Origin of the sequence: Mucilaginibacter rubeus, assembly GCF_014643835.1 — a bacterium.
Lineage (GTDB): Bacteria > Bacteroidota > Bacteroidia > Sphingobacteriales > Sphingobacteriaceae > Mucilaginibacter > Mucilaginibacter rubeus.
On record NZ_BMKD01000006.1, the window covers coordinates 372,896 to 430,566 of the forward strand.

The window sequence follows — 57,671 nt, forward strand, 5'->3', positions numbered from 1 at the left end:
TTCACTCCTTCTTCACCGTTTACCGGTACTACCGGCTTTTTATTATTAAATATAATCTCACACATTTCATCCATCTGTACGGTTTGATGTGTGGTAACAGGCTGGTTTAGTTCTCCTAAGTGGGTGCGGCCCTTAATTGGCCCGTAGCCGGTAGAAGGCTGCATTTCGGCAAAGCCTTTTTCTCCATCAAGAAAAAACCGGTCGAGATTGTTCATATTGTAGGTTGACAGGCAAGACGCGACGGCCCCGCTTGGGAAGCCGAACTGGAACTGGATGGTTTCATCAACCCCTTCTTTAAATTTCACCGTATCGGTTTTAGTTTCCTGGGCGGTAACCCATATCGGTTCTTCACCGGTCATATAGCGCGATCCGTTGATGGCATAGATCCCAATATCCATCATAGAGCCGCCACCGGCAAGCTTTTTATTCAACCGCCATTGTGTGGGATCGCCGATGGTAAACCCGCATTGCCCCTGAAAAAACCTGATCTTCCCAAACTCGCCGTTTTGCCTCATCCTGATCACTTCAAGCGTTTTGGGCTCAAAATGCATCCGGTAGCCAACCAACAATTTTACATTGGCCTTTTTACAGGCATCAACCATCTCCTGCCCCTCTTTGGCATTCACGGCCATTGGCTTTTCGCATATAGCATGTTTACCGGCTGCAGCCACCCTGATCACAAAATCGCGGTGCAAGCCGTTGGGTGTAATAACGTATACCGCGTCGATATCGGGGTTGTTTTTAATGTTATCGAAATTCTCATAGTTGTAGCAATTTTTTTCGGGGATGCCATATTTGCTTTGCCATGCTTTAACTTTTGATGGGGTTCCGCTAATTACCCCAACCAGTTTAGCTTTGGTACATTTCCGCATAGCTTCTGCAACTATGGTTCCATAGCCTCCAAGTCCCATAATGGCCACACGTAATACCGGGCCGTCATAAACCTGTGCAGTTTTGTCTGCTCCCGCTGCACATCCTAAGTATGGTACAAGTTGCAGGGCCAGGGCCGATAAGCCCAACTTTTGTAAAAAATCACGACGAGAATTCATAGGTATGTTTTTTGGTTTATGACAATTTACATATTTCCGGGTAAAATACACTTAAGTCATCTGATTTTTACAGGGAATGAAGAGCTTCCTTCTAAAAGAAGCTAAAAACAAATAAGAAAATCGTAATGCGTGAAACGAAGCCCGGCCCGACCTATAGAGTAGCTCTCCATTGTTTGGGATTGCTTTGCCCATCACAATGAAACCATCATAAGACATTGATTATTAAGCATTTTTTTTATCTATTTTATAACATGGACGTTGCCTGCGGCCGGGCTATCCGCTGCAAGTCCTCGCCTTGCCTGCGCACAAACCTAACCCGCGCTGTGGGCTTTACGCTTCTATCCCTAACGCAGCCCTTGCGAAACACCCCTAAAATATGGTTTATACGCCATCACATTTTTCGATCTGTTTGTAAATACCTTCCGATGCTAAGCTCCATTATATCATATCCCCTCAGGTTGATTTACCGGTTTCACTGCCCAGTTATTTCCCGGTTGATCGTTCAGATATATGTCGAGTTTGCCGCCGTTGCTGATATCGTTGTAACGGATAAAATTATTGGGCATTATTTTGCCATTCAATTTCACCGAGCGGATATACATTGATTTAGGACCTGGTTTATGACAGATGATCTCAAACTTTTTGCCGTTTTGAAGCGTGATAGCAATTTTATCAAACAAAGGTGAACACAACAGGTACTCGCCCGAAACCGGGTTTACCGGGTAAAAACCTATGGAAGCGAACAGATACCAGGCCGACATTTGGCCGGCATCATCATTTCCTCCCAAACCACCCGGACCATCACTGTATTCAGTGGCCAGGATCTTGCGTACAGCGGCTTGCGTTTTCCATGGCGATGGCGTATAATCATACATAAAAGGGATCTGGTGCCCCGGCTCATTGCCATGCCAGTATTCGCCTTTTTCAAACAGGCTATCTAACGACTGTTCCAGTTTCTTCGTTCCACCCATCAACTTTGCCAGGCCGGGGACATCCTGCGGTACATAAAAGGTATATTGACGTGCGGTACCTTCTGTAATATAAGTCGCCTTTTTATCCGGATCAAAGGGAGATACCCATGTACCATCAGCATGCTTGCCGCGGACAAAGCCACTTGCAGCATCAAATACATTGGCATAATATTTTGCCCGTTTGGTGAGTGTGGTATAATCGGCAGATTTTTTTAAAGCTTTTGCAAATTGCGCCAGCGCGTAATCGTCATAAGCATACTCCATTGTACGGCTCACCTGTTCCATTTTATGAAAGGCATCGCGTACGCTATCTTCTAACGGGATATATTGATATTTCAAATAACTATCCAACGCCCTGCGGCCTTTGCCTTCTACATAATCGGCGCGATTGGCGGGTAGTTCAAAAGCGTTATGCCTTAAAATTTGGTAAGCTTCTTCAGCGTCAAAATCAGTGATCCCCTTTAAATAGGCCGAACTGATTACAGAAGCCGTATGATCGCCGATCATTTCGGATGTATAGCTATTCCAGCAGGGGAACACTGGCATCCAGCCACCCTGTTTACCTTTCAGGATCAGTGATTTTGCCAGGTTATTGATCAAAGATGGGTTCAGGATCTCAAACAGTGGCAACTGTGCCCGGTAAATATCCCACATCGAAAAATCATCATAATAATTGCCGTTTGATAATTGTTCCATTTGATAATCGCCGGCAAACCGCGGGTATCTGCCATCAACATCATTAAAAAGACGCGGATGCTGCATGGCATGGTAAAATGATGTATAAAAGATCCGTTTATCCTGCTCATTGTTAGTTGAAATGTTGATTTGCCCCAGGGCCTTTTCCCATTTTATCCTACTGCTTTTTACAACCCTGTCAAAATCAAATCCCGGCATTTCGGCCTGCAGGTTTTTGCGGGCGCCTTCCAAACTGGTAAACGAAGTGCCAATCCTGATCGTTAGCTTTTCGCCTTTATTGAGCTTAAATCCGGCATAAATCCCTGTACCTGCATCGTTTTTGATACTATCTGCAATAAATATTTTATTGCCTGCAAAAGTGCCCGTTTTTCCTAAACTCCGTTCAAACCTGATCACAAAGAAACCGCTGAAACCTGCGCTTTTCCCCCATCCCTGGTAAATACGGTGAGCAGGATTATAGCCCGATATCTCACCAGCTTGCTTATCTACTTTTACAAAACCTTCATGATAATCGCTATTGGCTTTGATCAATAAATAAAGGCTGTCGGCCTGCCGCATGGTAAACTGCATCATGCCGCAACGCTCTGTGGAGGTTACCGCGGCATTCACTTTATATTGGTTAAGATTGATGCTATAAACGTGAGGAGACGACAGTTCATCAGTATGTTTAAATGCTGCACTATAATTAGCTGTTTTTAGCTTGCCTGTGATGGGCATAATGGTAAAGCTGCCATAATCCTGTGTACATGAACCGCTTAGCCAGTGCGAACCACGGAGGCCGTTGAACAGGCCGTCCTTATAATAATATGGAGGTACGCACTTGGTTTCGCCGCTCTCGGTTTCGGGTGTCCATTGTGTCATGGCAAAGGGGGCAGTAACCGCGGGAATGGTATTGGCAAACCGTGTATCAGCCGCTTGTCCATGTTTTAGTGCGGAAGCTGTAGTGGCAATAGCTGTACCGGCCATGGGCTGTACATATTTAACCAGGTTTTGGGCAAAAACCGGCCACGGAAACAACAAGAAAATGATATAAATAAACCGGTTTGCAATTTTGGAGATGAAATTCATTTTTCGGACAGCGTATTAACAAAAAAATTTCAGCAAAATACAGCAATCGTTGCTAATTGTTACATGCACGAGTAAAATAATGATGTTATACAACCTGGCCGGTACCGATAAACCATAAGGATTAGTTGTTACTGCGCTCCAACCAGCACTGCCACTTCCAACTATTTCAGATAATGGCAAATCTGGCGGGGAATATGTCTAACTGAAGTCACCATTTGTCCGGTTCATGCATCAACCACTTCCATAATCCTGGTGCCGGTGTACTTTTGTTATGCCCGATGATGAGGAAAGCATCTGAAGGCGAATTATTAATCAAACTAATCCGAAAAACATGAACAACGAAACAACATTCAGCCGTCGCCGCTTTCTTGGTATCTCCGCATTAACAGTTGCAGCAGCAGAGTTAGGCGGTCTCGGTATACTTAAAGCAGAAACCAAACAGATAGATTCACCGGCACAGCAAAACAATACTCTTTTTTCTACAGCTTCTTTCGACTCGATCAAACAGATAAATGCAGGCCTGCTTAATATTGGCTACGCAGAAAGCGGCCCGGCAAACGGACAGCCTGTTATCCTGCTTCATGGGTGGCCATATGATATACATAGCTATACTGAAGTATCAGCCATACTTGCCAAAGCCGGCTACAGGGTTATTGTACCTCATTTGCGCGGCCACGGCACAACGCAATTCCTTTCGGCACAAACTTTCAGGAACGGGCAGCAAGCTGCAATAGCTACAGATGTTATTGCACTGATGGATGCATTAAAAATAAATAGCGCCATTATTGGTGGTTTTGACTGGGGCGCTCGTACAGCAAATATCGTGGCGGCATTATGGCCTGAGCGCTGCAAAGCAATGGTTTCGGTAAGCGGGTACCTGATAGGCAGCCAGGAAGCAAATAAAAAACCACTGCCGCCCAAAGCAGAACTATCATGGTGGTACCAATTTTATTTTAGTACCGAGCGCGGCCAATTGGGCTACGAGGCAAACAGGCGTGACTTTAACAGGCTCATCTGGGAAACAGCATCACCCAACTGGAAATTTGACGACGCTACTTTCGCTCAAACCGCTCCGTCTTTTGACAACCCTGACCATGTTGTCATCGTGATCCATAATTACCGCTGGCGCCTGGGCCTTGCCGAGGGTGAAACAAAATATGACGATATGGAAAAAAAGCTGGCTACCGCACCTCCAATCATTGTACCAACTGTAACCCTTGAAGGCGATGCCAATGGCGCTCCTCACCCTAAGCCTGCTGATTATGCCGCGCGCTTTAAAGGTAAATATGCGCATCATACTATTAACGGTGGCATAGGCCACAACCTGCCCCAGGAAGCCCCTAAAGCTTTTGCTGACGCCATTATAGAAGCCGAAAGCTTTGCCAAATAAATAATCCCTCTTTTTAAATAACACGGTAACCAGGATAGGAAATGTTAAAATGCATTTCCTATCCTGGTTTTTTGTTTACTTAAAAGCAGGTACCCACCCCTGTCTGTCTTTCTAAAACCCTTTCGCACCCCTGGTGCAATCATCGTTGAGCTCTATCCATTAAAATCTGTTACCGGTATCAAATGCTATAGCGGGAACAAGGTTGCAGAAAACAGCCTCCTTCAATGCCCGAATCCCGCCGGGCGGTAACTCAAATTGATTCCTTGAATTTGATCGTTTTATTTATAAGCTAACTAAATCTGCGAGAGTCTGTGATAGGATAGCAGATAATAAGAAGACGAGTTTGCGTAATGTAAACCTCTCCCGGCCTGACCCACTCCCGCTATGCTACATGCTTGCCAGACTGGTTTTATCAACCGGTTCTATGGGTTACCTTAAATCTGCGGAAGAACCTGGTGGAAATCTTAGCGGCATTCAACACCATCATAGCAAAGACTACCGCTCTTCAACAGGAAAAGGGGCAGCCGTTAATACGGTCGCCCCTCTTCATCTTTTAGTAAATGAATTAAAATAAGATCACCTTATTTTTTTTCAGAACCATTTTTTGCAGCAGCTTCAATTACACGGGCCACAGCGGCAGCCTGCGATATAAATATAACGTGACTGCCTTTAACCTCTGTAACTACAGCACCGGCACGTTTATACATTGCACGTTCCAGTTCGGGGTTGATGGCCTTGTCCATGGTGGCTACAATACCATAAGTTGGTTTAGCTTTCCAGGCCGCCTGTGTTAACGGGGCTACGAAGCTCGAGCCAACAATCGGCTGTTGTGAATCAAACATAAAATCTGATTTCGCTTCAGTCAAATCAGCTGCAAAACATTCGTGAAAGAGCGCTTTATCAAAATATACCAGGCCATTTTTATCGGCAGGCAGGATACCATTTTTGGCAAGTGCCGGGCCTGACTGATAAACATCCAGGGTCGACTGGCCAACTTCCGGCGCAAAAGCCGCAACATACACCAAACTTGTTACTTTGGGCGATACGCCGGCTTCGGTAATTACCGAACCGCCCCATGAATGCCCTACCAACACCGCGGGACCATCCTGTTTTTCCAGGGCGCGATTGGTTGCGGCAACGTCATCATTGAGCGAAGTAAGCGGGTTTTGCACAAGGGTTACGTTGTATCCATCCTTTTTTAATATTTTATATACGCCTTCCCATCCCGATGCATCGGCAAAAGCGCCGTGTACTATAACAATGTTCTTTACAGCAGGTGTAGTTTGAGCCAAGCTGTTTTTTGGGCTGAAAGTAGACAAAAAGACTGCGGCAGCAGCTATTGTTAGTTTGGTAATGTTGATTTGAGTTTTCATTTTGTTAAGTATTTATAGATTTACTCCCAAAAGTATATTTCAACTTGCCGCATACCGATCTCAAGTGCTTCAACCCGACAAAGAAGTCTCCGAACCGGACATTTCAAACATTAAAAAAATTGGGACCAGCCATTGCATGTTAATATTTAACAACATAATAAAAATCCGTCTTTCCGACCCCGCCGTGTTTAGTTTATAGGCCTATCACCGGGATCGCTGCAATCATTATCTGAGTGATAGAAAACTTTAAGGCAGGCTTTAATCAACGTATTGAAGCGGTTTACATCAATGACCTATGGAAGTCGGGGTCCGGATTGTCCGGCCGGGAGCTTAGTTTGTCTGCTTCATCCCGAAAGTGGTTAGATATCCGTTGATTTTGCCACAATTTTGAGCCATCAAACAACTCAAAACTACATATCATGACAACAAAAACAGTAAAAACAATCTATTGGATAGGAACAGCATTGACTTCATTATGGTTTGCAGCAAGCGGATTTGGCGAGCTGACCAAAAACCAGTTTGTGTGGGATATCACCTTAAAACTGGGCTATCCTCCGCATTTTATTTATATCCTTGGTGTCGCTAAACTTTCGGGAGTAGCAGTTCTTTTAACACCTAACAGATTGCTTAGATTAAAAGAATGGGTATTTGCAGGTATTTTCTTCGATATTATATTTGCTTTTTTGTCTAAAATCGCTGTACTCGGTTTTCCCGCCACCATAGATGCCATTGTTGCATTTATCATGGTAACGGTTACCTACCTGATGTTCCGTAAACTTTATCCGGCTACATACGCAGCCGCTGCCGCTGTATAAAATGCTAAGTTGCAGCAGGCCGGTTCATAATACATCGGTTATTTCAGGCTTTAAGCAATCTCAAAAGAGGCTATCCCACAGGTAGCCTCTTTTGCATGCATGCTACCGTGCCGCATGATTATCCGGCAGGGGCAGGCGCTCTGCCGGTCGCTTAATCTTCAAGAACAGGGGCATCCTTTATTTTTTCCAATACCGAGGCCGGTAAATACGGTCTGCCGCCTGTTGCCGGCACACAGGTGCCCGTAAATACAGCTTTGGTCATTACCTTATTGTTGCATATAATAGATTGTTTAAAGTGCAGCTTTGGCAAGCCCCCTTTATCAGTATACAAGGTGCAGGTAACTTTAAATTCATCGCCCTTTTTTAGTGATCTGAGAAAGCTGATGCTATAGTTTGACAGTACCATGTAAATGCCGTTTTTAGCTTCGGTTTCAAAATCAAACCCCAATATTTCCCTGATATAATCATGCCTGCAATATTCCATATAAAACGGATAATATAAACCATCCATGATCTCCTGTACATCTATATGCTCATCTTTGGCAATATAGGTTTTTGAGTATTCCATAATAATTAACCTTTTTGTTGGATTGCAAAGCTATTGAACCTTTTGGTTTCAGGAAACGGGAGATCTGAATTTTAATGGATCAGTCCGGGCTGTGTCAAATAAAAAAGCCCCAATTGTTTGTGAGGCTTTGCTCCTGAGGCTGGGCTCGAACCAGCGACCCTCTGACTGTTAGGCTTAATTTCATTGAAAACAGGTAATTCAATTCCGCGCTCTTATCGGAGATCAATGATTCCAATCCCATAACCGCATTAGCGATGCGTTGCACTATTGATATAATAGCTAACGAGGCACTGATACAAAACATCAATTATAAAAAGTTAATATTTCCATAACAGCTTTTTTGGGTGGTTATAGATGTAAATTAATTATGACGATCCGGACATCACTCCGGGAATGTCCGAGTCGGACACAAAAAAATTAAAGAAATAATTAGATTTTGATAGTTGAGAACTAAATAAAATCTGAGTGTAACAAAATATGATGGGAAAAATAATAGAATACCTAAGCCTTAATTTAAATATACAATGCCCGACTAATTCAATTAATTAATAATGTTGAGGATTTAGGCTTTAAAAACGTGTCGCTATCTACCTTGTTAAAAACATTAAGATATAAAATCCATATTTTTAAACATGACTTTTGAATTTACGGTGCAGGCAGGTTTTAATTTTGTCAAAAGCTTTGGCAACCATTTTAATATTCCCGTTTTCAAGAATGAACTGAAAATTCCGCCGCATATGGGCGAAGGTCACATTAAGGCGATTGATGTAGCACCCGGCTTTAAGTTCGTATTGCATCATTATACTTTGAAAGAGGAATTTCATTTAAAGCGTAAGTCCCCCGCTGAAGTCAGTGATTTGATCTCCATTGTATTCAACAGTAATGAGCTACCGGCAGGATCTGCCGTTGACCGGGAAACGGCAGTAGAATTTTTAAAGAAGAACGGGTCGTCAATCCAAATCGCCTCCACCGCTATATCCACCGAAACTATTTTTCCCGCCAATGTCGAGGTCTATTTTGGTGTCATTGGCATCAAGAGGCAATTGCTTTCCGACATCCTGCGGGTAGACCAGGTTAATGGTCCTTTGGAAACTATTTTAAATAGCGATAATCTATTCTTCTATCATGAAAAGATGTACCCGGATGTGGCGAGGGTTTTGAAGCTTGTTTCGGAGATCAACGAACAAAATAAATTGAGCGAGCTGTTTTATAGTAACAAGGCGCATGAGATGATCTACCTGTTGTTTGATAAACTGCTGGAAAGGGACAGCGACAAACAAAGTCCTGTTAACAAAGCTGATATAGATAAATTATACCTGATCAGGACTGCTGTACTGGCTGACTTGGGTCAGCCACCTCATTTAAGCGAACTTGCAGCCAATGCCGGCCTGAGCGAAACAAAAATGAAGCATTTGTTTAAGCAGACCTTTGGCGATACTATTTATAACTTTTACCAGAATGAAAGGATGCAGGAAGCCGGCTTTTTATTAAAACATGCGGGTTACTCCGTTTCTGAGGCTGGTTACCGGCTTGGGTTTTCGAACCTCAGCCACTTCTCACGGCTTTTCGAAAAACACTTTGGAACCACCCCCAAAAAATACACGCTTGTCGGATAGGACTATTTTTCGGGCTTGAGGCGCTATTTTAACCGTCATATCCTGCGGACATTTGACATATCAAATAAAACAAACGATATGAAAAAGTTACTGATGCCCTATACCAGCCAGGCACTGAAATTAAAGAACCATTTAGTGATGGCACCCATGACCCGCAGTCGTGCTATTGACAACCTGCCCAACGCACTTATGAAAGAATATTACAGTCAACGCCGCGGGGCCGGGCTGATCATTACCGAGGGAACTGCTCCTGCACCGGAAGGCCTTGGTTATGCCCGTATCCCCGGCATATTCTCCAATGAACAAATTGAAGGCTGGAAATTAACCACCGGTGCCGTACACCAAAACGATACAAAAATATTTGTGCAGCTGATGCATACAGGTCGTATCGGCCACCAGGCTAATCTGCCGGAAGGTGCGCATGTGATTGGTGTGTCTGCTATTCCGGCAGCGGGGCAAATGTATACCGATAACGCAGGTATGCAGGATTATCCTGTGCCTGTAGTATTATCAACACAAGGGGTAAAAGAGGTGATTGGCCAGTATGTCACCGCCGCAAAAAATGCAATAGCTGCGGGTTTTGACGGCGTGGAACTGCATGCTGCAAATGGCTACCTGATCGAACAATTCCTTAACCCTAACGTTAATGACCGTACCGATGTTTATGGCGGAAGTATTGAAAACAGGTCCAGATTTGCTATTGAAGTTGCAGAACAAGTAGCAGAAGCGATAGGTAAAGAAAAAACAGGTGTAAGAATTTCGCCTAACTCTACCCTTGGCGACCTGCAGGCTTATGAGGCAGACACAACCGAGGAAACATACATTTATTTAAGCCGGGAGTTTAACCGGATCGGCCTGGCCTATATCCACATCAGTCTCAGCCCGCAGGTTCCAGCACAAACCTTAAACGCCATCCGTACCGAATTCGAAGGAACGCTCATTTACTGCAATACCTTTACTGCCGAAGGGGCTGAAGCCGAACTGGATAAAGGAGATGCAGACCTGATCGCATTTGGTAGGGGATTCCTGGCCAATCCCGATCTGGAACAGCGAATCATCCATGGCTCAGAACTGAATGCCCCTGACTTTACCACCCTTTACACACCGGGCGCTAAAGGCTATACAGATTATCCGGTATTATTTAATTAATTCAATAAGAGATCAAAAATGAAAAAGATAGTTTATCATAAATTCGGCAACGCCGATGTGTTGGAAATGACCGATACAGTTATTCCAGAGGTCAGTGAAACAACAATCCTGATCAAGGTCAAAGCAGTCTCCATCAATCCCCTGGACTGGAAGATAAGAAACGGCGAAATGAAATTAATGTCAGGCAGCAAATTTCCAAGAGGCACCGGTATCGATTTTTCAGGTATAGTTGAGGCAACCGGTAGTTCCATTAAAAACTATAAAGAAGGAGACGAAGTATACGGCCTGCTTGATGTTTTTAAAGGGGCGGCTTTAGCTGAATATATTATTGCAGAGGAAAAAGATATTGCAACTAAACCCATGGGAATTTCTTTTGAGCAGGCGGCCGCCGCGCCGGTGGTAGGCTCTGCGGCGATCCAGCTGTTCGATACCTTAGTCAATATTCAAACCGGCTCGGAGGTGCTGATCAATGGTGCTTCCGGAGGAATAGGCATGTTCGCCATACAGATTGCCAAAACGAAAGGAGCCACCATTACAGCCGTTGTAAGTGATGGTGGCTTAAAGGCAGCAAAAGATTGGGGCAGTGATTTTGTAATTAACTACCGCAAGGAAGATGTTCTTAAAGCCGGAAAGCTTTACGATGTGGTGATCGATCTATCTAATCAAATGTCTTATAGTGTTGCAAAAAGATTATGAAGACTTCTTCTGTCTATGTGCATACTGCTCCGGGGCCAAAAGAGATCGTTTCCGCTTTTTTCATCAGTCTTTTTTCACCCCAAAAATATAAGGTCCTCATGCTTAAACCTTCGCAGCTATATTTAAAAGAACTTAAAAGATATATAGAAGCGGGACTTTCTGTCTTAGTCAGCAAGGCTTATTCCTTTGATTCATTTAAAACTGCTTACGCTGAGGCTCCTAAAGCGCACATCGTCGGAAAATCAGTAATCAGGGTTAATTGAAAAAAGTCAAACCGATAGGGGATGATCACTGAAATAAAAGGTCATAATTACCGGCAAAATAGCGATTCCGATAAGCCATTTTTTTTCGACTATCGAAAAAGTATTCAAATTTTATGAAAATAAAAAAACCCCACTCGCCAGAGTGGGGTTAAATCATTGATTTTAAGGCTCCTGAGGCTGGGCTCGAACCAGCGACCCTCTGATTAACAGTCAGATGCTCTAACCGGCTGAGCTACTCAGGAGTGTTGTCCGGTTGGGGATTGCAAAAGTATAATTTTCATTGATATTTTGCAATTTTATTCAACTTGTTATATCCTGCTGTTTCAGGGCTACGTGGTACTTGTATTCTTCCCTGCCCATTTTACAAGTTTTTTAACCAGGTCATCTAATTTAAATGGTTTGCTTATATAATCGTCCATACCTGCATCTATACAAATTTGCAGATCGGATTGGAGGGCATTGGCCGTCATCGCTATAATAAAAGGCCGTTCCGGGAAACGCTTCTTTATTATTCGCGTAGCTTCCAGGCCATCCATTTTGGGCATTTGTACATCCATTAAAATAACATCGAATGTTTTTTTATTAACCAAATCCAGTACCTCCAGGCCGTCTGCTGCCAAAGCGGCTTCATATCCTAACTTACTCAATATCTTCATGATCAGTTTTTGGTTCATCTGGTTATCTTCGGCAACCAAAATCCTCAATGGGTAACTTTCTGAAAAATTATCAGGCAGTTTATGATTTGCAGTATCGCTGTGCAGCGACTCATGAGTGGCAGAACTTACATGCTTGCCAAGTTCCTTTATAATGTGCTTGTATAAGTTATGCTGTTTTGCAGGTTTGGTTAGTATAGAACAAAACAAACCGGGGTTATCTTTATGGAAAACATAGCTGATGGAGCTCAACAGCATTATAGGTAATTCGGGGTATTTGGCCCGTATTAAGGTTGCCAGTTCAATCCCATCCATAAAGGGCATTTGCATATCGGTAATAACAAGCTTAAAATCATGCTGCTGCTGCGCCAGGATCTCAAGAGCCTGTTCGCCTGATTTGGCTACTACCGGGCTTAGTTGCCACTGCTCCAGTTGAGCCTTTAAAATTCTGCAATTGGTATCATTATCATCAACAACCAAAATTTCGCTCTTTTCAAAACCCTGCATGGTATGGTTTATTTGTACAGGGTCCTGTAGTAAACTTTTTTGCGAGTGAATAGAAAACCTGAACGTACTTCCTTTGTCAACTTCACTTTCTACACTGATTTTGCCGCCCATTAATTTTACAAGTTGTTCACTTATAACCAGGCCAAGGCCGGTACCTCCGTATTGCCGGGTGGTTGATGAGTCAACCTGCGAAAATGCTTTAAATAGCCGGTGCAGCTTATCGGCAGAAATACCAATGCCGGTATCTTTTATCTCAAAGCCTAATTCGATTTGGTTATCATCTGATATGCTGAGCAAATGCACGGCTACATAAATTTCACCCTTTTTGGTAAACTTGATAGCGTTACTGATTAAATTGATCAGGATCTGGCGAAGCCTTAAACTATCGCCAATAATTTGCGCCGGTACATCATAGTCAATCTGGTAAACCAGGTCCAGCTTCAGGTGGGCGGCTTTTAGGGCAAAAACATCAAAAACCTCTTCAATACAGGTACGCAGGCTAAAATCCTTTTCCTCCAGCTCCATATTGCCCGATTCTATTTTCGAAAAATCTAAAATATCGTTAATCACCGCCAGCAGGTCTTCGCCGCAGGTTTGTATGGATTCGGCAAAAGTACGCTGCTCTTCATCCAAAGGAGTTTCGGCCAGTAACGACGCCATCCCGATCACCCCATTCATAGGTGTGCGGATCTCATGGCTCATGGTAGCCAAAAATATGCTTTTAGCCTTGTTAGCCTCCTCGGCCTCGAGGGCTAATTTTTTTTCAACTTCTATGGCACGGGCCAGCTGCCCGGTACGTTCTTTCACCTGGCGCTCAAGCTCGGCCTTTTGCTTTAATATAGAACGTGTACGGATAAGATAAAATGCCGGGCCGCTGATTATAAAAATTAACGCTACAATTAATTTAAACCACCAGGTAAGCCAAAAAGGAGGCTTAATGTTGATGATGATAAATGTGCCTTTGTTATTCCATTTGCAATCATTATTTGATGCCTTAACCCTGAATGTATAACTACCCGGATCAAGGTTGGTATAAGTGGCCGTTCTTTTATTGCCAACATAATTCCAATCTTTATCAAACCCTTCCAGCTTGTAGGCATATTGGTTTTTTTCGGGAATGGTATAATTCAGGGCCGCAAACTCAAATGTAAGTACCGACTGTTTGTAAGATAGGTTTATGGAGTCTGTTTCGCTGATATCTTTTTGAAGCGGGGAGTTTTTAGCCCCGGCGTTTACCTCCTTATTGAAAATCTGCAGCCCGGTAATATAAACAGGAGGGACAAAGTCATTATCTTTTAAACTATCGGGATAAAAAGTACTGAATCCGTTTACGCCGCCAAAAAACATTTCCCCGTCGGCAGTTTGAAAACAGGAATGGCCTTTAAATTCATCTCCCTGCAATCCGTCAGAAATGTCATAGTTTCTGATGGCTTTTGTTTTGGGATTAAACCGCGAGATCCCCTTGTTGGTGCTTAACCAGAGGTTACCTTTGCGGTCTTTCAAAATCGCATAGATCACATTATTAGGCAAACCCTCTCTTTCGGTGTATATAGTAAATGTTTGGTTATGCTTGTTAAACAGGTTAAGGCCGCCGCCGTTGGTACCTATCCATATATCACCGTTATCGGTTTCGATAATCGACTCGACAGTGTTGTTTGATAAGCTGCGTTTATCCCTCTCATCGTGCGTGTAGTGCGTAAAGCGGCCTGTTTTAGGGTTAAATACATTCAACCCGTTATCATCAGTGCCTATCCACATATTGCCCTGTTTATCCTGAAACACTGCTGTAACAATATCACTGCTTATGCTGTTGTTATCTTCCGGGTTGTTCCTGTACCGTGTAAAGAGACCGGTTTTTACGTTATAATGATTAAGGCCCCCTTTCCAGGTCCCTAACCATATATTGCCGTCACGGTCTTTATACATATTGTTGATATCTGAAAGGGAGAGGCTACGCGGATTATTTGCCTGGGGCATGTGATGTGTAAAGGCTCCCTTTTTTTTATCAAACAGGTCAAACCCGCCAATATGATAACCAATACCAATAACATCTTTATTTATTGGCACTATGGCCATTACATAATTATTACTTATGGTGTTGCTGTTATTATCACTATGCAGGTAATGAACAAAGGTCTTTTTCTTGCGATTAAATAAATTAAGGCCGCCCCCGTCGGTGCCTATCCAAATATTTTCGTCACTATCATCACCGGAGATGGCCAGCACGTTGTTGTTGCTCAAACTATTCGGGTTGTTGGGGTTTTGACTGTAGGAACTGAATTTATCGCCAAAGCCAGGCAAAAAATCAACACCGCCCGAATAAGTGCCTATCCAGGTATTCCCCGTATCATCTTTATATAAACAATAAACCGAGTTACTGCTCAGGCTGTGATGGTCGTTTGCATCAAATTTGTAGCAAGTAAATTTATTGGCCGGATAATCGAGCACACTTATGCCGCCATTTTCGGTCCCTATCCAGAGTTTCCCGTCGCCGTTTTCGAGTATCGAAAGAATATCGTTATGGCAAATACTGTTGCTGTTATCAGGGTCGTGTTTGAAATTTATAAACGAATTATTTTTATTGTTATATAATGCCAGGCCTCCTCCATGTGTACCTGCCCAAATATTGCCTTTGCTATCTTTGTATACCGCCTTTACCCAGCTGGCGCCGATGCTGTTTTGGTTTGCAGGATCATGAACATAACCAATAAACTTACCGTTTTGTGGATTAAAATGGTAAAGCCCGTCATCGGTACCTATCCATAACCAGCCATTATTATCCTCGGTAACCTGGTAAATGAAATCGTTAGCTATACTGTTTGTGCCATTCGCGGCATGTGTGAATCTTTTAAATGAACCATTTGCAGCATTAAACAGATATAAACCCTTGCTGGTGCCCAACCACATCCTTTTTTTACTATCCAAAAAAACAGACTGTACAGCAAAAGTTAAATGATTGGAATAGTGGATAAATGTATTTGAGGCCCGGTCAAATCTGTCAAGCCCGCTTTCGGTTCCAATCCATAAATTATGATAACTGTCTTCCGTTATAGCTAATACATAGTTATCGATGATGGTTGTTTTATTATTCTGGTCGTGCTTATAATGCGTAAACTTATAACCGTCGTACTTATTAAGGCCATCTTCGGTGCCAAACCACATAAAACCACGGCTATCTTTAATAATGGTTATTACATGGCTCTGTGACAGGCCTTCATTTGTACTAAGCTGTTTAAATTTAAGGGCGGGTGTTTGCGAATAGGATAATCCGGGAAAAAGCAGGTATAAACAGCAGATAAAAAGCAATATTGGCCTCATTATTATTTTGCTGGTTAGTTTTATCGTATTTCTAATCGGTTGATGTTATAAGCCAAAACAAGCATTGCAGCGGCTAAATAAATGCTCTTATCTTGCGGAACTTATTAATTTGGTTTCAGGAATTTAGTCTTAATAAGTTCTATCGGGCAAGAATTTATATTGACCAAACCGCCTTTAACGTTCATGATAATTCCGGGTTACCGGGAGCTTATTTTAAGTTAGTACTGCTTGCCTGTGATACGGGTATTTACGGGAAATAGTTTCGTATAACGTGTTGTTTTTGCCCATTTAACAGCTATTGTTAACTCAGGAGAAATATTAACAAACCCGGCTTCTGTTTACAACCTACCGGTCTGTATCCGGCAACTGTTTAATCTCTATATTCCTGAAATCGACGGGCTGCCCTTCACTTTGCAGAGCGATAAAGCCGCTGCTTAGTAATTTGCCATCCTGCTTGTATTTAGGATCATAGCCATGTGCCACGCCGCCGCCAATGGTAGGCCTTGAATATTGAAGTACGGTATCGCCGTTGATAATATGGGTAATTAATTTGTTGCCCTGAACAATCAGTTCGCCTTTTACCCACTGGTCACCGTCATAGGTTTTTGAAGTAGAGTTGATACAATGGTCGGGCGAAACCTTTCCTTTATAAACAACATCGGTGCCGGGCGAGCACATATTTCCTGTTGGCCTTGGTTTCCCGTCGCCCAGGCCGCCTAATAACTGCATTTCTATCGATATCGGCCAATCCTGGTCCTTTAGCATAGTTCGGGGATCCTGTGAATGAAACATGACGCCGCTGTTAAGAAGCGTGTAGTCTGGTGCGCCTTTTTGCTGTTTACCAACAAAGCGGTATTCAAACCGCAGGTGATAGTAAGAGAACGGGGTTTTGTAATACAAATGACCAAACTGATCGTTGAAATCGCTGTACTGATCATAGCTAACCCTGATCATGCCATCTTCTACCCGGAAGGTATTGCCATAATTTTCGCCAACCAGGTGATGATTGATCTTTACAAACCAATCGTTAATGTCGGTCCCGTTAAACAGCTTCGTCCAGCCTTTATCGGCATTGCCGGCGTCAGCCAGTTTTTTCGGCCCGGCGCAGCCTAATATGAGGAGGCAGGAAAACATAAAAACGCGTGTTATTTTCATAGGTGGTAAGGTATTATGCTTTTTATAGATAAATTGAATGCTTTTGTTCACTTAACGCTTTGCTAACCGGTATTTCGAAAGTTTGCTCAATATTAATTTTGCTGACCCTCCTTTACCGTAAGTTTTATCTCTTATGCTACGAATTTAAGAAATTCAGGCCATGTTTTATTGCTTTTAATGCTTTGCCTGTTAAGGTACGCTGAGGCCGCTTTTGTTCAAGATCTCTTTTTAGCCAAGTTTTTTTTGCAGCCAGTTACGAACCGGCTCATCATACCATTTCAAAGTAATATACGCCAGGAAAATTGCACCAATCAAAATAGCTAAAGCATAAGGCCAGGCCTGCACTATGGTTACGCCTTTATGATTGCTGATCCATGCTACGTAAAAATAAACCAGCGGATAATGCACCATGTAAAGAGGGTAGGATATATCGCCGAGAAACCTGCATACCCTGCTCTCCGTTTGGGTATGGACCTTACCGCCGGCACCAAGATAAACGATAAGCGGAAAAATGATAATAATGCAAACGGACTCGTAGATCCCGTTCATCCAAAGATGGGCAGCACCGCCGATGCGCGGCATATACATTACTATCGATATTAAAACACTGCACCATAAAAATGCGTGCCTGATGCGGGCTGGTTTAGCAATACGTGAAAGCAACAGGCCGGCAAAGAATGGGTATATGGTGCGGGTAATGCCAACGCGCACCTGTTCCACGTTAAGTGTCCAGCCGCCGCTGACATCTCCATTGGTGATAGCCAGGTGCGCAAGTGCTACAGCTGCAACGCATACTAAAACCGACAATGTAGTTTTTGAAAATTTTCTTATCCAAACCGCATAAAGAATGTTGGCGATGTATTCAAAGAACAATGACCATCCTACGCTGTTAAGAGGATGCATTTCCTGCCAGCCGCGAATATCCAAAGACAGCGGTACTGGTAGGATGGTATAACCGATCAGCATTACCAGTAGCATCTTCCAAATTGGTACGGTATGAATGAGCGGCCACAGCGTAGAATCTGTAAAATAAAAACCTATGGCACCCAATGTCATCCCGAGAATTACCATAGGCTGAAGTCGCTCGATACGGCGTTTAAAAAAACTGCCGATTGTCATTTTATGCCAGCGGTCGTCATAAGCATAGCCCATAACGAAACCCGATAGCAGGAAAAAGAAATCGACAGCCAGGTACCCGTGGTTAACTATGATATCCAGATGACCGCTTCCCAATGGTTCGGTTAGGTGAAAGGTAACTACGATAATGGCTGCAACACCGCGTAAGCCATCCAGTATCGGATAATGCGGCTTGGTGATCAGTTTATTATTGTCCATGTATAAGATTAGAGTTGGTCGATATTGGGCCGGATGCTAAAACAGGTGTTGCCGGTGTTCAGCGGGCGTTTTTCTTTCCTGTGCATGTATATGCCGGCAAGACCAATGACTTAAATCGGTTAGATTGGTTCATGAACAGTATATAATTGAAGTCTTATTCAGATCGTAAAAATAAGTGAAAGTGATGCCGGGATATCTTCATATCGTGTCAAAATACACGCATATCGTCTCATTTTCGCATGTTTTGTATCTAAATTCGAGGAATCCCCAATTAAATTGTCACTAAGTTGGATCAGAAAAGCGCGGCAGTTATTGTTAAATGGTGACATTGACCATTACCTGCAAAGTAATCTACAGAATATAGATATAAAAAAAGCCTCACATGTCTGTGAGGCTTTTGCTCCTGAGGCTGGGCTCGAACCAGCGACCCTCTGATTAACAGTCAGATGCTCTAACCGGCTGAGCTACTCAGGAATCTAATCCGGTTTGGAGTGGGGCAAAGGTAAAAACTCATCGGATATTTCACAATTTTTATTAAAAAAAATTTTAATTATTTTTCACAGGCTTTTTTAGCCCCTGATTATGTGCTACTTAAAACCCAAAGACACACTACAGCATTTTTTTAGCGATGGCAATTCTTTCTGCAAAGCCCCTTTTTTTCAGCTGCCAGTTTTCTGAACCAGCTTAAATTATGTTTTCTCCAATGAAAATTGGCATCACAAACCAGCAACAATGAATGATTATCCCTTAATTTTCACAATATTTGCGGCGAAAAAATATAAATATCTTTACATGAGTTTGTTAGTTATTGGCACTGTGGCCTTTGATGCCATTGAAACCCCTTTTGGTAAAACCGATAAAATAGTAGGCGGCTCTGCAACCTTTGCAAGTTTGGGTGCTTCTTACTTTTATGATAAAATAAAAATCGTTGCGGTTGTTGGCGATGATTTCCCGCAGCACGAGATTGAGGACCTTCAAAAGCACAACGTTAATACTGAAGGCCTGCAGATAAAACAGGGCGAAAAATCATTTTTCTGGAGCGGGCGTTACCATAACGACATGAACAGCCGCGATACTCTGGTAACTGAGCTTAATGTATTGGAAGCTTTCGATCCCATTATCCCTGATAGTTACCAGGATTGCGAATACCTGATGCTGGGCAACCTTTCTCCGCAGGTACAGCAAACAGTTATAGCGCGCCTTAAAAACCGCCCTAAGCTTATTGTAATGGACACCATGAACTTTTGGATGGATATTGCCCTTGATGAGCTTTTAAAAACCATCCAGCTGGTGGATGTGCTAACCATTAACGATGCCGAAGCCCGCCAGTTATCCGGCGAGTTTTCACTGGTTAAAGCTGCCCGCAAAATATTAACCATGGGCCCTAAATACATCATCATTAAAAAAGGTGAGCACGGTGCATTGCTGTTCCATGAAGATAAGATTTTTAGTGCCCCCGCCCTTCCATTGGCCGAAGTATTTGATCCTACTGGCGCTGGCGATACTTTTGCAGGCGGCTTTATTGGCTACATGGCTAAAGTAGGCACCGTTAATTTCAACAACATGAAAAACGCCATCATTTTTGGTTCGGCCCTGGCCTCATTCTGTGTTGAAAAATTTGGTTCAGAAAGATTAAGAAACCTTAGCGAAGAGGAAATAGCCGCCCGGATCCAGGAATTTGTAGGCTTATCTAAATTTGAATTGTAAGATAGCTGTTTAAAAACATTAATTTTTTAATGTAGAGACACATCACATGCGTCTCCCGTTTGCAATTCAAGATGTATAGTAACGCTCTAAAAAGCAGCTTGCCCTATGAGAGACGCATGTGATGCGTCTCTACAAAAAAGAACTTTTATAAAGCATTTTAGGGTATGTTCAGAAGAATCTCTAAAATACAAAAAAATAAACCCTCTATATGTTTTACATACAGAGGGTTTACAAATAATATAATTGTAAATCAATAACTACAGGCAGAATAACCGGGTTCCCTATCCTTTCAACACTTCCCTGCTAATCACTATCTTCTGGATCTCACTGGTGCCTTCGCCTATAGTGCAAAGTTTGGCATCACGATAAAACTTCTCAACAGGGAAATCCTTGGTATAACCATATCCACCGAAGATCTGAACAGCCTCGGTGGCTGTGCGAACCGCCGTTTCAGAGGCAAAATATTTAGCCATGGCCGATTGTTTTGTGACCGGCAGGTGGCGGTTTTTCAGATCAGCGGCCTGCATTATCAGCAGTTCGGCTGCTTCAATTTCGGTAGCCATATTGGCCAGCTTAAATGCTATCCCCTGGAAATTACCAATAGGCTGTCCAAACTGGCGGCGCTCTTTGGCGTAAGCAACCGCCGCTTCAAAAGCACCTTTTGCAATCCCTAACGAAAGCGCCGCTATCGAGATCCTGCCGCCGTCTAACACTTTCATGGCCTGTTTGAAGCCCTCTCCCTCAACACCCAGCAAATTTTCCTTTGGTACACGGCAGTTATCAAAAATAAGCTCCGTGGTTTCTGAAGCACGCATACCCAGCTTGTTTTCTTTTTTACCATGGGTAAAACCCGGCGTACCTTTTTCAATCACCAGCGCTGAGATCCCGTGCGAATCGCCCTTGTTGCCTGTACGCACCATCACTACCGCCACATCGCCCGATTTACCATGGGTTATCCAGTTTTTTGAGCCGTTCACTACATAATGGTCGCCATCCAAAACGGCGGTGGTGTTCATACCCAGCGCGTCCGAACCGGTGTTGGCCTCGGTTAATCCCCAGGCGCCAAGCCATTCGGCAGTGGCCAGTTTGGGCAGCCACTTCAACTTTTGCTCTTCATTGCCAAAGGCAAGGATATGCCCCGTACAAAGCGAATTATGGGCGGCAACCGATAAACCTATAGCACCGCAAACTTTGGCTATTTCACTGATCACGGTTACATATTCAAAATAGCCGAAACCGGAACCGCCATATTGTTCGGGCACAAAAATGCCCATCATGCCAAGCTCGCCCAATTGTTTAAACAAGTCGATAGGGAAAACCTGGGCTTCGTCCCATTCCATTACATGAGGTTTAATATAACGTTCGGCAAAGTCTTTGGCCATCTGGCCAACCATTTGCTGATTTTCGTTCATAGCAAAATCATACCCGCCTGTTGAGGGGGTATCGGTTAACAAAGTATCCATACATTTATAATTGGTTACTACAAAATAACGTATAAAAAATGAGATTGGTTTGCCCGTAAAAGCCTGCAAATCAAGAACAGTTTGGTATTGGGTATGAATTATAGGTTTAGTTAAAACAGAGTGGTTTTGGGGAGAGGAAACTGATGAAAAATATTTTTCAGGAATTGTTGAAGCGGGGACTAACCTGACAGTCCCATCGGAGTTTTTGAAGCTTTAAGTCAACCGATAGGCCAGGTGGTAAATCACTTTGCAGGTGAAATACCGTCAATTTTTATGAGCTAACCTAATCTCCAAACCTCTGATGAAACGGGAAGCCTGATAAAAATGATTGGATAATTTTTTCATTCATCCTTATCAGGCTTTTCTTATGCTAATCATCATCGTCTGCTTTTTGAACGGCTTTTACAAAGGCTGCCCGTACAGGCGTGGGCACAATTGCATTTTCTCCTTTAATCGCTTTCCATATCATGTTGTTCATGATCTGGTCGGGTACCCGGTCAACTGCCGAAAAATCAAGCCCCCTGGCCATTGCTGCAAGCTTTGTGCCCTTAGGGTTAAGTTCATTAAGGTTAATATTTGAACGCAGGCTGTTAAATGGTTTGGTATCGGGCGTTTTATTAAAACAACGCCACATGGCTGTAGCCGAGGCATCATACTGGGTCATAGGCGGCAGGCCGAGAATCAGCTCGATAGTACGCAGCATCGACGAAGTGGAATACATGGTGTGATCAACAAAATTACGTTTTACAAATCCCCCGGCCATGTATGCAGGCGAACGATGAGCATCAACGTGATCGGGGCCATTCTGTGCATCATCTTCGAGTATAAAAATCACGCTGTTTTCCCATATCGGGCTTTTACTGATATGCTCCACCAGCCGGCCAACAGCAAGATCATTATCCGCCACATGGGCAAAGGGTGTAGGCCTGCCCGGGGTGGTGCCCTCCGTATGGTCTGATAGCATCCGGATGGTATTTAGCCGCGGCAAGGCATTGTTGCGCATCAGCGAGTCAAAATCATGTTCCCAGGCCTGGTACCGCAAGGTATCAGGGTCACGCAGGTCACGGGTGGGATAGGCTTTCGTAAAATGGTCTTTCAGTATAGGTATCTGCGGCGTATTATCTGCATTGATAAACTCGCCGTAAGTACGAAAAGTTACGTTGAACCGGTTGGCCTGGTCCCAGATGTAGAGCTTATTTTTTGCAGTGAGGCCTACAGCACCCGGGCCGCGGCCGCCATAACTGGTAGGCCAGTTTTTTTCCATATAATCAGTAGCGTACGCGCCCAGGCTCCAGTTATGTCCGTCGGCACTAACTTCGCCATCTACATAAAAATTATCCAGCAGCACAAAGTTTTCGGCCAAAGCGTGGTGATTGGGCGTAATCCGTTTGCCAAACAGCAGCAGGCTTGTATCGCCATTGCCCTTCGGCATATCTGACAGTACCTGGTCATACGTCCGGTTTTCCTGGATAACATAAAAAACATACTTTATTGGCGATGCAGATCCTACTTTAGCCGGAATGGGGTTGCCATCTTCGCTATAAGCCCCTGTTTCCTGTTCCCGGTGATAAGGCGTATTACGAACTACGGCCTGCGAATAAACCGTCAGCTGCTTTTCTGTTGGCGTGGGGATGATGCTCAAAGTCCCCATTAATAAGCCGCCGCCGATATATTCTGTACGCGCGGGCCTGAATGGATCGCCTCCATGCAGTACAACGGTTTGACTTTTGGCTGCCGGGTTAGGCCCATGCGGATTAGGCAGCGACGAAAAGCCTTTAGCATTGGCTACGTATAATTTATCATCTATAACACGCACAACGCTGGGATACCAGCCCGTGGGCACAAAACCAAGCGACTGACTGGCACCCGGCTTTGTTACATTAAACACGGCCAGGCAGTTATTATCGGCATTGGCAATGTATAATGTTTTACCATCCTTACTCAGGGCTACCGAGTTACTGGTAGTACCGCTAAGCGGCGTAGGTGATACTGCGGTGTTCAGTGTTTCCAGTACTTTACTTTTGCGCACGTCAATTATCGATACTGTATTGTCGTTGCCGTTGGCTACATACAGGTATTTTCCATTCCGGGAAATGCACAGGTCATTGGGGTTATCCCCTACCGCAATGGCATCTGTGAGCTTATTTTCTTTTGTATCAAATACGGCTACCTTATCGCCACCCCAAAGACTGATGTACAATTTTGACATATCGGGCGATAACAGGCAGGTATAGGCCTCTGCGCCCAATTTAACCTGCTGAATGACTGTTTTTGTCTTGAGATCGATAAGGTACAGGCTGTTATCCAGTTTGGTAACTACATATAAAACACCGCGCTTATCATCAAGGGCCAGCCCGGTAGGTGAAATGGACGCCGAATTGGGCTTTTTGCTCCATGCTTCGCCCAGTTTTATGGTATCAGCTGCCAGCAGCTTATCATTATTGATGGCGTAACGAATAATCCAGTTATTGTCACCTCCTGAGGCGTAGAGTGATTGCTCGTCTGCACTAAAAACCAGGCCTCCCCAGGCTTTGCTGATCAGTACTTTGTCCAGTTCACGATCTGTACGTGCGTCTAAAAGCTGAATGGTTTGAACACTCTGCCCATTATTGGTAACCGCGGCATAATGATGGCTTTTGCTCACCGCGATATTCAGGGGCAGATCGCCCAGGGGAAGGCTCTTGCCAACAGGTGTTAATGACCACCCATTGGGCAATTTTACCCGTTTATTTTCAATAGCGGCGAGATCTTGCGCCCGAACGAACTTGCTGCAGATAAGCAGCAAAACGATTAGGCAGAGCATTTTTTTTAGTGACATAAGATAATGATATGCCGGTAAAAGTAGACCACCAATATTAATACATTATTAAATCATGGGCGAAGATCACCAGCTTGATTGTAACAAAATGAATGGAAATCAGCGGGCGCTAACCGGTACCAATTTTACCGGTCAAAAAACGGCGCGGTATTAGTACCGGGTAATGTGAAGTCCATTTAAATCTGCGAGACACCCTGATGGAACGAAAAAAGGGGCACCCCTGCCCCTTAATCTATTAACTAACCTTATGAAGAATGAATTGCATGAAAATGCCTGATTAATTTGCAGTGCCGTTTTTCACGTCGATCTTAAACGGAGCCGGCTCAGGAAGCCAAAGCTTACCATCCCCGATCTGAACAGGCATCCATAAATACCGGGAATCCCATTGTTCTTTCGGTTTCCAGATATCTCCCAGATACAATACTGTCGTATCCTTCTTCCCGCTAACTTTAAGCAATAAGGTAGATTGTGAACCATATGTGTTTTTTTCCTTCGGCGCTATGTCTTTAAACTCCGACCACGGGCCTTCCAGGGTTTTTGCTGTGGCATACCGGTTAGGATTGGGCTTCCAGCCGGTAAGCGCGGAGCCTATGGCGTAATAAAGGCCCTTATAATGCACTATAGCCCCGCCTTCCATATGCTCGGCTATCAGGCACATTTCCCGGTCAATACTGAGGCAATCATCGGAAAGCCGGACGATATGAAACCCAAGCGGACGGTCTTCGAAAACAAGGTATGGCGTACCATCATCATCTATAAACTGGCCAATGTCGCGGCTTTCATGCTCCAGGGGCCTGAAGCTTTTCAGGTATTTAAAATCACCGTCGGGGCTGTCACTTACGGCGATGCCGACCCGGGCAAACTTATAAGTTGCATTGTCAAGATGGAAATACATAACATATTGCCGGCTCTTTTTGCTGTAGAAAACTTTGGGCCTTTCCAGAACCCAGCGCCGCCCCAGGTTTTCGGGATCGGTCATCTGAACAACATCGCCTTTGAATGTCCAGTTCGTCAGGTCTTTTGACGCATAACAGCTAACATAACGTTTATTTGAATCCAGTCCCCGCCGTCTTTCTTCGCCATACCAGTAGTATGTGTTCTTTATTTTTATAATCCCTCCGCCATGCGCCTGGATATGTTCTCCCCGGTTATCGGGCCAAACTGCCCCGGGGTTTATGATTTTTTGATGCTGTGCATATACCTGGCCTGTAATCAGCAAAGTCATGACAGCCATGGTTATTCTTTTTAAAAGTATTTTTTTAATCATTCGGTGTTTTTTTTGAAGGTCAGGAAATCTTATATACGTTTTTATGAAAGCACCAGTTCGGTTGTGGCAATCTTACTGCCTTCAGAAAGTTTAATACGCAGTTGATTGATGCCCCTGTGTACATGATTAACTACCGACTGATATTGTAACCCCGTTACTTCAGCAATCTGATCGTAATTCCAATTATCAAAATACCTTAAAAAGATCATCTCCTTCTGGCGCCTTGGCAAGGTATTCAAGGCAAGCGCAAGCATGTGCTCCACTTCTCTCCCGGTTTCTTCCAAAACAAGCACATCTTCCCTCGAAAAAACAATATCGATATCATGGCTTGCGGATAAGCCTACAAACTCGGGCCGCGCGGCCTTTAAAAAATTAATGGCAAGTGACCGCGCCGATTTAAAGAAATAGTATTTAACATTTTTAATAGGTCCAAATGTTATCCTCCGCTCCCACATTTTTATAAACAGTTCCTGTAAAACATCCTGGGCTGCATCCTCGTCTTTAATAATTTTATAGAGGTAGAAATACAAACCGGAATACAGTTCGTCATGTATCCTGCCAAAAGATTTGACATTTCCGTGGAGGGCTTCTTCCCACCATGTAGTTAGCTGGTTACAATTGTTCATATTGGCTTTAAAAACTGGTTTCTCTTTCAATTGGTCGTTGCCGACTTTAGGAACCTAAGCTGAAAACCGATTTACATAATCGATTAAGTAAGTTTGCCTATGGTTCTAATAACTGGTTTATATAAGCTAATATGAATAGATTTTATTCGGCAGATGGGACTCAAATTGGTCATTTATGCGGTATAAATTCGGCAATTTATCAATTTACTCAATTGATTAAGCAATGGAGAGAATATACATAAATAACTTAATATCAGTTAATTATATTTTTATTTTTCTTAAATACAGGTCTTTTTTGCTTAAGAAAGTCTGATGGGTTAGCGCCGAACAGTTTAAAAAACTGATCGCGGAAGTATTTAATGCTGTTAAAGCCTGTTTCAATGGCTACTTCATTAACATTCATATCCGACTGGATCAATAGCTCAGCCGCCTTTCTGAGGCGTATGTAGCGGATGAAGCTATTAACGGTATGACCCGACAGCGATTTAATTTTGCGGTAAAGATTTGAATGGCTCATGCCGATCTCTGAAGCCAGTATTTTGATGTTGAAGTTTTCGTCGGTAATATGCTGCTCAACAATTTCGATACATTTTTCCAGGAAGTTTTTATACTCATCCGAAATAGTGAAGTTAACCGATTTCAGGGTAATGGTATTATAAAAATAGCTTTGAAGGTTACTCCTGTTTTGCAGCAGATTGGCAATGCGCGCAACCAGTACATCTTTATCAAAAGGTTTGGAAATATAGTCATCGGCGCCGCTTTCCAGTCCTTTGATCTTATTTTCGGCAGATGAGCTGGCCGTTAGTAAAATCATCGGGATATAGCTCAATTGCTGGTCCTGCTTAATGGTTGAACAAAGTTCAATGCCATTTAAACCAGGCATCATTACATCACAGATAATAAGATCGGGCTGCTTTTCTTTCGCTTTCTGTAAACCGGTCAAACCATTATCTGCCTCGTAAACCCTGTAACGGCTTTCAAGAATGGAACAAATGTACGACCTGATCTCGCTGTCATCATCAATAACCAGGATCCTTTGCTTGTCGGTAAAAATCTTATCAGCTTCAAAATCAATATCATTAATTTGGCCGGCTTCAGCTATTGCCGGCTGGTCTTCAACCATTTCACTAAGCAAAGGCGATAAATCAGCGGCATCGGCTGCCGCTGCCACATCCGGCGAATAATGAGCTTTACCCTTTAACAGGGTTAAACAAAAATCAGAGCCGTTACCCGGCGCACTTTCAAACGTTAATGAACCGCCGTGATCTATCGTAAACTGGCGGGCCAGGAATAAACCGATCCCAAAGCCCCCTTTTGCCGCCTGGCCGTGTGTATTTGACCTGTAAAATTTTTCGAAGATATGCTTACCCGCTTCCGGAGATATTCCCGGGCCATTATCAATCACATTGATCACCACCTCGCCCGGCCCCGATTGCAGGCCAACACACACGGCTTTCCCGGCCGGAGTATATTTAATAGCATTGGATATGAGGTTAAACAGGATAATCTCAATCTTTTCCCTGTCTCCGTATATCAGTACCGTCTCTTCCGGCACGTTTAATTCAAAACTGATACCCGAAAGCCTGGCCTGCTGCACAAAACATAAAAATACCTCCCGGCAAACAAGGGTAATGTCCATTGGCGCAATTTGCAGGATCCCAGCGCCCGAATCGGCCTTACGAAACAGCAGCAGCTGATCAACAAGGCTTAACAGGCGCCTTGAATTACGATAAACAATATTAAGTTCCGCACGGTTCTCAGGGCCAATTTTGGCGAGCAAATCCCTTAAGGGGTTGATGATGAGCGAAAGGGGCGTACGAAACTCATGAGAAACGCCCGTGAAAAACTCTACGCGCCGGTCATTCAATTCGCGTTCCTTTTCCTGCAGGTCGCGCTGGTGTGCAGCGGCGGCATTGGCCAGTTGTACCTCATATTTAAGCCGCGTTTCCCTGAACCTATAACGCAGGTACCAGTAAACAACCCCCGCAAGCAACATCGCGTAAATGAGGTAAGCCCAGATGGTACGATACCAGGGCGGCAAAATAATGATATGAAGATGAATTTCACGGCTGATCCATTGCCCTTCGGCATTGGTACAGTTAATTTTTAATGTATACGTACCGGGTGCTAAACGGGTATAAAGCGCGTTACGCTGCCGCCCTGCATAAACCCATCCCCTGTCCCAGCCCTGAAGCATATAACGGTAACCGATCCTATCCTGCGCGGTAAATTCGATAGCTGCGAAACTAACGGCTATTGATGCCTGATCGTAAGGAATCTCTAACGACCGGATAACATTCCCGGCATTCGTCTTCACATAGTCCGGATAAGTACTTATGGGCTTATTGTTAATTTTAATATCAGTTATAACAATGTTGGGGATATCATGCAGGGGCAGGATTGCCTGCGGATGAAACATCGTGACACCATTGATCCCCCCAAACGCAAGCTGACCATTGTTTAGCCTTAAGCCCGCGTTAAAGTTAAACTCATTGCTCGCCAGGCCATCGCTTTCAAAAAAATTGGTAAAACTAACGGCTTTGGGATCAAATCGGCAAAGTCCGTTGTAAGTGCTTAGCCACAAACGCTTTTGCGCGTCTTCCAAAATGGCCAGTACCGTATTATTACTAAGTCCGTTACTGGTGGTATAGTGACGAATTATTTTTTTCTTAGATGCTGAAAAATACAACAAACCGGCCTCTGTGCCTAACCACATGTCGCCGTTATCTGCTTTCTGCATTGACCTTACCGCTTTGCCTACCGGATAAAACTTATGTGCGTTGCTTTTTTGATCAATCTTATAAACACCTTCGAAATTTCCTGCCCAAAGGTTTCCAAAATGATCTTCGCCCATTGACAGGATGTTGGTCAGTGCCGCATCATACAACCTGAATTGGTTGTTGTGCTTATCATATAGAAACAGCCCGTCCTGTAAGCCGCTGGCCCAAAGATTTCCAGCATGGTCCAGGTACAGACACCAGAACACTATCCGGCTGGCAACTCCCTGCCTGTCTATACCCCGAAATGTAGTGAATGTATTGGAACCCGGCTGGTACAGGTTAATACCGCCTCCATAAGTGGCAATCCAGGTCCTCCCTTCCCTATCCCCGGCAATACTGGTTACAAAATTTGAGCTTAGGGTTCCCGGCTGTGAAGCATCATGGCGAAAATTGGTGAAGTGATGCGCCTGCCGGTCCCAAATACTCAATCCGCCGCCGTCGGTACCTATCCACAGCCTGCCATCGGGGGCTTCATATAACGATTTAACAAAGTTACTGATAAGGCTATTGGCGTTCAGGTCATTATGCCTGATATTTACAAATCGTTCTTTCACCTCATCAATAACATTTACTCCGCCCCGTAATGTACCGATCCACTTTCTGCCTTCGCGGTCTAAAAACAAAGCATAAACAGCACCACTTGAAAGTGAGTGCTCATCACTTCCCGCAGGCAGATAGCTGATCTTGTCGCGTCTGCTATCCAGGATCTGGATCCCGCCGCCATCAGTACTCACCCAAAGTGTACTATCGGGCATGACTTGCAGGCTCGTTATCCTGCCCGATTTGAAAGGCCCGTTAAACTCATCAAAAAGACGGTCATATTGCCCTGTTTTGAAATCATAATGGTGCAGGCCCTGGGTTGTGCCTACCCATAAACCATTGCCCTCCGGATAAATACAGGTAGCGCCGGTAACCGAAGGGTTCAATAACTTCAGACTACCGTGTGCGGCATCGTATTTAAAAAGGCCGGCGGCGCTGATCAGCGCATAGATCTCGTCGCCAGGCCCAACATACAACGCGTTAACGCTATAACCCTGTACAGCTTTTCCGTTTTCATAGTATGGTATAACATGGCCGGTTCGTTTGCCCTTATCCATAACAATAAGGCCGTTGGAAAGAGTGGCAATGAAAATACGCCCGGAGTGGTCCGTTTTGATATCCCTGATAAAGGATGTCACGGGTGTTTCTTTGCCGGCCAAAATTGCATACGCCGGAGAAAACTCTTCTGTTACCGGGTTTAAGATACTTATGCCCTGGCGCGTACCTACCCATAAATTATTGGCCGCATCCTCTGCAATACAATTAATAAAATTATGAATAATTGATTGTTGCTTTTCGGGCTGATTGCGGTAAATACGGAAGTCATATCCGTTAAAACGGTTCAGGCCATCATAAGTGCCAAACCACATATAGCCCGAATGATCCTGGAAAATGCACCGTACTTCGCTGTTGGAAAGCCCGTCTTTGAGGCCAAGCCGCTGAATATTGGGCAAAGCAAGCGCTGCGGCATTGCTGTTTAAAATCAGTGCTCCTAAAATAATTACACAGCACCAACGTGCGGCTGCTTTAAAAGGCCGCATACAGGAGGATGCCGGTTGTTGAATACTGCTCAATTTGAATATAAGTGCGCGAAACACTTGGTTTGTGTTTCAAAAACTGTCCCGTCAGGTTAAACATTACTCCTGCCGCTTCTTTTTAGGTTCCTGATTTATTTTCTGAACAATTGAATTCCAGCTTTTTTTGATCGTTTGTTCGTCTGCTTTCGGATTCTTTATCTGAAATAGCTCTAAGGGTTCCGCTTCGTTTCGCTTTTTTTTCATAAATCGATACACTATCATATCTGCACCCTGTAACATTTACTCAAAACAAAAATATAATTATCTCACAAATAAAGAACAAGGATTATATCCGTGCCCCAACCGATCATTTTCCTCAATATTCCCTACTGTTTATCCTTAACAAAAAGGGCTTCCTTTCAGAAGCCTTATTATAACCAACTTAGCTAAACCGGACGGTTTATTAGGGGAGAGTTACAACAAAGACAATCCCAAACAGGTTTGATACTCATTTTTTTATTTTTTTTATTTCGGATAAATTACACCAGTAACCTTGCGGATGAATCCCTTATGATCAGTTTGGTTTTCAATAAAATATTTTGCGAATCGATCATGTGGTTATCCTGAAGCTCTTCCAATAAAATTTTGGTAACCCTGAGGCCGATCTCTTTAATTGGCTGGGCTACAGCGGTTATGGCCGGGTTAAAAAGGGCAAAATTGTTAATATCATCAAATACAGCAACACCGATGTCCCTGGCAATTATCAGTCCTGATTCTTTCAGGGCCTGCAGGCCGCTTAAGGCGAGATAGTTGGTCGCAAAAAAAATGGCATCTATATCCTTTTTACTTTTCAGGAGGCTTTTAAGGTTCTGGACGGTTTTGTGTGGATCTTCATTATAGATAATTTCTTTTAGGATTGGCGGTAGCCCGTGTTTTTGGAGGGCCGCGTGATAACCGTTAACACGTTCGTTCATTTGGTCCTGCCCGGCCGCAAGCGTAACCATGGCAATGTTACGGAAGCCGTTATCTATCAAATGTAAAACAGCAGTCTCACTGCCGCGAAAGTTATCGACAAGTACTTTGGAACATTGCAGATCAGGCGAAGCGCGGTCGAACACCACTACCGGGTAACCTTCCTTTACAAGCTGGTTGATATCATCTTCCAAACCTGCAGTAGGCGCCAGGATGTACCCATCCACCTGGTAATTTTTAAAAGTTTGCAGCAGGTCACGGGCGATAACAGTAGAATTTTCAGAACTGCCATAAATAACGCGGTAACCTTCTTTATAAATATGCTCTTCCACAACCCTGGCGATGGCCGAAAAAAAAGGATCGCTGATATCTTCCACAATCATGCCCACCGTTTTACTTTTTCCTGTCCGCAGGCTGGCTGCCAGCCGGTTTGGCCGGTAACCTACCTTTTCAACAAACCTCAGTATTTTATTTTCCAACGCCACGCTGATGCCATATTGCCTCGCCTTGCCATTAAGAACATAGGAAACAGATGCTTCTGACACTTTTAACGCGGCAGCAATATCTTTCAAAGCCAATTTTTTTTTCATTTCGCCCAAAGCAGGATCCTCCTTAAGTCAAACTAACACAATCATTAATAACGCAGCACAACAACATCTCCGCCCCCTATTTTATTTGAGGTCTTAAGATAACCGCCTGGCCCCCTTTTGCATCCAGGTCAACAACAAAAGCATCATTGTGCCTAAGCTCAACCTTTTTTACCTGTATGCCGCCCTGTCCGTCATCGCCATAAACAGTAGCGGTGTATACCTGATTTTTTTCCAGGAAATCGAGCTTGAAGCTTCCTCCCCATTTCTGAAGGCCTGCAGCGCTACCGAGGTACCAGATACGGCCTTTACGGCGTGCTACGGTAATGCCTTCGCCTATCTCTCCCTGTACATATTTGCTTTCGTCCCATACAGTGGGCACATATTTAAAAAATTCAATGTCTGCCTCATCCTTATAATCCTGCGACCGCCCGTACCAGAAAATCGCCTGGAGCGGGTCAAAGTATACAATGGTCAGGGCCATTTGCTGGGCTTTGCTCACCTGGATATTTTTACTGTAATCATTCACCTTGTTGGGGTAGCAAAAGGTAAAATCGGCAGGGCCGGCCAGGTAACGCGTAAATGGCAATACGGTATTATGGAAAGCATCAGGACTGTTTTCATCGCCTCTGATCCCTTCCTGGCTCAGCACACACGGATACCGGCGGCTTAAACCTGTGGGTTTATAATGATCATGTACGTTGAGTATCATGCCATAATCATTTCCTTTTTTCATGGCCGAATCAAGCCAGGCAAGGCCTTTCTGCGTGCCGCCATCTACAAACCCAAACTTTAGCCCGCTAACTCCCCACTTTTTATAAAGCGGCAATATGGTATCTATCTTAGCTTTGAGCCCCACATAATTTACGTATAAAATAACGCCGATGCCTTTTTGCCGGGCATGGGCAATGATATCCGGCAAGTGGAAATCAGGTAAGTATCTGGTAGGATCAGAGGTAGTTCGAAATTCGGCACCGTACCAGCCTGCATCAACCAAAATGTATTGAAAGTTCATTTTTTGAGCAAAATCAATTCCATCAAGGGCGCCTTGCGTATTGATAGGTACCCTGAAAACCTTTCCGGGTTTTACATAATCAGGCACCTCATTACTAAGTGGTTTAACCAGTTTAAGATTAAGCTGACTAAACGCGTGCAAACCTATGGCAGTACTGCTGCAACTGATGGTTCGCCAGGGAGTAATGAGACTATCGGTGAACCGGATTAATGAATCCTTCCGAACCGATTTAACGCGATGGTCGCGGTAAATGGTATCCGTATAAAATTGTAACGACAGGCTATTGGGGCGGCTGCCGTGAACCAATACGCATTTGGTGTAATTGCGGTTATCGGCTTCGCCTATACTTATATATGACTGTGCGGCGGTAAGCGTTGAAGGAAGGTCACTGGTACCCGGCAATGAATCGACCATAACCGGCCGGAAAACAGATTCTTCGTGATACTGGTAAATGCGATAGCTTGTTGCAAGGTTAAACTCCGTTAGTTCCGATTTAAGTTGTACAATGCTATCACCAAGCTGCTTACAGACATACCTAAACGCCAGGCTTCCATCATATACCCTTACGATAATATCATAATTACCTCTGCCAGAGGTGCAATGAAGCATGAGCTCGTTACAATGGTTTACCAGGCTGGCATCTTCTCCCAGCGGCCACAAAAACTTTTCATTGATTTCTTTTTTGGCCGATCCCTTTAACGTGATACCCCGAACTAATGAAGAACCGGTAGTTTCGATCCCCAAACGCGACCAGTTAACAATTAACCGTGTATTGAAAATTAACCGATAATACAGCTGCCCTTGCTCATCCAGTGAAAATTGCGCCCGCGTACGGTTATCTGGTGAATAAAGCAGTGCAACAACCTTTTGTTTTGCGGACACAGCATTATTGCAAAAGGGAGAAAGGGCTATAAAAAAGGCAAAAAAAAGGTATTTATTCTTCATTGTTTAGGATACGGGGCAACAACAGTAATAAGGACAAGCAATGCTCTTAAATATACTCAAAGAGATTAGTGATTTAGTTCAAATTGTTCAGGGTATTTCATTAGGGCACATTATCTCCGGCAAATGCAGTTATTTTTTCGATATAGTTTTTTTATTGAGTATGAGAATCCGCCTTTATTGTCTTCCTCTATACACTATAAAAACTTCTATGAACAAATTCCTGGCACTGACATGTGCAGTCGTATTTTTATTAAAAACAGTCAAGGCAGAAATCATAACTTATAAAGCACCCGAAAGTAACTTGGTTAATAATACAGTTAAAGTAGATGTGCGGCAGGGCACAGGCAACTGGCAGCCCTTAGATGTATATACCGCCGATGTAGCGGCTCGTTTTGACGCGCAGCGCATTATTAAAAAAACCACTTTTACTTATTTTGATTGTTCCGGTTCGATAAAGCTTCGGGTTAAGCTAAACCAGGGGAATATCAAAGAAGTAAGGATCAGACCTACGGCATACGGCATCAAGCCCGAGGTTAAAGGCAACGTTGTGGAATTTGAATTAAACGCTTCGCAATATGTTTCATTAGAGGTAAACGGCAACATTTTTGAAAACCTGCAGATTTTTGCTAATCCTATAGAAAACAGCCGTCCCACAAAAGCCAATGCGCAAACACTTTATTTCGGCCCGGGCATCCATAAAATCGGCCGGATGGTGATCCCCTCGGGTAAAACCGTGTATGTGGCCGGCGGCGCTATTGTTGAAGGCTCATTTGTTATAGATCATGCAGAGAACGTCAGGATCTGCGGCCGCGGAATCCTTACACAGCACCCGGTACAGGGCGACAGCGTTAAACCCCAAAATACTACAGGAACACTCTCAAAATTAAGGAATGACCATTTGATCATCCAGAACAGCAATAACGTCAGTGTCGACGGGATCATTGAATTACCAACGGGTTATTCTATTTTGATGGGCGAATCAAAGCATGTGAGTATAAGTAATTTCAAAGCTTTCAGTGCAACCGGTAATGCCGATGGTATCGACATCTTTTGCAGTCAGGATATTAAGCTTGATCATATATACATGCGAAACTCTGACGATTGCATCGCCATTTACGGTCACCGCTGGAACTATTACGGCAATACCTCAGATATCTCAATTAACAACGCCATTTTATGGGCTGATGTAGCCCATCCCCTGCTGATTGGTACGCACGGCGATACTGACCACCCGGATACCTTACAAAATATCCGGGTTCAGAATATGACTGTACTTGACCATAACGAAAACCAGCTTGATTACCAGGGCTGCATAGCACTTAATGCCGGCGACAGCAACCTGATCAGGAATGTCAGTTTTGAAAACGTGGAGATTGAGGATATCCGCAAGGGGCAACTGTTTAATTTAAGGGTGATGTACAACCGAAAATATAACACCTCTCCCGGGCTGGGGATCGAGAACATACTGTTCAGGAATGTTAATTATAACGGCAAGCGGGCTAATATGTCTATTATAGTCGGCTACGATGACAAACGCGGCATCAGGAACGTTATATTTGAAAACCTGAAGATAAACGGCACCCTGATATTCGATAAGATGCCGGGCAAACCCGGCTTTTATAAAACAAGTGACATGGCCAATATATTTGTGGGTGAACATGTAGATGGGATCCAGTTTCTGAGCAAGGATTAAGCCGGATAAACGTAAGGCTTATTGACCATCTCGTCATACGCATTATTTTCTTACGCCTCCAATTTCATAAACGGTGTTCGGAATAAAAAAGCGCAGCAGTGTGTGATTTTTTTCCTATCAATAATTGAAAAAATGTTCCGAACAGCTATGTCTTTTTCTCTTCTCCCCCCACTTAGCTCCCATACTAAAGAGACTTATTCCGAGCGATTTAAAGTCGAAAGCCTGGCTTAAAAATTTCAAAAACACCACATTTCTGTGAGTATCATTTACAGCAGTCATTGTCTTTGATGTGTCTGATTATAAAACTGTTTTGTTCCACGTCCTTACACGACTTCCAAACATGCCGGAACGGCAGTAAACATGTTTACCTAAACAATTAAACCATGAAAAAACTTTTTACGCTTTGTAATTATTTGACAGGTACGCACCGGCAGATAAGGGTGCTGTTGTTTTCGCTGTCGATGTTTGTCACGATGGGTGTATGCGCCCAACCTTTTGTCCATCCTGGCGTGGCCTTTAACCGGGCCGATTTGGATCAATTGAAAGCCAACATTAGCCGTGAACCATGGCTATCTGGTTATAACGCATTTAAAAACGACTCGCATTCACAATTGGGCTATGGGCAAAAGGGTCCTTTTGCAACGGTTACCAGGGCGCCCAATCTCAACAACAGCGCCTGGATTGATGATATGCAGGCTGTTCACAACCTGGCCTGGATGTGGTGGTTTACGGGCGACTCTACTTATGCCCGCAAAGCTACCAATATGTTGGATGCATGGGCAGTAACCAATACTACCTGGGGCGGCGGAGAATCCATGCTGGATATTGGCGATTATGCCCAGTATTGGGGCGTAGGTGCTGAAATCCTTCGTTGTACCTTTCCCGGTTGGACCGCAGCCAACACACAGCACGTAAAAAATTATTTTGCTAATGTTTTATTCCCTACTTCCTGGGTACCAAGCCCCTTGCGCGACGCGAATAAAGGGGCTATTCAGTTAAAAATTGCCCTTGCCGCCTCGGTTTTTTGCGATGATGTAACCCGGTTTAACCAGGCGGTGGAAGTGTACCGGATGGATGCCGGAGGTGGGATGCGCAATTCATTGCCCGGTGGTGAAGTAGGAGATTCGGGCCGCGACGACCATTGGCGCGTACAGGCAGCCGCACTGGCATGGGGCGCAGAAGTTGCCTACAAGCAAGGAGCAGATATGTTTGCCGAATTGGATAACCGGGTATTAGCTATCGGTGAGCTGTATCATAAATACGCTTTTGACGGAGCAGCAATGACCTTTATCCCGTTGGGGGGCTATGCAAGTTATTGGACCGGCTGGGGAATTCAGCCCGGAGCAAGGGTCGGCGACATGACTAATCTTATTTACAGCGCTTATGCTGTACGCAAGGGAATACCTACCCCTAATACCGACAGGATGAGAGCAGCGTTAATGCAGCCCGGCGCCACCAATTATTCTCCGGCAGGCGGCAATTTCCTATACCTGAAATCATCGGATACATCTACCGCGGTTAAGTTGCCCCAGGTATATTATCCTGCCGATCATGTGCAGCCGGTGAGCAATCTCACCAATATTGATATCGGTAATACCGGGTTGGCGGGCAGCGCTGCCTACAATAACGGGGTTTGGACACTTCAAGGCGCCGGAACCTCCACCAGTAATGCTTTTAGCTTTAATTTTAAGAAAATTAGCGGCGATGCCGGCCTGGTAGTAAAAGTTGAGAATATGTCGTTAAATACCGGTGGTTGCGGGGTCATGTTACGCCAATCGCTGGCGCCCGGTTCAGCTTTTTATGATATTTTCCTTAAAGCTACAGGCGGTGCCGGAAACCACTACCAACCCAAAGCCCCCTGGTGGTTAAAAATTGAGCGTGTAGGTACCCGCATATTTACATACCATTCGCAGGATGGCATTAGTTGGACCGGGCTCGGTTGCTGGTATTCTGCAACAGGTTTCCCCACTGATTTGTATGCCGGATTTTATACCCTTTCCAGTAATAACTCGGCACTAAATACCGCCACGTTCAGTAATGTGGCCTATAGTCAATCTGCACCTGCCGGGTCTCCGGAGATTAGCAGCGCTACCACCGCCACAGCTACCAGTGGTGCGCCTTTCAGTTATAACATCGTAGCCAGTGCTAATCCATCTTCTTATAGTGCCACTGGCTTACCATCGGGGCTTAGCATTGATGCGGTTACCGGTATCATCTCGGGTACACCTACCACGTTAGGGCAAAGCGAAATTACCATAGCAGCCACTAATGCCAGCGGCACCGGCACGGCAACGCTCATGCTGAATGTGGTCAATAACCAGGCGCCGGCAGCGCCCGCTTCAGCTGCGGCAGCGGTTGTTAACGCTACACAAATTAATATTTCCTGGGTAGCTTCAGCCAATGCTACCAGCTATTCGGTAAAACGGTCGTCGTCATCCACCGGGCCGTTTACCACTATACAATCAGGTATAACCAACACATCATATATTGATGCCAGCCCTGTACCCGAGGTAAACAATTATTATGTAGTGACCGCGCTTGCCGGAACATTGGAAAGCGGAAACTCAAATGTTATTTTTTCATCAGTACCACCGGCTGCCCCGGCGCAGCCTGCAGCTGTTAATAAAAACAAGGAGGTTGACTTGAGCTGGAATACAGCAGCAGGGGCGGCTACTTATAATGTAAAACGCGCTACCATAAGCGGCGGTCCTTATGCTACTGTAGCCAATGTTTCAACTACGGCATACGCGGATCTGAATGTAAGCAACGGTAGCCCATACTATTATGTTGTTTCATCTGTGGGCCAAACCAAAGAAAGCTCCAATTCGGCCGAAACATTTGGCGTACCCGGCTCAAGCACTTCAACATGGAGCCAGCAGCCCGAGTCCGACTCGCTTACCCTGGCCAGCAACTGGCAGGAAAACGCGACACCTGTTAATCCAGCCATTATTACTTTTCAAAACAGTGCAGATACCGTACTGACCAACGACATCCCAAACCTTGTAGCCTCGAGAATTCAGTTTAATGCAAACGCCGGCAGCTATACCATTGACGGCGCAGCAATTCATTTGCGAAATGACCTGGTTAATAACAGTTCTGGCTACCAAACCCTGAAGATCCCTGTAACACTCGATACATTACTTAATGTAAACACACCCAACGTGAGCGGCACCGTAGTATTAACCGGGCAAATAACAGGCTCAGGCAGCCTGCTCAAGAACGGTATCGGGTTCCTGTATGCAGGGGGCAACAACACCTACTCCGGCGGTACTATCCTCAACGGAAACGGGCAAAGCTGGCCGCCGGTTTATGGCATGGAAGTATCGGGAACAAGTACAGGAGCGCCTTCCGCCCCTACATCAGGCCCGCTCGGTACCGGAAAAATAACCATGAACGGCGGCGCGCTTTTTTCGGCCAACGGCGATGCTACCTTGTACAACGATATTGAAATAGCTGCCGGAAAAACCAGTTATTTTTACCAAACCAGCAACGCATTGAACCTTTACGGGCGACTTACCGGCAGTGGAACAATTATTCAGGATGGTAACGTATATGCCGGTTTACATTTGTTTGCCGATAACAGCAGCTTCACCGGGTACTTTGTATCCAAATTACGCAGCGGCAACTCACGTACCCGCTTTGAAGTACCCCAGTCAGGCAGCGCGAATGCTTCATGGAACCTTGACGCCAACGGTAATGATTGCCAGGGCATTATGTTCCCTACCGGCACTATCAGTTTTGGTGCGTTAAGCGGCCGCGGTGCTATCCGTACAGATGGTGGCGGCAGCCCAACCATCAGCATCGGTGCACTGAACATAACTACCACCTACGGCGGAACGATGACCGGCAGTATGAACGTAGAGAAAGTTGGTACAGCTATTCTGACATTTACCGGTAACCAGGCTTATTCCGGAACAACGACGATAAAAAACGGCACTTATTTGCTCAATAACGATCCTAACAGCGGCACATTCACCAGTCCGGTGGTTGCCACGGCCGGCACGTTTGGCGGCAGTGGCAAAAGCACGTCATCGGCTACTATTGGTACCGGTTCGGGTATAGGAGCGGTACTGGCACCCGGTAACCAGGCCATTGGCATCATAAAAGTGGGTACCCTCACCATGAATGCCGATGCCACCTATAAAGCAGAGTTAAGCACCAGTTCGGCCACCAATGATAAGGTAAGTACAGCCGTTGTTAATTTAGTGAACCAGCCTAAACTGCAGATCACGGCTATCGACTCGACCAGCCTGGCCCAGGGAAGTTCGTTCACTATCATTGATAACACCGGAAGTGCGGCAATATCCGGTACATTTAAAGGCTTGCCCGAACTTGCTCCGGTAACCGTTGGCAGTTTTACGCTGCGCATCAGCTATAAAGGCGGTACGGGCAATGACGTTGTGCTGCTGGACGACCGGCCATTACCGGTAATTATCACCAGCGCGCCAACTGATACCACGCTGATAGGAAAACCTATGACTTATACCGTAACCGGAATTAAGTCGCCCAACCATTTTTCGGCCAGTGGATTGCCGGCCGGGTTACAAATTGATTCTTTATCAGGCAAAATTTCAGGAACACCAACGGAATCAGGCACCTTTAATGTAAGCCTGTCGGCAGGCAACGGCAGTACAACAGGTACTTCAACATTGGTACTCACGGTACTTAGCAGTGCTGTAAACTCTTTGACAGTTGCCGCGGGCGATGCCAAAAACATCCTTGAATGGCAATCACTTCCCGGCTACAGTTATAACGTTAAACGTTCAACAACTTCCGGCGGGCCATATACCGCACTTGGGTCGGTTAGTAACCTTACCTTCACCGACAGCAATGTAAGCAATGGCACAACCTATTTTTATGTGATAGCCCCTGCAGACAGTACCGGCGAAGGTACCAAAAGCACAGAAGTGGTTGCTAAACCCAATGCCGGGCAACGCGACTTTTATCAATTTGATGAGGTAAGCGGCAGCAAAGGCATTGATGCCTGGGGTGCCAATCATGCTGCACTCGCGGCAACAGCAAGTCGTGCTGCGGGTAAATATGGAAAATCTTTGCTGCTTGATGGTTCGGCGAACGCTTATGCAACATTGCCTGCCGGTATTTTCAGTACCTTGAACGATTTTACCATATCTGCCTGGGTGCGGATGGACGCCATAAGTACCTGGATGCGTGTTTTTGACTTTGGCTCAAGCACCACACAATACATGTTCCTTACTGTACAGGCCGGTGTTACCAACGGGCAGTCAACCATTCGTTACGCTACTAAAAACGGCTCGGCTGCAGAACAGAATATCAATTACAATTACACCTTCCCATTAAATACCTGGACCTACCTGGCGGTAACCCGGGCGGGCACTACTACTACACTTTATATAAATGGTACATCAGTTGCCTCCTCAACAAACATTACCATCAAACCATCGGCGCTCGGCAGCACCACACAAAATTACCTGGGCAAATCGCAGTTTGCCGATCCGATGTTCAAAGGCTCCATTGATAATTTCAAGATCTACGGCAGGGCATTAAGCAGCACCGAAATTGCTGCCGATATATTGGGCGATCAAACAATTACCTTCGCCTCCTTCAGCGGAAAAACATTCGGTGATGCAGATTTTGTACCCCTGGCGACAGTTTCATCAGGTTTAGCGGTTTCTTACAGCAGTTCAGATACTACTGTTGCCAGTGTGATCAATGGCAACATCCACATTAAAGCGGCCGGAACAACAACCATCACTGCTTCCCAGGCCGGAAACAGCAGTTTTAAAGCAGCTACTTCTATTAATCAAAGCCTCACCATTAGCCAAAACGCACAAACCATTACGTTTAATGCGATCCCTGCAAAAACAGTTGCCGACAGCGATTTTGCGGCCGGTGCTGTAGCCAGTTCTGGCCTTGCGGTAAGCTATAGCAGTTCGGACAGTACGGTAGTTCAGATAGCGGGCGGAAAGTTGCACATAACCGGTGCGGGTACCGCCGTGATCACCGCCTCCCAGGGTGGGAATGCTAATTATCTTGCGGCATCACCGGTTACACAAACACTTACCGTTAACAAGCTGAGCCAAAGCATCAGTTTTGCCGCGTTACCTCTAAGCAGGCCTGGCGATGCAGATGTCAGCCTGAATGCGACAGCTACTTCCGGGCTTACAGTTGTTTACACCAGCTCAAACTTAAACGTAGCTACGATAATCAATAATAAGCTGCATATTGTAGGCGCGGGCAGCAGTGCTATTACAGCGCAGCAAGGTGGCAACACTCGTTTTGACACGACAGCCTCAAGCAAAACCTTCATCGTATTGCCATACAATGTCCAGGTACAATCCTCCGATGGGGATAACAACCAGCCTGTAAACAATCTCATTAAGCCATTTCTGAAAATTGTTAACCAGGATTCTGTCGCCATTAATTTAAACGAACTGACCATGAGGTATTGGTTTACCGCGGAAAATTATGCCGGGATCAATTCGTGGATTGATTATGCCCAAATGGGGAACAGTAACGTTACCATGAAATATGTTCAGTTACCCAACCCGCGCACAGGCGCCCTGGGTTATATAGAATATGGTTTCCTGAATAACGGCCAGCTCAGCGCAGGCGGCAATTCCGGGGTTATTCAGTCGAGGTTTGCCAACCAGGACTGGTCAAACTTTTCGGAGGCCGATGATTATTCATACCTGCCATACACCGGGAGCTATGCCGCAAACAGCCATATCACCCTTTACCGCAACGGGCAGTTAATTTACGGTACCGAGCCTGCTGCAGTTACAGCTACCACGGCTTTTACTGTATCTTATCAAAACCAAAATCAAAGCACTTCCGGAAATACGATCAGTACCTACCTGGCGCTTAACAATACCGGAAACGTGCCTGTCAATTACAGCGATCTTTCCGTTCGTTATTGGTTTAGCCGCGAAGGCACAGCAGGATTGAATTTCTCGGTAAGCTATGCCAAACTGGGCAACAGCAAAATCAACAACCGGTTTGTTACTTTAAGTCCCCCTTTAACCGGGGCAGACACCTATCTTGAATTAACCATCGATCCATCGGCCGGTTCGCTTTACCCCTTAAGCAATACCGGTAACATTCAATACCAGGTTAATAAAACAGACTGGTCGGCATTTAACGAGGCCAATGATTATTCGTTTGCTGCTAAAGCTGCTATGGCGCTTAACAGCCATATTACCGTTTACTATAAAGATCAGCTGATTTATGGAACTGAACCTACATTGCTCAGCAGCAATTCGCTGGCTTCAACCATAGGTCAAAAAACCGGTATTGTACAGGATAACAGCGCACCTATCGGTACTGTTCAAAACAATGTGATCTACCCAAACCCGGTGGCTGCACGCAGCTTCAACATTAAACTAACGCCCGACCTGGAGCAGAAAGAGATCAACCTGGTTATCCGGGATAATTTTGGCAAGGTTATGCAAAGCGGCAGGTATCGTGGTTTTGGCGGTAACCTTGGGGTTCAGTTAACCCGCTCGTATATGACCGGTGTTTACTTTGTTCAGATCAACAATCTGGCACCATTGCGCATGATAGTAAGCCCATGATTTTAGCTAAAAGCAGAATGCACAAAGCTTAAAGCTAAAAACTTTAAAACGCAAAAAGGGATGGCAGGGTTGCCGTCCCTTTTGCTTTTACAGAAATTCCCTTTACCCCTGACAGAAACGCTTGGTGTATTAAATATTAATACTCGGTAGCCCCAATATCAAAAGCCGTACCCGATGGGCGTACAGCATTATAAAAATCAAATTTTATGCCGTATGATAAAACGTTTGCCCCCTGATCAATAAGCGGCGATGACGGTTGTAAATGGAAATCATCTCCGTTATAATCTACAAACCCGCAAACACTTACATCTGTGTTTATATAATTATTTGATTCGGTAAGTTTAACGCTGGTGCTTTTTAAAATTATCGGCTGTACCGATGCCGATTGTATGATAGCATTATTAATAACGGTATTCATGGGGATAGTTTCGGAGTTTAACTTTATACCTCCTAAAACAGAGCCCACAATGGTATTATTGATAAACTGAAAATCCGGGCCCGGCGTATACCGTGAATCAGCAAAAATACCGTAAGCTTTTGAGTCAATAATATAATTATTGAATACCTGGTTATCCCCAAGGCCAAGAACAATGATGCCGTTGCCGGGCGCATTCTTAACCAGGTTGTTATAGCATTGTCCGCCGGTACCTTCTCCTATTTGTATGCCATTATTTTGATAAGAAGCAAACGGACTTATCCCCGGATTTTTAACGGTGTTACTATAGATCATGCACCCCGACGTAGCACTGCCAACCTGGATCCCTTCGGCACCGGTAGAGTCAACAAGGTTTTTGTAGATCCTGGCATTCACGATATCGTGAGGTAAAACTGTACCGCAGGAAGTTGAAACGCCATTCTGATAAAAAGAATTTCCTATATAAAGGCCCTCCCCTCCTGTTTTGTGAACGTAATTATCATGAATTATTACATTACTCATGGTAAAATTGCCCCGCCAGGTTGCAGCGTCGCATGTTGGATCGGTTTTTGCCATGATCCCCGCAAACCCGCTGTTACGCACCTCAACATTCGCGATCTCAAAGTCCGAGCTCAGATAGTCCATCGTCATACCGATGTTGCCGCCGTTTATATCAAACCCGTACTTAATTGAGGAAACGCCATTTCCCATTACCTTAAAGTACTGGCAGTTTTGTGTCTTAAATGCATACGAGGCGGTAGTTTCAGCAGTGAATGACACCCTTCCGCCCTGGTTAACAATTAAGATAGGAGCGGCGGCTGTACCTTTAAAGTTTTTAAGCAGCAAAGCCCCGCGTTCACCGGCGGGAATATATATTATAGCCCCCGCGGGGATATTTGTACCGTCAACCATCCATTCGGTAGTTTTAACGGTATAAGTATAGGTAGTTACCGGCCTGGTTTTCAAAATTTTCAGTTTTCCATCCTGCTCCGGAATTGAACTTGCCGGTGTTTCAATTTTGTTTATACTTTTTGAACACGCAAAGCATGATATTACCAGCATACCAGCTATCATGCTTAGTAAGTAATTGTTATTTCCCATTTATTAATCTGAAAGAGTTTTGATAATCAACCATTCCCTGTTATGCGGAACCGGCAGTTCTACGTTATTTTTTCACATATTGTTGCCCGCACAATTAAATCACCCGCTTGCAGCGTTCAGGGGCTTCGGTAATAAACAAGAATTGTAAAAAAGAGGGTTGCTTTAATAGCACATGGTTGCATAGGCTATCGCCGATGCAAAAGGCTTGCAGTTTATAACTGAGTGGAATTACCCTCACGGACGCCCATATGATTATATAAGGACCATTGCCGCTGACTTAGCCTGATAGTCCATCCTGGTAAGATTAAACCTGTTTTATTTTACTGCGCTTAGCCTGCTGATATTCAGTGGGTGTTGTACCGAATTGTTTCAGGAAATTACGGCCCAGGTGTGATTGAGAACTGTAACCTACCATGTTGGCTACTTCGTAAATTTTATAATCACCTTCTTCCAGTAACTGCGCGGCAGCCTTGAGGCGGGTGATATTGATAAGCTCGTTAATAGTAAGATTGGATATAGCTTTAACCTTGCGGTACAGCGTTGGCTTACTCATATTCATGAGATTGGCTATCTGCTCTACATCAAGCTCGGCGTTTTGGATGTTTTTGTAGATAACACCGTTTAGCTTATCCAAAAAGCTTTCATCAGGTTTTGAGTAGGCCATCGACTTGATATGCGCCAGCGGCGAGCTCGCAAAATGCTCCTTAATTTTATTACGGTTAATAAGCAGGTTAGCTATCTGCACCTGCAAATGTTCGGGTGAAAACGGTTTTTCGATATAGGCATCGGCACCAACTTCCAGTCCTTCAATTTTACTTTGCAGGGTATTTTTAGCAGTGAGCAATATGATAGGGATGTGGCTGTAATCGAAATTGGTTTTAATGGTTTTGCACAGCTCAAACCCATCTATTCCCGGCATCATTACATCGCTTATAATAAGCTGGATGTTCTCGATGGCTATCATATCCAACGCTTCCTGTCCGTTAAGGGCTTTAATAACCGAATATTTGTCGCTCAGATCATCCGAAATAAAATCAAGTATTTCAGGGTTATCATCCACTAAAAGTATAACTGGTTTCATAAAGTCAATATTCTCCTCTCTGTTACTTAGGTCTGCCTGCTCATATTCATCGGGGGTAATATGAAGGTCGAATTCTTTTTCCTGGTGAACAGGCAAAGTAAGGTTAAATATATTAAAATCGTTAATAGATTTATTCAACACCAATAAGCCCTTATGCAATTCGGCTAACGAGCGCGATAACGAAAGTCCTATCCCGGTGCCAATTTGTTTTTCCGACCCTTTCATCCTGAAGAAAGGCTCAAAGATCTTTTCGCGCATTTCGTAAGGGATCAGGTGCCCGTTATTCCTTATTTCGATGGTAAAGGTAGGGTCGTTAACCGGGTGATCAAGCAGTTCGATCTCAACAACAGAAGTGCTGTATTTGATGGCATTACTGATGAGGTTACTCATTATTTTGGTAAACGCTTCAATATCAACATAGGCATAAACGGTTTTAACCGGATGTATAAAGGTATAACTGAGGTTCTTTTGTTCGGCCATGGGCTTAAACCGCAAAAAGGTATCGGCAAGCAGATCCATAATATCGGTTTTAACAAAGCTGAGGCTAAAGCCATTGGTTTCGGTTTTTCTGAAGTCAAGCAGCTGGTTGGTAAGATCGAGCAGCCGGTTGGTATTCTTTTCCATGATCTTCAGGTTGTTTTGAATATCCGGAACATGCTCCGCCCGCCTGATCACTTTTTCCATCGGCCCTTTAATAAGCGTTAAAGGTGTACGGATTTCATGGGCCACGTTGGTGAAAAATTCAATCTTAGCATTATAGATCTGTTTTTCCTTATCATTTTCAAGGGTTTCGATAATGCGCTTATTTTTTTCGCGGGTTTTACGGTGATAGCTTCTGAGCAGGTAGTAACCTGTTAGTAAAAATAACAGGCAGTAAGCAATGTATGCCCAAACGCTTTCCCAAAAAGGAGGTGCTATATCAATTTCAATACTTGTTTCTTTTTGGGTCCAGATGCCGTTATTGTTTGCCGCTTTTACTACAAAGGTGTAATGTCCGGGCTGCAGTTGCGTAAAATAAACTTTTCGGTTGCGTTTAAGTTCGGTCCAGCCTTTATCCAAACCTTTCATCGTGTATTTATATTGGGTCATTTCGGGCGATGGGAAGCTCAGCGCAGCAAAATCAATACTGAATGAAGATTGGTTATAATTAAGGTTGATCTTTTTTGTGGTGATGATAGATTGTTTTAATAATGAATCGGCACCATTAACAGAGATCTCTTTATTGTGCACCTGGAAACCGGTTATATAAACCGGGGCTATAAAGTAATTCTGCTTAAAACTGGCAGGGTTAAAGCTAACCATACCACGCACACAACCAAAGTACATGGTACCGTCGGCATCTTTAAAAGACGAGTTGTAGTTAAACTGGTCACTTAATAAACCGTTGGCTTTTGTATAAATTTTTATGCTCCCGGTATTATCATTAAAGCAAACCAGCCCCCGGGTAGTGCTGATCCATAGGTTTTTATGGCTGTCTTCTTCCAGTCTGAAAATGTAATTGCTCGGAAAGCCGTTATTGGTGTCATAAAACTTATAGCTATCCGCTTCGGGATCATATCTCCATAAACCCAAACCTTCGGTAGCAAACCATAGTTTGTGGTTACTATCCTCAAAAACGCCGTTAACCGTGGTGGTGTTAAGCACATTTTTAACGGGGTAACGATAGTTTAGCTTAGTGCTTGTATTGTTTGCCGGATTGTAGCAGTAAATACCATCCCTTACGGTGCCAACCCAAATTTTGCCCTTATGGTCTTCGGTTATGGCGTAAATGAAATCATATGGGGGTAATTTATCTATCAGGGTAAAATCCTTGCTTGCCAAATTATACCTGTAAATGCCACGGGTAGTACCAACAAAAATGAGCCCGCTGCGGGTTTTGCAAAAGCAAATTATAAAGTTGCTTTTGAGGTCATTATTTCTGCTTCCGGCCAGGTAAACGCGTTCAACCTTGCCGGTTTTAATGTTCATGATATCCAGTCCCCGTTCAAAAGTACCTACAAACAGTTCATTGCCTAATGCTAATATACCGTGGATGTTGGTATTGGAGATGCTGGCACTTCCGCCGGGATTATAATGGGTCCAGGTGTTATCGGGAGCCAATTTGTTTAACCCGTTATCTTCGGTGCCCATCCACAGGTTGCCATACATGTCTTTGGTAATTTCGCGCACCACGTTTCCTTTAAGGGAATTTGGCTCAGTGTCGGGGTAAAATTTGTTAAAGGTTGAATATTGTTTAGGGTAATAGTTGAGGCCGCCAAAATAAGTGCCTGCCCAAACCCCGCCTTCCGAATCCTTATAAAGGCAATAAACGGCATTATCCGATATGGAGTAAGGGTCATTGAAATGCTTTCTGAGATTAAGAAATGTGCCCTTTACCGGGTCATAAATAAATACGCCCGATTCTGTGGCTATCCAATATTCTGTATCGCTGTATTTTAAAAAATCGCGCACGTAAACAGCCGTTTTATCCGGGTTGTAGTTAAGCAGGTCCTTGTAGGTATAGGTTTCAGCATTAAATTCCTTAAAACCATGACTATTGGTACCTACAAATATTTTGTTGTTACCGGCATAATAAATCTTCTCAATAAACTTTGAGGTAACTTTATCAGTTGGCTTAAACACGTTGTAAGCGGTAAAAGTGCGGCTTGCCCGGTCAAATTTCTCCATTGCGCCGGTTGAAGAAGAAGCCCACACTGTACCATTAATGATTACTACAGACGTAGCCTCAAAATGCTGCGAAGGCCAGTAATCAGTTCTTTCGCCGGTTTTTGTGTTATATCTTATTAATGAAGCTCCGGCTACAAACCAGCAATTATCATGTTCATCAAAAGTGATACTGCGCACACCGTTAATATTTGCCGTATTGATATGTGTAAATGTTTCTGACAGGGGATCATACTTATCAAGGCCCTCGTCGGTACCTATCCAAAGCGTACCTTCTTTATCAAGGCACAGGGTATGCACCATGTTGTTGGAGATGGTGCTCTTATTTGCAGGGTTATGTCTGAACGTTTTAAAGGTATAACCATCAAAACGGTTCAGGCCGTCCTTAGTACCAAACCACAAAAAGCCGCGCCTGTCCTGCATGCTGCAGTAAACGGTATTATGCGATAACCCATGCTCAACCTGGTAATGCTTGAAGTAGTAGGTCTGGGCATTGCAAATACCGCATGATACTGTAAAAAATAATAGAAATATGTATAGTGGTTTCAAAATAATCAGCTTAACGCAAATATAGCCAATCTATTGCAGCGTTTCCCTTCTCCCGAAAATTGATACTTTTTGACTAAGTATTGATATGATTTGGTTAAGCGCCGGGGCCAAAATCCTTTTTCTTTACAACATGATTTTAGATATGTCAATTGTACATTTTTAAAATCAAAACTTAACCAATTAATAGATCATTTATGAGAAAATTTTTACTACTCAGGCATGGGGGAAACCCTCATGTGCAGTGGCCGCCCAGTAAATGGAGCCCCAAAGTAATGCTAATCGCTTTTTTCATCATGACCGGTTTCCTTTTTTCGTTTAGCGCATCCGCGCAAAATAAAATTAAGGTAACAGGCAACGTGGTTGATACCACCGGCCAGGTACTTACCGGCGTAGCCGTACGGGTACAGGGCACACAGGGGGGTACCACAACCGATGCGCAAGGCAATTTCAGCATTAACGTACCGGGTGCAAACAGCACTTTGGTTTTTACTTACATCGGTTTTACTACACTCGAATTACCGTTAAACGGCCAAACAGCCGTAAAAGTGCGGTTGCGTGCCACAAACTCGGCTTTACAGGAGGTGGTTGTTACGGGTTACGGTACGCAAAAGAAGGCATCTATCACAGGTGCCATTTCAACAGTTACCAGTAAAGACCTCGACCGCGTACATGCCGGTTCAACTGTAAGTACAGGTTTGGCAGGTAAAATTCCGGGTGTAACTTTCAGGATGTCTGAAGGCAGGCCTGGTGCCAGCGCCAGCATCCAGATCCGTAACATGGGTACGCCTTTATATGTAATTGACGGGATCCAGCAGGATGAAGGCCAGTTTAACAACCTTGCTCCTAACGATGTGGAAAGCATTTCTGTTTTGAAAGACGCTTCGGCAGCTATCTACGGTGTACGTGCGGCTAACGGTGTAGTAGTGGTAACTACCAAAAAAGGCGCAGGTGAAGCCCGCATCAATATTGATGCTTACACCGGTTACCAAAACTGGTACAGGTTCCCCAACGTATTAACCAATTCATATGATTACATGCGTTACCGCGCTGATGCCGAGGTAAACAGCAATGGCTCAACCAGCATTACCCAAGCCGAGCTTGATAAGTATAAAGCCGGCACCGAAAAAGGTTACCAAAGCTTTAACTGGCGCGATTATGTTTTGAAAAGCAATAACAACGCCCCGCAAAACTCGGTGAATGCCAATTTTACCGGCGGTAACGACAGGGTTAACTATTATGTTTCGGCAACTAACCTTTATCAAAATTCGCAGTTGGGTAAAGAGTATAAATTTAACCGTTCAAATATCCAGTCGAACGTTTCGGTTAAAGTGGCCAACGGTTTAAAAGTAAGCCTGGACATTAACGGCCGTATCGAAACCCGCGAAAACCCTGGCGTACCGGGTGGTGATGATTACTTCCTTGCCCGTTTTGCCGTTTTAAGGAATACACCGCTTGAGCGCCCGTATGCCAACGATAATCCGGCATACCTTAATGATATCGGCCATACCGAATCAAACTATGCCTTCCTTAACAAAAAGCTTTCGGGGCTTTATCACAGTGACTGGCGTGTGCTTCAAAGCAACTTCGGTGTTGAATATCAGATACCAGGCGTGAAAGGTTTAAACGTAAGAGGCTTATATTCATACTATATCGCCGATTACTTGCTTAATAACCAGGAGTATACCTATAACGCGTATACCTACAGACCCGCTACCGATACCTATGATGTAACCGGCGGCAGCACCAACCCATGGCGCGAACGTGAGCAACGTAAAGAGTTTGCCAAAACTTACCAATGGCAAATTAATTATAACAACAGTTTTGGTAAACATACCATTGGCGCTACGTTTGTTTCTGAACGTATTGAGTTAAAACATTTACGTAACTGGATCCATGCTTCGCCAATTTCAAATAACCTGCCATTGATCTACTTCCCAACAGCCGATCAATACCAGGATAGCGATAATACCGAAACCCGTATAGGTTACATCGGTCGTGTAAACTATAACTATGACAACCGCTATTATTTAGAAGCTTCGGCAAGGCGGGATGCATCTTATTTGTTTGCTCCTGATAAACGTGTTGGCTATTTCCCGGGTGTATCTGCCGGCTGGCGCATCACACAGGAAGGTTTCATGAAAAAGTTATTAGGCGAAAACAGTATCCTGAATGATTTGAAATTCCGTGGTTCATACGGTGTGTTAGGTGACGACCGTGATCCGGGAAATTCAGCTAATCCTATTGTGGCCCCATATGCTTATTTGCCAGGTTACAACTACAACCAGGGCACCTATATTTTTGATGGCAACGCGGTTATCACTTCAAGGGATAAAGGGATCCCTGTAACCCGTATTTCATGGCTGAAAAGTAAAATTACCGATGTTGCTGCCGATTTCAGCTTGTTTAACAGTTCACTGAATGGTACTATCGATTATTTCTATCGTAAACGTACCGGCTTGTTAGGTACTAAAAATGATGTTGTGGTACCTATTGAAATAGGCTACTCTTTGCCGAAGGAAAACGCGAGCAGCGATTCGCAACGCGGTTTTGAGATCTCGCTTAACTATAACGGTAAAATTGGCAAAGCAAGCTATAATATAGGCGGTAACTTTGGCTACACCCGCCAAAAAAACCTGCAAAGCTATAACCCGCTATTCTTTAACTCATGGGATCAATACCGCAACTCGACCGAAAACAGGTACTCGCATATCGACTGGGGCTACCAGGTTATTGGCCAGTTTACGTCGCAGGAACAGATCAACAACTATACTATCAACAACGATGGCAAAGGTAACCGTACCTTATTGCCGGGCGACCTGATGTATAAAGATCAGAATGGCGATGGAAAAATTGACCAGTATGACGAGCGCCCTATAGGTTTCGGTTATGGTACACAGCCTAATATCAACTTCGGCTTTACAGTTGGTGCTGCTTATAAAGGCTTTGATTTCCATGCCGATTTTTCAGGTGGTGCAGGTTATACCTGGTTCCAGAATTATGAAACCCGCTGGGCGTTCCAGAACAATGGTAACCTGAACTCGATATTTGAAGACAGGTGGCACCGCCAGGATATGTTTGATTTAAACAGTCCGTGGGTACCGGGTAAATATCCGGCAAACAGGGTGAACCCAGGTTTTGGTCATAGCGATTACGAGCTAAACGGCCAGCGTAACTCAACTTTTTGGTTGCATAGTGTAAGGTATTTAAGGGCCAGGACTTTAGAACTGGGCTATTCATTGCCGACTGATATGCTTAAGAAAGTGAAGATCAGGAGAGCGAGATTTTATGTTAACGCGTACAACATGTTTTCATTTGATAACCTGAAACAGTATGGCGTTGACCCGGAAACTACCGATGATAATGGTTTACAGTTTCCGCAAAGTAAGGTACTCAACTTCGGCGTTAATTTAACCTTTTAATTAATTCCTAAAGTTTAAAAGCAAATGAAAAAGATTTCAATTATAACAATGCTGGCAATCTCTGTAGTAGCGGGATCGTGCAGAAAAGATAGTTCATTTTTAGATGTGCCGCCTAAACAGGTGCTGCCAACAGATCTGGCATTTTCAGACCCTGCCCTGGTACTTTCAATCCTTGGCGATCTTTATGACAGACAACGCGATTTCTCAAGTTTAGATGGTTATCCCTCAAGAGAATATCCTCAGTCACCAAATGGTGACAGGGAGCCGGGATGGCGCACATTCGCTGATTTCAGCGAGGCTTTCCCTTCAGAAAATGGCAGCAGCTTCCTTGTGCAACGTACAGGCTGGGGCTACGGCGAATGGGCAATATGGGATTATGGTTATATCCGCGACCTGAACCTTTTTATACAACGTGCAACCGCGGCCACCAAACTTACCGAAGGTGATAAAGCGCGTTTTATTGCCGAGGCCCGCTTTTTACGCGCTAACTATTATTTTGAAATGGTTAAACGTATGGGTGGCGTTCCGTTAATTACCGATCCGTTGGCTTATGATTACTCCGGTAACGTTACCCCGCTTCAAAGGCCGCGTGCTAAAGAATCAGAAGTATATGATTTTATTATCAGCGAAGCAGAGGCTATTAAATCAATACTCCCGGCAGATGTTAACCAAAAATCAAGGGCAACTAAAGCGGCAGCATTAGCCATGGAAGCAAGGGCTGCACTATATGCAGGTTCAATTGCAAAATATGGCGCCACTACGCCCCAGGTATCATTACCGGGGAACGAAGTTGGTATTCCTTCTACGCAGGCTAATGCTTATTATACCAAAGCATTGAGCGCTTCTCAGGAAATTATTAACGGTTCGGCAGGCAGCTACCAGTTATACAAAGTACTTCCTGACCTGAGCGATAACTTCGCTGCTATTTTCCTTGATAAAAGCAGTGTAAACCAGGAAGCTATATTTGTTGAGGACTTTAAAGCCAACGGCGGTAAAGTACACGGGTTTACCACTAATGATCAGCCATTCTCAATGTCCGACGAAGGTTTGGACGCAGGTCGTTTAAATCCGTCGTTGAACCTGGTTGAGGCTTTTGAAAAGCTGGATAATACCTACGCGCCAATTGCAACAAAAGATGCGGGAGGTAATCCTGTGTATTATACCAACCAGCTTGACGCTTTTGCAGGCAGGGATGCACGACTTGCAGGTACGGTATTGTTACCAAATGGCTTATTCAAAGGTAAAAGGACTGAGGTTTTTGCAGGCTACCAGCTTGGCGATGGTACAGTGATCAGCAGCGGCGACGCTACTATAACACAGGATGTACCGGGACTTGGTAAAAATATCCAGGTTGTTGGCAAAGACGGCCCTGTTAATGGATTGGAGTTTCGCACGCAAACCGGGTTTTATATCCGTAAGTATCTTGATCCAACGGTAGGCTCTGGCCGTCGCGGCCGCGGAAGCGACGTTAACTTTATCCGTTACCGTTATGCCGAAGTGCTGTTGAATGCTGCAGAGGCTGCCTTTGAACTTGGCCAAACAGGTACTGCGCTTGGTTATATTAACCAGGTAAGGTCACGTGCAGGATTAACCACTCCCCTGGCTGCACTCACCTTTGACAGGATAGTGCATGAGCGGAGGGTTGAGCTTGCATTTGAGGGGCACACCCTATATGATATGAAACGCTGGAGACTTGCCACAAGAGTTTGGGATGGTGCCCAAATGTCGGTTGCTGATCTGGTTAGCAATATTGGTAGTGCTACCAAACACAATACCCAGCCTTTCGGTTTATGGCCTTATAAGTATTTCAATCCGGGTAATCCTAATAGCGGAAAATGGATCTTTAAAGAAGTAAAACCGAGTGCTGTAACGGGTGCCAACAGGTTCCAGATAGGTAATTATTATTCACAAATAGGTGATGATATATTATCAGCAAATCCTAAAATTGTAAAGCAACCAAATCAATAGGTATTAATAATTAACCATCATGAAAATAAAATTTCATCATATCATACTTGGGCTCTTACTTGCTACCATGGGTTGCAAGAAGGATAACTATGATGCGCCCTCATCAAAACTTACCGGTCGTCTTACTTATAAAGGGGCGGCAATTAACGTTGAATATAATCAGGTCCCTTTCGAGCTTTATCAGCCGGGCTTTGGTAAAACAGGTGCAATTAAGGGCACCTTCCAACAGGATGGCAGTTACTCAACGCTTTTGTTTAACGGTAATTACAAATTTACCATTCCGCCAAATCAAGGCCCATTTATGTGGAAAGAACTTGCCTCGGGTAAAAGGGATACATTGGCTGTAACTGTCAGCGGTAGCCAAACTCTTGATATTGAGGTAACTCCATATTACCTTATTAATAATACCAAAATAACGGGTGCCAGTAAAGTTGTTACCGCCGTATTTGATTTACAAAAGGTTATAACCGATGCCAATGCCAAAAATATAGAAGCTGTTGTGTTGTATATTAACAAAACTCAGTTTGTATCAGCAGGTGATAATCAAATTGCATCTACTAATATTGCTGGTTCGGCAATTACAAACATGAATAACGTCAGCATAAGCGTAAATGTGCCAACTATAACACCTACGCAAAATTATGTGTTCGCTCGTGTAGGACTTAAAGTTGCAGATGTTGAAGATATGATTTTCTCGCCTGTAGTGAAGGTTAACTACTAAAATTATAATAAGGCCCCGCTTCATGGCGGGGCCATTTTTTTCTCCCTGCATAATTAATTACATAATATCCTTACACTTCAAAACTGATGAAGAAACTATCGCTTTGCCTGTCTCTTTTTATTACTACTTATCTATCTGCCAATGCACAGCAAGGCGAATGGCATTTGATAAAAGACAGGATCACTACCCCATGGGCCGAAAAGGTTGACCCTAAGGCACCGCTTCCCGAATATCCACGCCCGCAAATGGTACGTGGCAACTGGCAAAATCTTAATGGTTTATGGAACTATGCCATAGTGCCTAAAGCAACTACAGGGCCTGCCAAATATGAAGGAAAGATCCTGGTGCCTTTCGCGGTTGAATCTGCCCTGTCGGGAGTGGGTAAAACGGTGGGTAAGGATAGCATGTTGTGGTATAAAACAACCATCAGCTTAAATAAAACATTAAAAGGTAAAGATGTACTGCTGCATTTTGGTGCGGTTGACTGGCGTACCGAAGTATTTGTAAACGGTAAAAGTGCCGGCATCCATGAAGGCGGCTTTGATCCTTTTACATTTAACATTACCCCTTATTTAAAAGGCGGTTCAAAACAGGAAATTACCGTAAGCGTGTGGGACCCGACAGATGATGGTCCGCAGCCGCGTGGTAAACAGGTAAAAAAGCCCGAAGGAATCTGGTATACTCCTGTTACCGGCATCTGGCAAACTGTTTGGTTGGAAGGTGTAGCTAAAACACACATTGAAGCCACCAAACAAACCCCTAACATTGACGCTCACACACTATCGGTTTCGGCCGAAGTTACCAATAGCCAACCGGGCGATAAGCTGAAGATCAGCGCCTGGAACGGCAAAACCCTCGTATCCGAAAAAACAATTGATGCCGGCGAAACTGCTGTGCTGGATATCAAAGATCAGCATCTATGGTCAACTACCGATCCTTTTTTGTATGACCTGAAAGTTGCCGTTATCCGCAATAACAAAGCTGTTGATGAGGTAGGCAGCTACTTTGCCATGCGCAAAATTTCGCTTGGAGCTGATGCCAACGGCATTCAGCGCATGTTGCTGAACAACAAATTTGTGTTTCAATACGGCCCGCTTGATCAGGGCTGGTGGCCTGATGGCTTATACACCCCGCCAACATATGAGGCTATGAGCTTTGATATTGATAAGTTGAAGGAAATGGGCTTTAACATGATCCGCAAGCACATTAAGGTGGAGCCGGCACGTTATTATGCTTATTGCGATAAAACAGGTATGCTGCTTTGGCAGGATATGCCGAGCGGCGATTTAGGCAACCATTGGGAAAATCGTCCCGGCGTGCTTGACCGCGCAACTGACCAGCAACGTACTCCCGAATCTGAAAGCTACTATCGCAAAGAGTGGAACGCTATCATTAACTCATTATATAACTATCCATGCATCGTAGTCTGGACTCCGTTTAACGAGGCCTGGGGACAGTTTAAAACTGTGGAGATCACCGAATGGACGATGAAAAAAGACCCGTCACGTTTGGTGAACAGTGCCAGCGGTGGCAACTTCTACGATACCGGTAACATTGTCGATTTGCATAACTATCCGCACCCTGCTATGCCACGTCCTGAGATCTTCGGTAAAACTAAAGCGGTTGTTTTAGGCGAGTTTGGTGGTTTGGGCTGGCCGGTTGACGGACATACCTGGCAGGCCAATAAAAACTGGGGCTACCAAAACTTCAAAAACGGCGACGACCTGTTTAAAAGATATTCAACCTTTACCGATAGGCTGGAAGAATTGATTAAAGTTGGCCTTTCGGCAGCAGTATATACACAAACAACAGATGTGGAGGGCGAAGTAAACGGCTTCATGACCTATGATCGCAAGGTGATTAAAATGCCTGTTGAATTGTTACAAAAAGCCAACAGCAAACTGTACGATCCGGCCCTGGTGAAATAATATCTTTACGTATGACTATAAAAAATAGTATAAAACTGATGCGCAGGGAGGTTTGTCTTTCTGTGGCGATGATCTGTGCGGGCTTTGCAACTGTGAATGCCCAGAGCGTGAAAGCAACCACGGTAACAACGGTTGATAACAAAGGCGCGAATGCTTTTTATGTAAATAACCGAGCCCCCTTGCAGAGGCAATATTTTACCAAATTGCCTACCGGTAGCATT

Annotated in this window: 31 protein-coding genes and 2 tRNA genes (2 of these 33 running past the window's edge); 15 read left to right on the forward strand and 18 right to left on the reverse strand. The window is 44.3% G+C overall.

Annotated features, from left to right (window positions below; translation table 11 throughout):
- Both IEX80_RS20600 and IEX80_RS20605 read right to left on the reverse strand, forming a co-directional pair.
- A protein-coding gene (locus IEX80_RS20600) for a Gfo/Idh/MocA family protein (protein WP_188833988.1) crosses the window boundary here: on the reverse strand, positions 1–1,049 show its 5' portion. It extends 70 nt beyond the left edge of the window; 1,049 of the gene's 1,119 nt are visible here — the first part of the coding sequence; its start codon is at positions 1,047–1,049; its stop codon lies beyond the left edge, outside the window.
- Positions 1,050–1,492: 443 nt separating this feature from the next.
- The gene (locus tag IEX80_RS20605) at positions 1,493–3,784 is read right to left on the reverse strand and encodes a GH92 family glycosyl hydrolase (RefSeq protein ID WP_188833989.1); all 2,292 of its coding nucleotides are present in this window, start codon (positions 3,782–3,784) and stop codon (positions 1,493–1,495) included.
- Positions 3,785–4,115: 331 nt separating this feature from the next.
- On the opposite strand from IEX80_RS20605, the gene IEX80_RS20610 reads away from it, so the two are divergent.
- Together IEX80_RS20610 and IEX80_RS20615 are read left to right on the forward strand one after the other, a co-directional pair.
- Positions 4,116–5,174 carry an alpha/beta fold hydrolase gene (locus IEX80_RS20610; RefSeq protein WP_188833990.1) on the forward strand — a complete coding sequence of 353 codons (1,059 nt, stop codon included), beginning with the start codon at positions 4,116–4,118 and terminating at the stop codon, positions 5,172–5,174.
- Between the two features lie 391 nt (positions 5,175–5,565).
- The gene (locus tag IEX80_RS20615; protein WP_188833991.1) at positions 5,566–5,748 is read left to right on the forward strand and encodes a hypothetical protein; all 183 of its coding nucleotides are present in this window, start codon (positions 5,566–5,568) and stop codon (positions 5,746–5,748) included.
- A gap of 7 nt (positions 5,749–5,755) precedes the next feature.
- On the opposite strand, the gene IEX80_RS20620 is transcribed toward IEX80_RS20615, so the two are convergent.
- A complete protein-coding gene (locus IEX80_RS20620) occupies positions 5,756–6,547 on the reverse strand; it encodes an alpha/beta hydrolase (RefSeq protein WP_188833992.1) in 792 nt (263 codons plus the stop codon).
- Positions 6,548–6,966: 419 nt separating this feature from the next.
- Here IEX80_RS20620 and IEX80_RS20625 point away from each other — a divergent pair, with 419 nt between their 5' ends.
- Positions 6,967–7,362, forward strand: coding sequence for a DoxX family protein (locus IEX80_RS20625; RefSeq protein ID WP_188833993.1), 396 nt, complete (start codon positions 6,967–6,969; stop codon positions 7,360–7,362).
- Between the two features lie 151 nt (positions 7,363–7,513).
- Here the strand turns inward: IEX80_RS20625 and IEX80_RS20630 are convergent, their stop codons facing one another.
- Positions 7,514–7,930 (reverse strand): acyl-CoA thioesterase, encoded by a 417-nt coding sequence (locus IEX80_RS20630; protein WP_112657540.1) that lies wholly within the window; start codon positions 7,928–7,930, stop codon positions 7,514–7,516.
- A 632-nt stretch (positions 7,931–8,562) separates the two neighbouring features.
- Here IEX80_RS20630 and IEX80_RS20635 point away from each other — a divergent pair.
- The 4 genes from IEX80_RS20635 (at position 8,563) to IEX80_RS27835 (ending at position 11,654) form a co-directional block, all read left to right on the forward strand.
- Positions 8,563–9,546 (forward strand): helix-turn-helix transcriptional regulator, encoded by a 984-nt coding sequence (locus tag IEX80_RS20635; RefSeq protein WP_188833994.1) that lies wholly within the window; start codon positions 8,563–8,565, stop codon positions 9,544–9,546.
- A gap of 78 nt (positions 9,547–9,624) precedes the next feature.
- On the forward strand, positions 9,625–10,695 hold the full coding sequence (locus IEX80_RS20640) for an alkene reductase (protein WP_188833995.1): 1,071 nt from the start codon (positions 9,625–9,627) through the stop codon (positions 10,693–10,695).
- 18 nt (positions 10,696–10,713) lie between these two features.
- On the forward strand, positions 10,714–11,391 hold the full coding sequence (locus IEX80_RS20645; protein WP_229701693.1) for an NAD(P)-dependent alcohol dehydrogenase: 678 nt from the start codon (positions 10,714–10,716) through the stop codon (positions 11,389–11,391).
- Entirely contained in the window at positions 11,388–11,654 is a 267-nt protein-coding gene (locus tag IEX80_RS27835) for an MDR/zinc-dependent alcohol dehydrogenase-like family protein (protein ID WP_229701694.1), read from the forward strand. The genes IEX80_RS20645 and IEX80_RS27835 overlap by 4 nt, the downstream gene beginning before the upstream one ends.
- Before the next feature lie 168 nt (positions 11,655–11,822).
- Here the strand turns inward: IEX80_RS27835 and IEX80_RS20650 are convergent.
- The 5 genes from IEX80_RS20650 to IEX80_RS20670 all read right to left on the reverse strand — a co-directional run bounded on the left by IEX80_RS20650 (position 11,823) and on the right by IEX80_RS20670 (position 19,096).
- Positions 11,823–11,896: transfer RNA gene (locus IEX80_RS20650), tRNA-Asn, on the reverse strand.
- Between the two features lie 87 nt (positions 11,897–11,983).
- Positions 11,984–16,132: a hybrid sensor histidine kinase/response regulator gene (locus tag IEX80_RS20655; RefSeq protein WP_188833996.1), complete on the reverse strand. Its 4,149-nt coding sequence runs from the start codon at positions 16,130–16,132 to the stop codon at positions 11,984–11,986.
- A 345-nt stretch (positions 16,133–16,477) separates the two neighbouring features.
- On the reverse strand, positions 16,478–17,287 hold the full coding sequence (locus IEX80_RS20660; protein WP_090534052.1) for a 3-keto-disaccharide hydrolase: 810 nt from the start codon (positions 17,285–17,287) through the stop codon (positions 16,478–16,480).
- Positions 17,288–17,515: 228 nt separating this feature from the next.
- Positions 17,516–18,622, reverse strand: coding sequence for an acyltransferase family protein (locus tag IEX80_RS20665; protein ID WP_129568599.1), 1,107 nt, complete (start codon positions 18,620–18,622; stop codon positions 17,516–17,518).
- Between the two features lie 400 nt (positions 18,623–19,022).
- A tRNA-Asn gene (locus IEX80_RS20670) sits at positions 19,023–19,096 on the reverse strand.
- Positions 19,097–19,414: 318 nt separating this feature from the next.
- Here IEX80_RS20670 and IEX80_RS20675 point away from each other — a divergent pair.
- Positions 19,415–20,329 (forward strand): PfkB family carbohydrate kinase, encoded by a 915-nt coding sequence (locus tag IEX80_RS20675; RefSeq protein WP_090534112.1) that lies wholly within the window; start codon positions 19,415–19,417, stop codon positions 20,327–20,329.
- 281 nt (positions 20,330–20,610) lie between these two features.
- On the opposite strand, the gene IEX80_RS20680 is transcribed toward IEX80_RS20675, so the two are convergent.
- The 7 genes from IEX80_RS20680 to IEX80_RS20710 all read right to left on the reverse strand — a co-directional run bounded on the left by IEX80_RS20680 (position 20,611) and on the right by IEX80_RS20710 (position 34,358).
- A complete protein-coding gene (locus IEX80_RS20680) occupies positions 20,611–21,792 on the reverse strand; it encodes an acyl-CoA dehydrogenase (protein WP_129568600.1) in 1,182 nt (393 codons plus the stop codon).
- Positions 21,793–22,162: 370 nt separating this feature from the next.
- Positions 22,163–24,610, reverse strand: coding sequence for a bifunctional YncE family protein/alkaline phosphatase family protein (locus IEX80_RS20685; protein WP_188833997.1), 2,448 nt, complete (start codon positions 24,608–24,610; stop codon positions 22,163–22,165).
- 277 nt (positions 24,611–24,887) lie between these two features.
- On the reverse strand, positions 24,888–25,877 hold the full coding sequence (locus tag IEX80_RS20690; RefSeq protein ID WP_208102419.1) for a family 43 glycosylhydrolase: 990 nt from the start codon (positions 25,875–25,877) through the stop codon (positions 24,888–24,890).
- Positions 25,878–25,918: 41 nt separating this feature from the next.
- Complete coding sequence (locus tag IEX80_RS20695; protein ID WP_188833998.1) at positions 25,919–26,533, reverse strand: RNA polymerase sigma factor; 615 nt, start codon at positions 26,531–26,533, stop codon at positions 25,919–25,921.
- 223 nt (positions 26,534–26,756) lie between these two features.
- Positions 26,757–30,863, reverse strand: coding sequence for a hybrid sensor histidine kinase/response regulator (locus IEX80_RS20700; RefSeq protein ID WP_188833999.1), 4,107 nt, complete (start codon positions 30,861–30,863; stop codon positions 26,757–26,759).
- Positions 30,864–31,378: 515 nt separating this feature from the next.
- Positions 31,379–32,401, reverse strand: coding sequence for a substrate-binding domain-containing protein (locus IEX80_RS20705; protein WP_188834000.1), 1,023 nt, complete (start codon positions 32,399–32,401; stop codon positions 31,379–31,381).
- A 76-nt stretch (positions 32,402–32,477) separates the two neighbouring features.
- Complete coding sequence (locus IEX80_RS20710) at positions 32,478–34,358, reverse strand: glycoside hydrolase family 97 protein (protein WP_188834001.1); 1,881 nt, start codon at positions 34,356–34,358, stop codon at positions 32,478–32,480.
- A gap of 208 nt (positions 34,359–34,566) precedes the next feature.
- Here IEX80_RS20710 and IEX80_RS20715 point away from each other — a divergent pair, with 208 nt between their 5' ends.
- The gene (locus IEX80_RS20715) at positions 34,567–36,051 is read left to right on the forward strand and encodes a glycosyl hydrolase family 28 protein (protein WP_188834002.1); all 1,485 of its coding nucleotides are present in this window, start codon (positions 34,567–34,569) and stop codon (positions 36,049–36,051) included.
- 383 nt (positions 36,052–36,434) lie between these two features.
- A complete protein-coding gene (locus IEX80_RS20720) occupies positions 36,435–43,604 on the forward strand; it encodes a cellulose binding domain-containing protein (protein ID WP_188834003.1) in 7,170 nt (2,389 codons plus the stop codon).
- 136 nt (positions 43,605–43,740) lie between these two features.
- Here IEX80_RS20720 and IEX80_RS20725 read toward each other — a convergent pair whose 3' ends face one another.
- The gene (locus IEX80_RS20725; protein WP_188834004.1) at positions 43,741–45,120 is read right to left on the reverse strand and encodes a right-handed parallel beta-helix repeat-containing protein; all 1,380 of its coding nucleotides are present in this window, start codon (positions 45,118–45,120) and stop codon (positions 43,741–43,743) included.
- A gap of 304 nt (positions 45,121–45,424) precedes the next feature.
- The gene (locus IEX80_RS20730) at positions 45,425–49,414 is read right to left on the reverse strand and encodes a hybrid sensor histidine kinase/response regulator transcription factor (RefSeq protein WP_229701695.1); all 3,990 of its coding nucleotides are present in this window, start codon (positions 49,412–49,414) and stop codon (positions 45,425–45,427) included.
- 194 nt (positions 49,415–49,608) lie between these two features.
- Here IEX80_RS20730 and IEX80_RS20735 point away from each other — a divergent pair, with 194 nt between their 5' ends.
- The 5 genes from IEX80_RS20735 to IEX80_RS20755 form a co-directional block, all read left to right on the forward strand.
- Positions 49,609–52,833, forward strand: coding sequence for a SusC/RagA family TonB-linked outer membrane protein (locus IEX80_RS20735; protein ID WP_229701696.1), 3,225 nt, complete (start codon positions 49,609–49,611; stop codon positions 52,831–52,833).
- Positions 52,834–52,857: 24 nt separating this feature from the next.
- The gene (locus IEX80_RS20740; protein WP_176622348.1) at positions 52,858–54,801 is read left to right on the forward strand and encodes a RagB/SusD family nutrient uptake outer membrane protein; all 1,944 of its coding nucleotides are present in this window, start codon (positions 52,858–52,860) and stop codon (positions 54,799–54,801) included.
- Between the two features lie 19 nt (positions 54,802–54,820).
- Positions 54,821–55,522, forward strand: coding sequence for a DUF3823 domain-containing protein (locus tag IEX80_RS20745; RefSeq protein ID WP_176622346.1), 702 nt, complete (start codon positions 54,821–54,823; stop codon positions 55,520–55,522).
- An 86-nt stretch (positions 55,523–55,608) separates the two neighbouring features.
- Positions 55,609–57,450 carry a glycoside hydrolase family 2 protein gene (locus IEX80_RS20750; RefSeq protein ID WP_176622344.1) on the forward strand — a complete coding sequence of 614 codons (1,842 nt, stop codon included), beginning with the start codon at positions 55,609–55,611 and terminating at the stop codon, positions 57,448–57,450.
- An 11-nt stretch (positions 57,451–57,461) separates the two neighbouring features.
- On the forward strand, positions 57,462–57,671 hold the 5' end (the start) of the coding sequence (locus tag IEX80_RS20755; protein WP_229701697.1) for a beta-L-arabinofuranosidase domain-containing protein. The gene runs 1,863 nt beyond the window's last position; 210 of the gene's 2,073 nt are visible here — the first part of the coding sequence; its start codon is at positions 57,462–57,464; its stop codon lies off the right edge, out of view.

Bases quoted from the DNA above. Each gene is read 5' to 3' on its own strand.
- IEX80_RS20605 (WP_188833989.1), bottom strand. From the start codon at position 3,784: ATGAATTTCATCTCCAAAATTGCAAACCGGTTTATTTATATCATTTTC.
- IEX80_RS20610 (WP_188833990.1), top strand. From the start codon at position 4,116: ATGAACAACGAAACAACATTCAGCCGTCGCCGCTTTCTTGGTATCTCC.
- IEX80_RS20615 (WP_188833991.1), top strand. From the start codon at position 5,566: ATGCTTGCCAGACTGGTTTTATCAACCGGTTCTATGGGTTACCTTAAA.
- IEX80_RS20620 (WP_188833992.1), bottom strand. From the start codon at position 6,547: ATGAAAACTCAAATCAACATTACCAAACTAACAATAGCTGCTGCCGCA.
- IEX80_RS20625 (WP_188833993.1), top strand. From the start codon at position 6,967: ATGACAACAAAAACAGTAAAAACAATCTATTGGATAGGAACAGCATTG.
- IEX80_RS20630 (WP_112657540.1), bottom strand. From the start codon at position 7,930: ATGGAATACTCAAAAACCTATATTGCCAAAGATGAGCATATAGATGTA.
- IEX80_RS20635 (WP_188833994.1), top strand. From the start codon at position 8,563: ATGACTTTTGAATTTACGGTGCAGGCAGGTTTTAATTTTGTCAAAAGC.
- IEX80_RS20640 (WP_188833995.1), top strand. From the start codon at position 9,625: ATGAAAAAGTTACTGATGCCCTATACCAGCCAGGCACTGAAATTAAAG.
- IEX80_RS20645 (WP_229701693.1), top strand. From the start codon at position 10,714: ATGAAAAAGATAGTTTATCATAAATTCGGCAACGCCGATGTGTTGGAA.
- IEX80_RS27835 (WP_229701694.1), top strand. From the start codon at position 11,388: ATGAAGACTTCTTCTGTCTATGTGCATACTGCTCCGGGGCCAAAAGAG.
- IEX80_RS20655 (WP_188833996.1), bottom strand. From the start codon at position 16,132: ATGAGGCCAATATTGCTTTTTATCTGCTGTTTATACCTGCTTTTTCCC.
- IEX80_RS20660 (WP_090534052.1), bottom strand. From the start codon at position 17,287: ATGAAAATAACACGCGTTTTTATGTTTTCCTGCCTCCTCATATTAGGC.
- IEX80_RS20665 (WP_129568599.1), bottom strand. From the start codon at position 18,622: ATGGACAATAATAAACTGATCACCAAGCCGCATTATCCGATACTGGAT.
- IEX80_RS20675 (WP_090534112.1), top strand. From the start codon at position 19,415: ATGAGTTTGTTAGTTATTGGCACTGTGGCCTTTGATGCCATTGAAACC.
- IEX80_RS20680 (WP_129568600.1), bottom strand. From the start codon at position 21,792: ATGGATACTTTGTTAACCGATACCCCCTCAACAGGCGGGTATGATTTT.
- IEX80_RS20685 (WP_188833997.1), bottom strand. From the start codon at position 24,610: ATGTCACTAAAAAAAATGCTCTGCCTAATCGTTTTGCTGCTTATCTGC.
- IEX80_RS20690 (WP_208102419.1), bottom strand. From the start codon at position 25,877: ATGATTAAAAAAATACTTTTAAAAAGAATAACCATGGCTGTCATGACT.
- IEX80_RS20700 (WP_188833999.1), bottom strand. From the start codon at position 30,863: ATGCGGCCTTTTAAAGCAGCCGCACGTTGGTGCTGTGTAATTATTTTA.
- IEX80_RS20705 (WP_188834000.1), bottom strand. From the start codon at position 32,401: ATGAAAAAAAAATTGGCTTTGAAAGATATTGCTGCCGCGTTAAAAGTG.
- IEX80_RS20710 (WP_188834001.1), bottom strand. From the start codon at position 34,358: ATGAAGAATAAATACCTTTTTTTTGCCTTTTTTATAGCCCTTTCTCCC.
- IEX80_RS20715 (WP_188834002.1), top strand. From the start codon at position 34,567: ATGAACAAATTCCTGGCACTGACATGTGCAGTCGTATTTTTATTAAAA.
- IEX80_RS20720 (WP_188834003.1), top strand. From the start codon at position 36,435: ATGAAAAAACTTTTTACGCTTTGTAATTATTTGACAGGTACGCACCGG.
- IEX80_RS20725 (WP_188834004.1), bottom strand. From the start codon at position 45,120: ATGGGAAATAACAATTACTTACTAAGCATGATAGCTGGTATGCTGGTA.
- IEX80_RS20735 (WP_229701696.1), top strand. From the start codon at position 49,609: ATGAGAAAATTTTTACTACTCAGGCATGGGGGAAACCCTCATGTGCAG.
- IEX80_RS20740 (WP_176622348.1), top strand. From the start codon at position 52,858: ATGAAAAAGATTTCAATTATAACAATGCTGGCAATCTCTGTAGTAGCG.
- IEX80_RS20745 (WP_176622346.1), top strand. From the start codon at position 54,821: ATGAAAATAAAATTTCATCATATCATACTTGGGCTCTTACTTGCTACC.
- IEX80_RS20750 (WP_176622344.1), top strand. From the start codon at position 55,609: ATGAAGAAACTATCGCTTTGCCTGTCTCTTTTTATTACTACTTATCTA.